Origin of the sequence: Nocardioides albus, from assembly GCF_014648255.1 — a bacterium.
GTDB lineage: Bacteria > Actinomycetota > Actinomycetes > Propionibacteriales > Nocardioidaceae > Nocardioides > Nocardioides albus.
Genome location: NZ_BMQT01000017.1, coordinates 1 through 55,741, shown reverse-complemented (window position 1 = coordinate 55,741; position 55,741 = coordinate 1). Strand labels below are relative to the sequence as shown.

Sequence of the window (55,741 nt, the reverse complement as noted above, 5' to 3'; positions counted from 1 at the left end):
AGGCAGTACACGAATCGCTGTTCGAGGCATCCGTGTACCCCATGGCCCCGATCGGATCGATCGTGGTCGAGCGCAACGAGAAGGTGAGCGAGGATGAGTTTCCTGCGCTGTCGGTCGGAAAGCTCGGGGTTACGCCTCAGCTCGCGGGTGTTGCGAAGACCCAGACAGAAGGCGAGCGCAAGCTCGTAAGAGTGGGTGACCTGGTCATCAACTCTCGATCGGACCGACGCGGTGCCTCAGGGCTCGCGCGCATGGACGGAAGCGTCTCGCTCGTCTACTCGGTCATGACTCCGAAGCCGGGGCTTCTGCGCGGGGACTACGGCCATCATCTGCTGCGCAGTACGGCGTTCCAAGACGAGTTCTTCCGTTGGGGCACTGGCATCGTAGATGACCTGTGGTCGACGAACTTCACGCGCATGTCGCGAATCCGCGTGCCGTTGCCGCCGATCGATCTGCAGGCGCGCATAGCTGCTCGACTGGACGAAGCCGAGGCGATGATCGGCAAGCTTGACGAGTTGACGGTCGCTCTTCGGCAGCGATCCACGGACACGGCAGCGGTCTTCGGACTCGGCGACGACCACTCCGGACATGTCGAGGATGCGCACTCCCCGCTGGATGGGATACCGGAGTACTGGCGGCGAACGAAGTTCGGCTACGACTTCTTCGAGAGCACCGAGCGGAACGGTGACGATCCGCCTGGTCCATTGCTCTCGATCTCGGAATACCGCGGCGTCGAGCTGAACACCCGCACTGACGGACAGCAGGCGTCCTCGGATGTCTCGCACTACCGGGTGGTCCGGCCGAACCAGCTCGCCGCCAACATGATGTGGCTCAATCACGGCGGCCTGGGCGTCTCGTCGCTGACCGGCTACATCAGCCCGGACTACAAAGCCTTCCGGATCTCCCCACGGTTCTATCCGCGCTACGTCCACCACCTTTTCCGCAGCCCTCGCTACGTCGACTATTTCGGGACGATCGGCACAGGTGTCCGTCCGAATGCGCAGCGAGTCACAAAGACGGCGCTCGACATGATGCCGGTGCCGCTGCCGCCCATGGATGAGCAGCGCCGGATTGCTGATCATCTCGACGAGATCACCACCAACATCGACGACATGTTGGCGAAGGTCGCGACCCTGCGCGAGCTGCTCGTCGAACGCTCGTCGGCGTTCCTGCTTGACGTCGTCACTGGACGGAAGGAAGTGGCATGAGCCACGCGCAGCTCCTGGAGCTCGAGTTCGAGACGAACCTCTGCGAGGCGCTGTCCGAGCGCGGCTGGCTCTACGAGAACGACGGCAAGTCGACTGGTTGGGACATCGGGCTCGCGATGATCCCCGGAGATGTCCTGCACTGGCTGAGCACCCAGTACCCCGACGAGTATGAGAAGGCCGTACCGGCGGACCTGGTCAACGGCCAGAAGGACGACGCCGAGAAGAAGCTCCTGCAACACATCACCAAGGAGCTCGCGAAGGCGACCAAGATGGACGCCACCACCGGGCACCCGGTCGGAGGCCTCCTCGGCGTGCTTCGCAAGGGCTTCACCTACGCCCAGGTGGGGCGCCCCGCTGCCAAGTTCGGCCCGATGATGGAGTTCCCGCCGGCCAACCCGAACCTCACCGAGGTCGTGGAGGCTGCCGAAGCGGTGCGGCTGCGAGTCCTTCGCCAGGTCCGGTTCGACACGACCACCGGCGAGGAGCTCGACGTCGTCCTCACGGCCAACGGCATCCCTGTGGTGACGATGGAGCTGAAGACGGACAACACCCAGACCGTCCAGCACGCGATCCGCCAGTACCGCGAGGACCGCAAACCCGGCAGGAACCGCCCGCTGCTGGCACCGGGCCGCGCCCTGGTCCACTTCGCGGTCTCCAACGACCTCGTCTACATGACCACGAAGCTCCAGGGTGGGGACACGGTCTTTCTGCCCTTCAACCAAGGCAACGAGGGCCACGAAGGCAACCCGCCTTCCACGACCGGCTCGTCGACTGACTATCTGTGGCGCGAGATCCTGGCCCGCCCGATGTTCATGCGGATCCTGAAGGACTTCGCTCTCTTCGAGCCGAGCAAGTCAGGGAAGAAGGGCGACGGGCGGCTGGTCTTCCCGCGCTTCCACCAGCTGCGTGCCGTCGAGCGCATCGTCGCCGACATCGAGGCCAGCGGCACCGGGAAGCGGTACCTGGTCTGGCATTCGGCGGGCTCCGGCAAGACCAAAACGATCGCCTGGCTCAGCCACCGGCTGATCCGGCACATGGGCGCGGATTCGAAGTCGACGTTCGACTCGGTCATCGTCGTAACCGACCGGACCGTGCTCGACGAGAACATCCGCCACGACATGAACCTCGTGCAGTCCAGCCAGGGGCTTGTCGTCACGGTGGGGGAGAAGAAGTCGCAGGCGAAGTCCCCGCAGTTGAGGAAGGCGCTCCTCGAGGGCGACCACATCGTTACCTGCACCCTGCAGACCTTCCCGGAAGTCATGAAGCTGATCGAGGACACCGAGGAACTCCGCGGCCGGCGGTGGGCCGTCGTCGCCGACGAGGCGCACTCCTCGCAGTCCGGCTCAGCCGCGCGCCAGTTGAAGGAGCTGCTGGTCGACGTCGAACTCGATCCGGACGAGGACATCAGCGCCGACGACCTCCTGGAGGCCAAGGACTCAGCGATCGCGAAGGCCGCGAACATCACGTTCGTCGCGCTGACGGCGACGCCGAAGGCCAAGACGCTGCGCCTGTTCGGCACGAAGAGGGACGGCCGCTGGGAGGCGTTCGACACCTACACGATGGCGCAGGCGATCGAGGAGGGCTTCATTCTCGATGTGCTGACCAACTACTCGACCTACGACATGTTCCTGCGGGTGAAGAACACCCTGGAGAGCGAGGACGAGGCCGAGATCAAGGTCAACACCGGCGAGGCCGTCTCCAACATCGTCAGGTACGCGCGTCTGCACCCGACCGCGATCGCGCAGAAGGTCCGGGTCGTCATCGAGCACTTCCGGCGCAACGTCATGGGGATGCTCGGTGGAGAGGCCAAGGCGATGGTCGTGACCAGCTCGCGACAGGAGGCGCTCAACTGGTCGCGGAAGATGGACGAGTACATCGCCGCGCAGGGCTATGACGACATGAGCACGCTCGTGGCATTCTCCGGCAGTCTCAAGGACGAGTCCGGCGAGGACGTCACTGAGATCTCCGTCAACGGGCTCGGCGACGTTTCCACCGCGTTCCGCGAGGAAGGGATCTACAAGGTCCTCATCGTGGCCAACAAGTTCCAGACCGGCTTCGACGAGCCGCGGCTGATGGCGATGTACGTCGACAAGAAGCTCACCGGCGTCGCCACCGTCCAGACCCTCTCAAGGCTGAACCGCATCTACCCGGGCAAGACCGCGCCCATGGTCGTCGACTTCCGCAACACGCCCGCCGGCGTCCAGAAGGACTTCGCGCTCTACTACTCCGACGCACACGTTGAGGGCGACGTCGACCCCAACGCGCTGTACACGCTCGGAGAGCGGATGGACACCGCCGGGCTCTACGGGCAGGCCGACATGGACGCCGTTGCCGACGCCTTCCTCACCGACGCGGGCGGCGAGGCGATCGCCAAGGCACTCGCGCCGGTCAAGGTCAACTGGGCCACTCAGTGGAGGCAGGCTCGACTGACGAAGGACAAGAAGCTCAGGGAGGAGCTGGAGCAGTTTCGTGCCGACGTGCTGGCCTACCGCAACGCGTGGCAGTTCCTGAGCCAGATCGTCGACTACCAGGACCCCGACCTTCACCGCCGTGCGATCCTCGCGACGCTCTTGGTGCGCAACCTGCACGCGGAGGGCACCGAAGGCGACGACAGCTATTTGGATGGCGTCCAGCTCTCCGGTGTGAAGCTGGTGCCGGCGGCGATCAACGAGGACCACTCGTTGATCCAGGGAACTGCCGAGGGGATCAAGCTGCCGGAGTTCGACGGCGAGCGTCGTGGCTCCGCGGGAACCCCGGAGCGCGGTCCCCTGGACGAGGCCATCGACCGCGTCAACGAGATGTTCAAGGCCAAGGGCGTCGACGTGAGCCCCGAGACCGTGTCGGGCTTCATCACGACCTTCTGGGGCTTCCTGGACGCCAACGACGAGGCCGTGGCGATGGCGCAGAACAACACCGTGGCCCAGCTCAAGGCGTCCGAGGGCTTCAGTAGTGCCGTCGGCCTGGCGGTCCTGAAGACCTGCCAGGAGTCCCAGGAGATCCAGTCCTACATGACCGACCCCGCGTTCATCGCCGAGATCGCGAACATCGCGGCGGACGCGCTTCACTCCCAGCACCATCGCGACCAGGCGTCCGGGGGCAAGCCAGAGGCGGCGGAGTCATGAGCGTGGAGTCCGCTTGTCCTCTCTTCGGTGAGGTCATCCGTGAGGCCCGGAAGAAGCGGGGATGGTCGCAGGAGGAACTCGGGCAGGCCGCCGGTCTTTCGCGGCCGACGATCGCACGCGTCGAGGCCGACAGCGATGTCAGTACCGCGACCATCGGCAAGATCGCGGGGGCGCTCGGACTCACCCTCGAACTGACCGACCGCAGTTGACCGTGCTCAGCGGCGCCTGTCGGAGGTCCGGCGTAGCGTGCTGACTGTTCGGGGCGACCAGCCCGAGCAGCGGGTGAAGGCAATAGCCGGGAACTCGGCCACCGACAGGAAGCGGAGCCCTAGACTGACGCACCGGTAGAGGTGCAGGGATGACGGGGGTGGATGGTGGCTGCTCGAGCGCCCATCAAACCCGACGCTCTCATCTGGGCTCGCGAGGTCAGCCACGTCACGGTCGAAGAGCTCGCGAGGGCTCTCAACGTCAAACCCCGCCGGGTCACCGAGTTCGAAGGTGGCGACGCTCTGCCCACGTTCCGTCAGCTCACCCTCATGGCGGCGAAGCTCGATCGGCCCCTGGGCTTCTTCTTTGCACCGCCGCCGGCCGCCCCGGACGTGCCCGAGACGGCCGACTTCCGCGGCCGCGGGGACGACGAATTGCCCGCGGACCTCGCCAAGGAGATGCGGCGCGCCGAGCAGCACCGTGACGCCATGCTCGACTTGGGTGGTGCTCCGAGCCGCCGCATCACTACCGGCGCGATCGGCTGGAAGAGCGTCGCTGCGCGCGCTGCAGCCCTGCGCCAGAGCCTCGGGCTGAGGGACACGTTCGTTCCGCCCGAGTCTCAGAACAACCAGGTGTTCAACTTCTGGCGAGGCCTGCTGGAGGAGAACGGCGTCCTGGTCTTCCAGACCACCGGAATCTCCCTGGACACGTTCCGCGGCCTGTCCGTCCACCACGACGAGCTCGCGCTGATCATCGTGAACGGCGCGGACAGCGCTGCGGGCCGGACGTTCACGCTGTTTCATGAGGTCGCCCACCTGATCAGCCGGACCAGTGGCCTGTGCGTGCTGCGCGAGTCCGTCGACGAGGAGGCGCTCGCCAACAGCTTCGCTGCGAACTTTCTGATGCCGGAGTCCGCGGTCCGGGATCACCTCAGCGACACACAGGAGCCCATGGCGCTTGCCGAGCAGCTCGCGCGCCATTTCAAGGTCAGCCCGCTGGCCGCCGCGGTACGGCTCCGCCGGCTCGATCTCATCGACGATGACGACCTGGAAGCCGTCCGGTCCGCCAGCGACGAGAACTGGCAGCGTGCCCGCGACGCCCAAAAGCAGAAGGAGGGCTTCGTGCCACCGTGGCGGCTACGTTACCGCGATCTCGGGCCCACCTACATCGGCGCTGTAGCTCAAGCGCTGGAGGACCGGCGCGTCGACTGGGTGGACGCGACCTACCTGCTTAACGCGCGCCTCCCGATGGTCGAGCAGATGCTCGACGAGTACTACCGCACGGGCGGTGCAGAGTGAAGTTCACGCTCGATACCAACATCCTGGTCGGACTGGTGCGCCTCTACCCCCGCGACATCTTCCCGGCCATGTGGAGCAACATCGAGTCCGCGGTGGCCGCCGGTGAAGCCTGCATCTGCGAGGCGATCCTCCGCGAGGTAAAGCGTGGCGGCGACGAGCTGTACACCTGGGCGAAGAGCCTGGAGGGCTTCGTGTGCGGCGTCACCGAGGAGGAACTGGCCGTCGTCGCCGAGATCGCGGCCGCCCATCCTGAGTGGGTCCAGGGGCAGCTCAACGAGGCTGACCCCTTCGTCATCGCTCACGCCAAGGCCGAGAAGTCGACGATCGTCACCGAAGAGAACCGCAAGGGTTCGAACGCCCTAGGCAAGAACCAGAAGATCCCCAACGTCGCCGACGAGCACGGCGTCGCGGCGATCAAGTTCTTCGACTATGTGCGCGAGCAGGGCTGGCAGTTCTGAGCCGGTCGGCGACTCGTAACGCCTGCACTCGGTAAGCCCCTCGGCTCGATGCCGCAAAATGTCTCAGACACATCGTATGGATGAACACCGACAGTCCCGGCACCTTACCAAGGGTGACATGATAAGAGTGATTATCATAAGGGTATGAGCGAGGCTGAAGACGTCCCCGAGACCGCCCCTGCCGGCGTGCCTGACGTACGCCCGGAGGTGGTCGCCGGCGAGCTCGACGTCGATCTGGCGCGCGTGCACGCGACGTTCCTCGAGCCGCTGTGGCAGCTCCCACGCGAGAAGCGCGCGAATGCTCTCGCACAGCGGTTCCTGCTGGGCTACACCGGCCACACCCGACGGGCGTACGGCCGCGACCTGGAGGACTGGTTCAGCTGGTGCACGGTGCTGGCCATCGACCCGCTCGACGCGAACAGGGCTGCCGTCGACGGCTACCGCCGTCAGATGGAGAACCGGGAGCCACCGGCCAAGCCCTCGACGATCGCCCGCCGGCTCGCCGCCCTGGCCGGCTACTACAAGTACGCCACCGCCGAGGGGGTCCTCGACCGGTCACCCCTCGAGCACGTCACGCGACCGAGCACCCCGACGGACTCGCCGACTCTCGGGCTGGACCGAGCCGAGGCGAAAGCGCTCCTGGAGGCCGCCCGGGTACATTCGGCCCGCTCGCAGGCCCTGGTCACGCTGCTGCTGCACGACGGGCTACGCATCAACGAGGCACTCTCCGCCGACGTCGACGACCTCTCCTCAGCACGAGGGCACCGCACCCTGTCGATCACCCGCAAAGGCGGAGCACGCCGCGACGTCGTGCTCGCACCCTCGACCGCCGAAGCCATCGCGACCTACCTCGACGATCGCGAGGACGGACCGATCTTCACCACCCAGACCGGCCGGCGCTGGACCCAGCCCGGCGCCTACACCACCATCCAGATGCTCGCCCGTCGCGCCGGGATCGAGCACGCAGACAAGCTCTCCCCGCACAGCCTCCGGCACACCTTCGTCACCCTCGCCCGCGAGGCCGGCGTCCCGCTCGAGGACGTCCAAGACGCCGCCGGTCATGCGGACCCCCGGACCACGCGGCGCTATGACCGCGGCCGACACAACCTGGACCGCCATCCCGCCTACACGCTCGCCGCGTTCCTCGCTGACTGAGACTCTGTCAGGGTCCACACGACGAGCTACCTATTTCTCACCCACGACAACAGGCATCGGCGTTCCTCGTGGACCGAGCATGTCGAGCGGACCATCCCCGGCCTCACGATGTTGGGGAAGATGTTGGGGCACATGTGCCCCAACATCTGCTATGGTCGAGCCATGCTCACACCTGTTGATCTCGGCGGCGCCTTCATGTTCAGCGACTCCGGCACTGTCATCCCGGTGTCCGAGGCACGCGACAAGCTGACTGAGCTGATCGCGACGACGAAGCAGGGACGCGTTCCGGTGATCGGCCGCTATCGCGAGCCTGGCGCAGCTCTGGTCGCTCCGGAGATCGTCCGGCTGCTGCCGCAGTTGCTCGGCGCCATGGCGAGGGAGACCGGCCACTCGGTCGGGGGGCGGCGCCGCCGTACGCCGGACGAGAAGGTCTATATGCTCGGTGACCCGTGGCCGTTCGTTGCGGCAGCGCTCTGGATGAACGGCCATCGCGCGATGTTCGCGCAGTTCGCCTCCGACACCCTGGATGCGATCCAGGAGGCGGACGCGGCCAACGACCTGCCTCGCATGACGGTGGAGGAGTTCCTAGAGGCGATGCCGATGACGCTGGGTGGTGACCTGCCCGACGAAGCGCAAGAGGCGGTCATCGACGTGCTTAAAGAGTGCCTGCCGACAATGAACCCGACACGCTGATATCAAGCCGATACGGCCGATAGCCGCGGTACGGTCTCCCGCATGCACGCGCTGGTGCTCTGGGATGTGGCTACGAGTGTGATGCAGGCCCGCCGACACCTTTCACCCCGACACGGCGGCCCGTCGTCCGCCAAGAGCGAACGGATCCTCCAGCCCATCGAGGAGCGCCCCGGGGCACCTCGACATGGCCTTAGAACTGCTCTGAGAGAACCAGCTGCCCGCGGACACCGGCCCAACGACACCGAACTTCGTCCAGCGTCGATCTAAGAGCCATCGCCCCGTCTCAAATACCGTGATCAACATTAGGTTGACCGCAGGGGGCGTGGGCGAGCATCGAGTTCATGGGCAACCGATCACGACGTACGCGCGCGGCGCGAAGGATTGCGAGAGAGGGCGGCACCTTCGCCGACCTGACAGGGCTGACAGTCGACGAGGCGTTGGTGGTGAAGCCGGTCTGTCCCGACTGTGGTCAGGAAGGGTCGTGGGTGACCGATCCGGGGATCATCTTCGATCGCCTCGGGATCGACCTGGCTGAGCTCAGCGCTCTGCCGGCGACGGCGCGGCCGTGGATCTGCGGGTGCGGGTCGGGAGGTATCTCGACGCTCGTCATCGCACCGCCTGGGTCCTAGCAGGGCCAGGTGCTGAGGCCGAGGAGCTGCCAGCCGTCGGGGACCCTGGCGTCTACTGCGGTGCGGGCTTCCTCGTAGGTCGCGCGGGTGACGCTGATCTGTTCGCGCCGGCCATCGTCGACGCCGTCGACGGGGCGAGGACGTGCGGAGGCGTAGAGCGTCACCAGGTCAGGTTCGGAGGCCACGACCAGATGGTACGTCGTAGACTCGGTGTCCTAAGGGGTCGATCCGAGTACGTCTGGAGACGACCCCTTTGCCATACCCGCAGGACCAGAACCAGGACCAGCCGTCGGCTCGTCGTCAGGAGCGCCGCTACCCGCCGACGCCCTACCGGCCGCACAGCGCGGCCACCGAGGCGTACCGGACTGCGTACGACTTCGGCGTGAAGCACCTGGGCACCATCTCCGGGCCTTCGGTGCTGCGCTACGAGGCCGGCCTCCGGCCCGGCTCGCCCGAGCAGCGCGGCTACCGTGACGGAGTCACCGCGGCGTGGATTCGTCTGCAGAAGCTCGAGAAGTTCGGGCGCGAGCAAGCCCGCCGCGACGCGCTCGAGCTGCGCGAGGAGCAGCGTCGGGCTGCGCACGACGAGCCTCCGTACTGACGCTCCGGCCCTCAGCGCTCGAGGCTGAAGATGTGGTGACCGGGCGTGGAGATGAGGCCGTGGATGCCGATGGCGAGGTAGGTGTCGATCGGGTCGTTGAGGGCCGAGATGTTGAACCCGAGCCGACGGTAGAACTCGGTCCGCTTGGACTCGCAGGAGCCGAACACGATCCGCCACGTTCCGCAGCGGTTGAGGACCTGCAGTGCCGCGCGGACGAGGTCGCCGCCGATCCCGTTTCCGCGGAGGTCGTCGCGCACGGCGACGCCGATGACCTTGGCCAGGCCGAGCATGGTCTGGATGAGCAGCGGCTTGATCTCCTGGGGCCCTAGCCCGCGGGTGATGTCCTCGAGGTACCGCCACGGTGGGGCGACGGTGATCGCACCGACCACGACGTCGCTGTCGTTGACGGCGACCAGGCTGAACCCGGCGAGCACGTGAGCATCGTCCGGCTCGATGGTGTAGGCGTGGAGCTGCTCGGCGGCCCCTTCAAGGAACCCGTCTTGGCCGCGTTCGAGCCCGGCCTGGATGCTCGGGCACACGGTCGGCACTGCTTTGGTGGGGTCGTTGATGCCCTGGTCCTCGGTGGCCTGGACGAGGTAGTGCCGGATCGCAGCCTCGTCCTCCGGGCGCGCCAATCGGACCCGGGTGTCCGCGGATCCTGGGATGCCCTGGGCGAGCCCCGGCCACGCCGGATGCTCCAGCTCGCGCTGAGCTCGTACGGTCGCGCTGCGGGCGCTTACCGCGGCACGTCGTGCTCTGTTTCGACTTCCCTTGCCCATCACTTACTCCTCGTTGAAGAACGCTCGTTGTGCGTGGTCGTTGTGTTCTGGTGGTCAGCTGATCAGTGCTGCTTGTGCGGCCCAGCTCCATCCGGCGACCACGGTTCCGCTGATGCCGGCGGCGACGATGAACCAGCCGATGATCCATCCGTTGTAGGTGCGCTGGGCGAGGTTGATGGTGAGCAGTCCGGCGCCGATGAGAGCGATCGAGAGCAGGAGCAGGGTTTCCATGGTGGTGTCCTCCTGGAGCGCATCGCGCTCCGCCCTGAGCGCAACCGGCGGACGCCTCGGTTAGGTGCCCAGAGGTCCGGCTTGCGCGTCGGAGCCACACCACCCCCTGCCCCCGATAACCGGCCGCCCTAAGGAGCGCTGGTCAGGGTCAACCCGTAGGGCGGGGCGGAGAAAGTTTCGGCGCGAAATAAGCGAGCGCAGCGAGCGCGTGCCGAAAGTTTCGGAGCCCCGGGGCGCAGCCCTTGAGGCTGGCCAGTGGTCCTCAGAGACTTACTGGCCGGGGGCAGGACATGTCCCTCACACAGATCAGGCCGACCACGTCCGTGGTCGGCCTCTCCTTGTTGACCACGAAGTGGTCAAGACGCCTGCGCAGCAGGCGCAGGCGTGCCCGGAGCCTGTGGGTTGGCGGGAGTCGACGGTGGTGTCGGTGCCGCTGCGGTGGTGGGCCGTGCGGCCGCCGCGGTCCGCTTCGGCCCGCCCTTCTTGCTACGCGTGCGGGCGACCTTCTCGGACTCGCCGAGGCCGAGCTTCTTGAGCTCGTCGACGCTCCAGCCGTCACGGAGCGCGGCCTGGTACAGGCGCGCGTCCTCGCGCTCGGCGTGGGCGACCTGCTCGCGCAGGTCGGTCAGGTTCTGCCGGGCGTCGACGAGTGCCCGAACCGACTTGATGCGGGCATCGAGTAGTGCCCGAGCTGCTTCTTCGATGTTGTCCATGACTCCCATGATGCCATAGTGGCGCAATAAATGCGCTACTCCTTCGAAGTGTGATCCGGCTGTCGCCTGCGGCGACACGCGCCGCGTCGCGGCGCGACACGACCAACTGGGTCCCGACGGAGCAAGTTATAGGATCAGGCGGCCTGATCTCTGGACGCGTCGCGCCCGATGGTCCACACTGGGTGGTGGACGGTCCCGCAGAGTGCGGGTCGCTGCGCTGGCTGGGAGGTGCAAGACCATGACGACTGACGACTCGAAGGAGCCGATCAGCGAGGTCGCTGCGCGCCCGACGCGGCGCCGGCGCCGTCAGGAGGGCGGGCGTCCGATCCGCCCGAATGTGCGGCTCACCGTCGAGGAGGACGCTCGCCTTCAGATCCTCGCGGCTGCGCAGCACGTGTCGGTGCCGAAGCTGCTCATCGACTCGGCACTTTCGGGTAGCACCGTGGCTGCCGTACAGCAGCAGGAGCTCGTCCAGGAGCTGTTCAAGATGAACCGGCTCCTGGCGAACATCGCGAACAACGTCAACCAGATCGCGCACGCGACCAACACCGCCTCGAAGGCGATCCGCAAGGGCGAGGTGAACGCCGACATCGAAGAGATGGTCGCGGCCGAGTTGCCGCGCCTGCCGGCGGTGACTGCCGCGGTGCGGAAGGTCGCACTGCGCATCGAGGACGTGCTCGACGAGATGAGCTACTGATGTTCGCGAAGATCAACCGCGGCGACCGGATGGCCGGCCTGATGGTCTACCTCCAGGGCCCCGGCCGTCGTGACGAGCACACCCGCGCGCACATCGTCGCCGGCGACGCCGGCGTGATGTCGTGGTACGCCGGCGAGGAGGAACTCACACGCGCCCAGGCGCTGCGTGTGGCGAAGTACCTCGAGCGGCCAACGAAGGCACTGAACGAGTCGGTGAAGAAGGGCCGCTACGAGCAGGTCGCTGCCGGCCGCGACGGTCACGGAACCCGCGTGCTCGAGCGGACGAAGACCGGCGAGGTCGACGCACACGTCTACCAGATCGCGCTCTCGGCCAGGGCCGAGGAAGGCGAGCTCGGTGACGAGGTCTGGCGCGAGATCGCGGGCGAGTTCGTCGACCGGATGGGGATCACCAGCGGGGACGCACCGACCCGCTGGGCGGCGGTCCACCACGGCCTGTCCGCGTCGGGGAACGACCACATCCACATCGTGGTGAACCTGGTCCGCGAGGACGCCTCGAAGGTGTCCACGCACATGGACTTCCTGCGCGCTAAAGAGGTCTGCCGCGAGCTGGAGACCGAGTTCGGGCTGATGCCGCTGAACCCGAACGAGTACGACCTGACCCGCTCCACCGTGCGCGCCGAATACGAGACGGCGCGACGTCACGAGCAGGCCACCCCGGGCGGGAACCCGCGCATCCCGTGGGCCGAGCTCGACGAGCATGGCCAGCACCAGCTGATGGCCGCGCACGTTGCAGACCCGGCCGAGTGGCGACGCATCCTGGAGACCCGCGAGGAGCACGCCGACCCCGACGTCGCCGCCAAGTTCAAGCACCAGGGCGCCCAGGAGAAAGCCGCCCGCGTCGCGTACGAGAAGCGCGTCCAAGCCGGCGAGGAAACCACCCCGTGGAGCAACCTGTCGAAGACAGCACGCACCCGCCTGGTCGAGGCCGCCGAAGACCCGAAGGTGCGTCTCGCGCGGACGGTTCGAGCATGCTCGACCGCCGCCGAGGACGAGGCCGAGTTCGTCCGCCGGCTACGCCAGAACGGACTGCTGGTGCGTCCTCGTTTCGAGAAGGGCCGCACCGACATCGTCACCGGCTACTCGGTCGCCACACGCCCCGACAAGGGTGAGCGTCCGATCTGGCGCGGGGGCGGCTCGATCGCACGCGACCTGTCGCTGCCACGACTGCGCGAGCAGTGGCCCGACGACCCGACCGCGGCATCGGCCGCGGTCCAGGAATGGGCCGCCGCGAAGAACCGCAAGCCCCCGGTTGGGCGCGGCCGCGAGACCACGAAGCCGGGCCCCGACGTGTGGGCGAAGGCGACCGCCGATCTGACTCAGCTGCGCACCCAGCTCCGCGAGATCGGACCCGACGACTACGCCACCTGGGCACGCGTGGCCAGGGAGTCCTCCGGCATCCTCGCGGCGTGGTCGCACCGCGTCGAGAAGACACCGGGACCGCTGGCCGCGACCAGCGACATCCTGGCCCGCTCGGCCGAGACCAGCACGAGGGTCGAGCGTCGCCTGGAGACCACGAAGACCAGGGGCAGGCTCCCGTCGATCTCGGGTGCGGCCTACCTGCTGCTCGCCGCCGGCGGCACCGGTCCGGCCGCCGAGCTGGCGATGCTCAAGGCAGTGATGAACCTGTCCAAGGCGCTCTACGACATGCACAAGAGCAGCCAGGACGCACTGCGCGCCCAGCGCATCGAGACCGTCATCCGCGGTCAGCTGATGAGCGTGGCACGACGCCTCCAGGACGAGGCCCGGGCCGGCGCACCGGCGCCCGAGCCGAGCGTCGAGAAGACGGGTCCGCGTACGCCTGCGGCGGGCACCACGACGACGCTGGACCCGCGCGCAGAAGAGGCACTGCGGCTCCGCCGGGACGCCTTCGGAGACGCCCCTGTCGCCCCGTCGAACACACCGCCAACCGCGTCGCCGGCAGACCGGCCGCGACCCAACCAAACACCGGGCAAGGCACCGGACAGGACACCGCCTGGACAGACGCCAGGCCAGCGCCGCGACCGCGGCCTGGACCGGTAAGCGGTCGCGGCAACCACGACCGAGAGCGCATCATCTATCTAGGGGGTACACACCGATGAGCCAGAACAGCGACGGTCTCGACGAGACCATCGAGCAGAGCCTACGAGTCGCGATGACCACCGCCGCCCGCGTCGGCGAGGTCCTCGCCCGCGTACGCCACCAGCTGCAGGAGCGCGCCGCCTCGGAGAGCACCCAACGTGCCCGCGCACTCGGCTCCCGGCTCGACGCCGAACGGCAAGCCGCGCGCGCCACCTACGGGCGCGTGGACGACCCGGCGTGGTGGCAGACCGCGACACCCGATCAGGTCGCCGAGTCCTACACCCTGGCCCGCGCCTGGCGCGAGGCCGACCCGAGCGCCGGGCACGCCGCACGCAGCATCGAGACCACCATCCAGCAGCGCCACGGCCTCGACCTGGCCAGCCTCAACGCCGACGAACGAGGACCGGCGCTGACGCACGCCGAGCAGCAGCTCGCGAAGGGCACCGACTTCGACCAGACCCGCGCTGTGCGCGACCTCGTGGCCGCCGAGGCGGCCGACCAGGCCGCCGCCGAGCACGCACGCCGCGAGGACAACGCAGCCACCGCGGCCGAGGCCGGCAGCGAGAACACCCAGGAGCACGGACACCTGTCCGACCGCGACAACGCGCGCGCCGGCGCCACCGCCGCTGAGGCCGACGTCGACGCAGGCAAGGGTCCGGCAGCCGAGTGGGACAGCCACGAGCGACGGGCCCAGACCGAGGAGCAACTGCGCAGCAACGGTCACCCCGAGAAGGCGGTCGAAGCGCGCATGCTCGCCGACTACGCCCAGGCCCGCCCGGCCGAGGACATCGTCCGCGACAACAAGCCGCCACGAGCGCAGGCCCGCAAGGGCCGAGGCCAGTCGCCGAGCCAGGGGCAGAACCGCCAGAAGCAGAGGACGATCACCCGATGAGCCAGATGCACGGCGAGACCGCCACCGATGCGACGAGCACGCTCGAGGCGCCCTACCGGACGGCGATCGCGCACACCGCAGGCCTGCTGCGGGAGAGCACGACCAGGCTCCTGTCGGCCGCCGATGCCGCCGGCTTCGAGTCGGGGCTGCACAGCCTCGCGCTCGGCGTAGAGCTCGCCACCCACGACGCACTCCGGATCCTCGGCGACGGCTCGCGGGCACCCCTGGCCAACGGAAACCGCGAGGACGGCGAGACCGACCTCGAGGCCGGCGTACGCCTCCTGAGCGAAGCCGGCCGCGCCCTCGACCGAGTGCCCGGCGAAGTGCCCGGGGTGAGCGGTCTGGTCGTCGCCATCGCAGACCTTCTGGTGGAGGCCGGCGATGCCGGACGTGCCACCAGGTAGGAGCCCCCGCATCATCGAGACCGAGCTGACCAAAGGCGAGAACGCCACCGGGAAGCTCGGTCTCGCGCGTGACTTCCGGAGCGTCGGTGAACTCGTCACCGACGCCGACTCGATCGCCCGTCAGCTACTGTTCGACGTCGACGATCACGCGGCCGGCCGCGTGCTGCGTGCGTGGCCGCAGCTGATGGAGAACGTCGCGGAGCTCATCGAGACGATCCCGGCCACCTCTGCCGTGCAACAGCGGCTGCGCGAGGCCAACGCCGAGCCGACCCGTGCCGGCGCATCGATGATGAGCGAGCGCGCGAACGAGGCAGGCGTGACCCGCAGCACGGCCTACCGAGAGATGCGCGAGGAGATCACCGCGACGCGGCTACGCAGCCTCAGCGGGTCGGTCGCCAGCGACCTGGCCACCTCAGAGTGGCCCGGCCCCGGCCCGGGCGACCAGCGGCTCGAGGAGATGTCGGGCAACCTGCGCGGGGCGCACGACCTGGTCACCAGGTTCGCGCCGCAGTTCGACATCAACAACGCCGCCGTCGCCAGCGACCTGGCCGCTACTCGCGCCCGAGCACTCCACATCTCCTACATCGCCACGCACGCAGTGGCGGTGCATCTGCGGATCGAGCGCGACACCTACGTACGCGAGCCCGACACAGCTCGTCGGCGCGACGTCTCCCCCGCCGTGAGCTGGCTGCGCCGCGTCGAGTCGGCCGAGGCCATCCTCGCCAGCGCGATCAGACAGCGGCCCCTGGCGACCGCTGTCTCGCACCAGCATGAGCCGGCCCCGGTGGGGCTGCCGCGCCTGACGACTGCGGTGGAGGCCTTCGGCACCCAAGCCCGACGTACCCTGGGCGCCGACCCGATCCCGGCCGAGATCGGCCTGATCGCCCGCACCCACGGCATGCTCGCCGGCGCCGCGCTGACGATCACCAACGCTGGCCTCGAGACCGGTGCCTTGGAGACAACGTCGACGCAGCGGATGAACACTGCGATCACCACCAGCGGCGAGGCCTGGATGGACCTCGGATACCGCTGGCGCGACCTCTTCCCCGGCGAACGACCCGCCCAGCCCGGACTGGTCCAAGCCGCAGGCGAACTGCGCGCCGCGTGCCGCGAGATCACCCACATGCGCGACCAGGTCGCCCCGGCCGAGACGATCGCCAGCCGGGTCGACATCGCCGCGGCGACTCGAACCCTGGCCGGCGCGTTCGAGGCCGCCGCGGGAATCGCCGAGCACACCAGGACAGCGCTCAGCGACTCGCAGAACCTCACCGGTCCGGCGCGACCGCTCGACGTGCGAGCGCGGAGCGAGATCAAGGCCGCACGCCCAGAACAGCCCGGCCCCGAGATGCTCATCGAGTCGACTGGAATCACCACTGACCAGAAGCGGCTCAACCTCACCGTGCCGGCACCGGACATCGTCGTCGACGGCCTCCACCGGTCGACCGACCGAGCCGGCGAGAGCTCGGCGGCCGCCGCAGCTGCAGGAACACACGTCGCCACCGTCGGGGCGGGCGACGACCTCGCCCGTGCCCAGGAGGCGGCCCGCCTCGGCCGAGCAGCACAAGCCTCACCAGCCGAACAGATCGCCCAGACACCCAGGCCCGGCATCGCTGAAGCCGGCGAAGACAAGCGCGCGAAACCGGGGCCAGCGCAGGTGACCCGCACGGCCCGCGAGACAGAGATCTGAATGCGCTCGGCTCCCAGGCCGGCTACGCCCGGATGGGCGTCGGGCGGCAAAGTGCCGACACACCCCGAGTTCGGGGGGAACGTAGGATCGCACCCATGAATGCCCGAGCAGAAGGGCGCCAGCCGGCACGTGGTTCGCGCGCATCGGTGCCCCAAGCATGTGGCGCGCAGGCGATAGATTCACCCTCGTGGCTCTGATTAAGCAAGCGCCTGGCTTCGCGTTCAACGACGACCCTGACTGGGTGGCACGTCGAATCTCAATCGAGCTCAAGTACGAAGAACCCAGGCTGAAGAGCGTTACGGCCAATCACTCCCACCTCGATGCTGCTACCCAGGAGCGTCGGGTAACGAGCCAGACGCAGCTGGTCGAGAACTGGCGAAACGCGGTCGCTGTCGTTGAGTTCGTGATTGACCGAGAGGACAAGGACTACCCGCTCACACGCGAGCTGCTGGAGCTCTCCGAATCAACACCGAGCGTGTTGACCAGGGACACAGCGCGGCGCACGTACTGGCTGTTTCAGCGGCGAGCGTACGTGTCATCCGACGATCGCCTCACACCTGAGGACGTGAAGGCTCTGGTCAACGAGGCCGAGAACAGGCGCAGGCTCCGGCTGGAGAAGGCGCATGCGCTACAGGCGATGCGCGAGCAAGTCGATCAGCGCGGCAAGCGGCAACCGATCCCCCAAGACGTCAAGGTGGCCGTCTGGCAGCGTGACGGGGGCCGGTGCGTGGAGTGCGGTAGCCAAGAAAACCTGGAGTTCGACCACATCATCCCGTTGGCAATGGGCGGGTCGAACACCATGCGCAATCTGCAACTACTGTGCGCAGACTGCAACCAGCGAAAGGGCGCGACGCTCGGCTGAGCCCTAGGTGCCGTATTGAACCGCCACCGTGGCGGTGACCTGGCACTGCGGGCACGTGCCAGCCACGACATACTCATCCTTCGCATTGCCCGTGAGAGTCACATCGAACTGCCGGAACGTCGGCGCCTGCCAGTGGGATCCGCTCCACCCGCTGCCCTTGTCGAGGACACGGTCCGACTCGGCCTTCCCGCAGCTCGGGCAGGTGAGCGTGATGGTGGCGCTGTCGATGGTTCCCACGACAGCGACACTACCGGGGGTAGTCACCTGTGCGGGCCGTCGTTTGTGGCTAGCCGCGCGGGTTCCCGATACCCCCGCGGGTGCCCTCGCGTAGGGCTACGAGCCCGATCTGGGCGTGCTCTTTGGCGCCTTCGGGGTCTGCGCCCGCGTGCCAGAGCAGGAGAGCCGCGTGCCGGTAACGTTGACCAGACGGCCGGTGCATGTGGCGGGCGAGGAGCCCGCCGGCGGCCTCTGTGAGGAGGTCGACTTGGAGAGTCTTGTCGACAGTCGCGATCTTTCGGATCTCGGCGATCGCGGTGTCCCGGTCAACGTGATCATCGGTCATCCGCAGGGCCGTGCCGTCCAGGGAAGCGCGAATGATTCCGTCACGGTCACCACTGCCACGCCTCGCCACGGGATCGCCTAGTCGTCGGGCCAGAGACGCGCCAGGAGCTCACGGTCCGCCGTCTTCTCGCACGGTTCGCAGTCGCAGTCGACGGCGTGAACCTCGGTGGTCTCCATGCACTGCAGGCTAACGCCGTGCACCGACATCGGCGCCAGGCTTGTCTCGGCCGAACCACCACGCCTAACCCCCTGGTGGTGGCCCGGACGAGAGACTGGGAGGGCTCTACTTGTCGACCAGCACGGACCACGAAACCGCGGCCGCGAGCTGGATCGTTTTCTGGTCGGCGCCGCAGTGCCGCAGCGCCGCCGCGGCGACCCCCTGACGGGCCCTGCCGTCGACGACATCGCCGGCGGCCCGGTAGGCGGAGCAGACGCTTGAAGGTGCATGCTGCGACCGACACCCGGCGGAAGGCGAATACTGTAGCCGTGAGTTCAGGGCACTCGAACCACGAAGGAAACGGATGAAGACCACCACACTCGCCGAGGCGTTCGCGTTCTTCGGCACCTATCCGGACAATCCCAGGTGGTCCTGGTCGGCCGTGAGCCCCGACCTGAAGACAGTTGCCGTAACAATCTGGGAGAACGAGGTCGGCGTCGACGGGTCGATCGACGTCTTCGGCAGCCCCGACCTTGCCGACTGGACGTCGAAGCCGGGCAACCGGGAGCGCATCCGGAACCTGAAGATCGCTCGCGAGAACTGCGGCGGCCTATTCCACGTCATCTGGGTTACGGCACGGGACCTCAACGAGACCCCTTGGACCATCGCAGGTCGATACCCCGAGGACCACTTCATGATGAAACTCCTCGAACTGGACGAGGTGACCGGCGAGTTCTCGGCCGTCCTGGTTGATCCTGCATCGGAGGATCAGGAGAGACGGACCATGGCTGACCGGCCGGCCAAGCCCCCGGTCTACAGCCCCCCGAATCCAAGCACCCGACGGCGGACGAGCCAACAGGAGACTCAGCGCGCTACCGCAACCTGCCAGACCTGCTGCATTGAGCTGCCAGCGACTGGCATCTGCGATACCTGCGGACAGACCTGACTAATCGTCATCTTCGCAGAGCTTGCATGAACCCGTGCCGCTGCATGCCGGGCAGTCGGGGTTGGTGTTATGCGCCCGACTCGACGACGACCCCCGCAGGTCAGCACTGCTACTGCACTCCTCGCTGCAGTAGTTCCAGTTCACGGCCAGGCCGCCGCAGTTCCGACACTCCGTCGTCCAGGATTCTTCGTCTTTCTTGCGTGATCCCCAGCCAAACAGACCCACAGTTCTCCCCCTCAGTTGCAACCATAAGGAACGCCACCCAGCCGTTCGATCCCTAGCGACGCAGGTCCCTGGCCTCTGTCAACGCTCGCAGGCCCGCGCTGAGAACGGTGCGCCGGCCTGTGCACGCCTTGGGAGTGAACCAGGATCGCCAGCACGACATGCATCGCAGCACGCCGGGGTGCTCGGGATCTACCTCGACGCTGCCCACTGCACTGCGGGCACCGGTCCACGTCGACCAGGCTATCCCCTGACGTCCCTCTCCCCTAGGCTCTCGGCATGCCTCGTGCCCTGCAGGTCGCCGTTTGCGGTCCCGCCACTGCACCGACCGCGACCGGCTCAATGCACTCGAAGTCGGCCGGCTCCTCGCTGAGAATGGCGCCACCGTCCTCAACGGCGGCGGGGTCGGTGTCATGGAAGCAGTCTCAGAGGGTGCCCACGTCGCTGGCGGGCTCGTCGTCGGCGTACGCCCAGGACCCGACAGCGACGACGCCAACGACTATCTCGACGTGGTGCTCGCCACCAACATGGGCGAATCGCGCAACGCGATCCTGATCTGGTCGCCCGATGCTGTCATCGTGATCGGCGGATCGCCGGGGACCCTGTCGGAGCTCGCGTTGGGGATGCACCGCCCGGTGCCAGTCATCACGCTCGGCGGCTGGAAGCTCACCACCGCCGACGGCGAGCCGGTACCGAACGAACCGCCGACGGCTTCAACCCCCGAGGAAGCCGTCCAGTTAGCGCTCAGTTGGACCACTGGTAAGAAGCGTGTCACCAGCCGCAATAAGGGACAACCTCACCAAACGTTTCGCGAAGGACCACCGGGTCGCCCCCGAGTCTGTCGAACTCCTCGTGCACCAGGGCCGGAAGAAGACGACGTTCCGCCTCTAAGCAGACCCCGCGTCAGCAGTTGCCGCACACCCCGGAGACCGGGAGTGCCATGAAGCACACAGGGCAGTTGCCAGGCGAGGCAGACTGAGTTAGCTTCCGCTTTGGCCGGGGTCCACCGTTGTCCGGGTGCTCGATCCACCACGTTCCACGCGGGGTATCGGACGGCTCGTATCGGCCTCCTGGACCCGCAGCCCGACGCGCTTCGTCCTCGGTGGCGAATCCGGCGGTGCGACCGGGGTAGATCTTCAATGCGTGCTTCCTGCCGGGACCAACTGCCTTGATGTACCCGGAGCAGCTGTAGAAGTCGGTCAGATTCAGATCAGCGCAGAAGTCTTTGATGAGCAGCCTGTTCGCCGGTGTCTGCTTGCTCAACGCCTGCTCGAGTGACGGATACCGGACCGGAGGCATGGCCGGCAGTCTACTGAGGTTTCAGATGTCCGCTACGGGGCCCTGCCGGGGTGCTGGTAAGAAACGTGCCGTAAGCCGCAACGTAGCGCGGACTAGCTTCGACGGTCGGTCTCAGTAACGAATGTCGATGAGTTCGAAGGCTCTGGGAGCCGGGTTTCAGGCGGGGTGGCGGCGTTGGTTGTGGGCGAGTCGGTAGGAGTCGGTACCGGTCTCATGACTTTCACCGCAGGCGGCGTGTTGACCAGTCCATCAATCTAGATACTCCGGGGCGCCCTGTTCGTGCCAGGCACGGGGGCGAATACCGGAGGGCACGTTCGGATTTCGCTCCACGCACTCGTGCAGGTACTGGTTGTGTTGTCGATGAGCTCGCTGTGCGAGCTGGCGTAGCAGAGGGGCTGGAGTGCTCGGGTTGGAGGCAACCGCCCGCAGGACCGCGTCGTTATTGTGGGTCACGTCCGCGTCCTCGTTACTACCGAAGCCGGGGCTCTTCCACGACTCCTCGGCCATGGCGGTCAGCAGGTCGCTCGGGCAGTTTCTGTTCGACGCGACCGCTACTCGCCGTCCTCGCGCGGCAAGGTCGCGAAGCGTGTTCTCCGACGTGTTCGTGTGCTTGGCGATCTGGTCGAGCATCCGGATCTGATCGAGCTGCTGGAAATGGTCAGGAGGCCCGGTGAGATTGTCCACGCCCGAGAGGAGAGTGTTGAGGATGTGTCGAGGCGTAGCGGGGTTGGCTGCAACGGCGTACCGAACCTCGAAGGAGGGGTCCTCGGCTAGTAATCTCAACGAGGCGATGGGGGTCGCGTCGTGTCCGGCTACCCGCTGGCGAATGGCACTGTGTCGCTGGTGAGCGAGAAGTTGGAGTAGAAGTGGAAGCACATCATCACCCGGCAACATGCCCCCCGTCTCCTCCAGCGCTGTCGCTACAGGATCCGTGCTACCTGAAACTCTGACTGCCCTGGGTCCGTCCAGGAGTGCGCCGATTCGTGCGATGGTCTTGGCGTCGAAGTCACGCGAGAAGTGTGCGATCTCGACCCACGGAGCGCGCAACGCCATCGCCTCGACTGCCTCGGCTCGTACGTCACCGCGGGAATCAGGGTCCCTGATGAGCGCAGCCAAGGTCGCGGGGCTGGTGCTGGCGTTCTTCGCCAACCGCTTCCGCTTCCATCTTGAGCGTGGAAGCTCGACCAATGCCATTTGGATCCTTCTTGTCTCCGCGCGAGGCAGCGGCTTACCAGATACTCCGGCGAAGCATGCCAGAACGACCTGCGCGTTGGGTCGCTGTTTGGGGTGGTTAGGCTCGCAGCACTTTCCTTACCAGCGCCTTGTCAGGCGGGCAGTCGACCTGAGGCCTCGGCGACCACCTCGTCGGCGGTGATGAGCTGGCCGCGGCCAATGAACCGCTTCGCGACCAACAGGCCAGCCGGGTTGGCCGCACGTTCGGCCTTGATCCGGTCCTCCATCGGAGGTTTCGGTGGGCGCGGCCGCGGCGGCTTCGGCTGAGATTGTTCGGTCAACGGGGCGAAGGGTGTGTCACCTGATCCATCGCGGCGGGAAGTTGCGCCTGTGTCGGATGTTGCGTCGCGTCCTTACGAGGTCGGGGTACATCGAGTCACGTGGACCACTAATCTTCCGCCATGGTGATGCGGCACATCGGTTCGTTCTCGCTGGCCCTGGGCGGACGTCGGCGATGACTGAGACAAACGAGAGTGGAGTCCTCCTCCACCTGACAAGGGAGTCGACTTCGATCAAGTCGATCCTTGGGGATCAACAGGTCCGCGCGGTCAACGCGTACGGCGCAGTGCGCAAGCACGACACCCTCAGGGACACGCAGCGCGTGGTGTGCCTCAGCGAGATCGAGCCCGACAGTCGTGTCCGGCTCGCTGACCGGCGCGGTGACTTTGGGCTCGCGTTCAGAGCCGACTGGGCAAAGTCGGCTGGCGCCGCACCGGTTTGGTACCTGCCTCGGGACGCCGGCCCGCAACAGGTGCTGTTCAACCTCGTGAAGGCCATGGCCTACGGGAGAGGGAAGGACCCCGATCCACAGCATCCGCTATGGAAGCTCACCCCGTTCATCGACTACCCAGGAACGTACGAGGCGAACGGGGCCCCGACCTCCTACGAGTGGTCTTGGGAGCGAGAGTGGCGCGTGCACGGCCACTTGCCGTTTCGCCCCGCGGATGTGAAGTTCGTGTGCGCCCCAGAAGCCGCCCACGACGACTTGCGCGCGGTCATGCTCCACCGCGGTTACGAGTGCCCGTTGATCGACTTGAGGTGGCCACCCGGGCACCGAGCCCCGGCGGGAACACCAGAGCCGAAGACGCAGGAACGAACAGTGCATGGCCTGTTCGACGGAGACCCTTGGGCCGGGAGCGATCCGGGCGTAGAAATCGATCCGCCGATGCCGGTCCAAGGCTGGCGGGAACAGCTCGACGAACCGTATGACACCCTCGACGACTGGTGGGAGGAGTACCACCGCGATGATTAGCAGAGATGCCCCGATAGACCCGGCCCGGTTGCGGTAGGTCACGGCTAGTTCAAGACACCACGACGCTTCCGTGCGACCAGCGGGACCGGCTCGTAGATCGCCAACAGACCCGCCTCCACACGGTCGGGCGAAGTGAGGCCACGCTTCCGCATCGACCGCTTGCCCTCGATCACCACGAACCCGGAGATGTTGGTCATCAGGTTGGGGGTGGAGAACTGGGCGGCAGTCTTATTCTCCACCCGCAGCCGCAGCCGGCCCGCACCCTCGCGGTAGCCAAGGACCTACGCCGCTAGGGATCGCTGCTGGCGCTGCGACCGCCGCCGACGGATCAACAAGACTCGCAGCGTGCGAGTTGCTAAATTCTGCGCATGGAATGCGGACTCGGTCTCCGCCGGTTTGAGGCAGGGCCGAGGAGTGGCGATGAGTGACCTGGACAGGCGGAAACTGGAGTCGCTGGCTACCCGCGCGAACGTCTGGGCTGTCGTCTGGTTGTGTATCGCCGGCGGGGCCGGGGTTGTCTCGCTGCTGACCTATACCGACGCGGCGAGTAGTCCAACAGGTGGGTACTACATCATCTGGTGGGGCCCCGTTGCGTTCGGCGTCTGGCTGGCCATCAAGAACGCCATCAGGGCCACCCAGATTCGTGCCCTACTGAGGCAAGTGGGATCGGCAGCGCTGCCGCAGATGTCGAGCAGCGCAGTCCCGCCGAAAGTCTCCCCGGCGGAGGTAGCTCCTTCCACCCACGACCCACAGACGCAAGACCCGCAGACGATTGTGCGTACCTCCGCCGATTACGTTTCCAGCTCGTGGTCCTCAGCGAAGCGTTCCGATCTGACGCGCGGGTGGCTCTCTCTCGTCGCGACACCGCGTGGCCTGCGGCTCAAGTTCAAGGCGGACACCGGGACCAGTTGGGCGCTCTACGCGTCGAAGATCTATGAAGTGGCACTGGTCGCCAAAGGCCCCAACGTCATCATCGAGATCGTCTTCAAGCACCCAGGCGAACCAGTAGGGATCCGAACAATCGTTGGGCCCAAGGGCCGCATAGGAGAGATCTGTCGCCTGCTCGGCCACCCGATCCTCTGAACTCGAGGCGATGGTCGGTGCGGCCCCGTCACTGCGAAGCCGCTGCGGCTGGTGACACGTTTCTTACCAGCTCCCCCAGTTACTCGGCCTAAGCCCGGAACTCCCGAACGCGTCCCCGGCCGCAAAGTATGCGCCGCTACTTTGCGGCTCATGACACGCTTCTTACCAGTACCCCCAGTAGGGGCGGCTAGCGTCGGCAGGCGTGCCACGTCGGGTGGTCAGCTGGCGCTGGCGACGAACGATCCCAGCGGAAGGGTTTCGTTCTTCTTCGGGTCGAACTTGTTGCCGATGCGACCGCAGTCACACCAGCTGTGCGTACCGCATTGGTGCCGACCCTCTAAGGCCGACCGTGCCGCCATCTCGATCGGAGCGAGCAGCCAATCCCAGTCGCACGGGTCAGGCCAGTGACCAAGTTCGTACGAGCGATCCAGGCGGCGGCCATCGGAGCGGGGGTCAGCCAACTGCACCCGATCAGTAACCAGCTTCATGGCTGGTCCACGGTCGTTGAGAACACCAACGCACTCAAAGACCGTCTCCACGCGCTCGCGGTTCCACGCCGAGGCGACGAACCCCGGCAGCGTTCTCATCTGCCTGGCGATCGCTTCATTGAGGCGTGGATCGCATTGGTTACGCTCGCCGTTCGGTGTCTCCGGGACCACCTCAAACACCCAGATCAGAGGTCGCGACTCACTCGTGCTGGGCTGGCTCCTGGGCTGAATCGTGGTCACGACACGATGTCCGATGCCCAGGCGCTCATGGCCATGATGACCAGCACCACCGCGAGTCCGGCCAGCAGGATCCAGGTCGAAGTTGTTGACCCCTGGCGGATCGGGAAGAGGCCACTCCATACGAGCCAAGCGGCAGCGGCGAGCAGAAATGCTAGGAGAAATAGCAGCGCGGCGAGCGGTCCCATAGGTTACTTGTTCCTTTCATCCGGAGTTGACTCGTACATCCCTTTGGGAGGTGCCGTGTGGGGAAGGGGCTCACCGCGCTCGTTGTTGTCCTTGCTGTCGCCGAAGGGCCCGAACTTGGAGAGCAAGATCGGCATGTGGTGATCGGCGTGGTCACGCCACCACACGCTCATCCCGAGAGCCGGGTCGCGACGCAGGTGCTCGAACGCGCGCCAGAGCGCTTCGAGCCGCTGGACGGCCTCAGGGTGGAGCCACCACTTCGCGTCCCACCAGAACGAGTCCTCCCCGTTCGGGTTGCGGCCACCGACGCCACCGATCCAACGGCGATAGGTCGGGACGAGGAACGCCTCGACGAACTCCGGCAGCGTCGGATAGATCAGAGCCGGCTCGTCATCATCACCAGAGCCGCTGGCGCCAGCGTCGGCCTGGTCAACGACGTTCTGCACCTGGGCGTACGCCGCCTCGACGGCCTGCTCGGCGGCCGCGGCGCGCTCCTGGAGACGCTCGACGCGCAGCTCTGCGCGACTGCGGTCACGGGTCGCCTTCGCGACGGCCTCCTCGGCGGCCAGGACCTGGGAGCGAGCGCTGGCCTGGTCTGCCTGGACTTCGAGAAGCCTCGCCCGTGCGACGGCCTCGACACCTCGAGCATCCGCCACCAGGTCCTCGGCGGCGCGCAGTGCGTCGGCCTGGTCGACCGCGGCCTCCTCGGCCGCGACCGCGGCCTCCTGCGCGTCGAGCAGCTCCGGGGTGAGTTCGATCGTCGACACCGACGGATCAGTCTCCGTGCCGTCGTCGGGCTCAGTCCCGGGCATGTCCCACTCCCCCAGCTCGTCGAACCCATCGACCTGCTCGAGGTCGTCGACGTCGGGGCCGCGGCTGGCGTCGTCGTTCATCAGCGGAGCTCCTCGATGGGCTGGATGGTGCTGGCGTTCTGGATCGCCTGCATCTGCTCGGAGATCCCCGACAGAGTCTGCGATGCGGCCGGGTCGTGCGCGGCGATCGACGCGCGGACCTCGCTGGCGCGCTCTCCGGCCATCCAGGGCAGCGTCTCCACGAGCGTGGCCCGGTTACCGGACGAGAGCACGACCGAGCGGCCCTTGGGCAGGCTCGCGAGATCGGCCGCGTCCATGATGTGCTCGGTCTGCAGGTGGGTGCTGACCTGTGCACCCGCCCCGAACAAAGACCCAGTCTGAGACCGGGTCGAGACCGAGCTGGCAGTCTTGTCATAGGTGCCGATCAGCCCGGAGAGCTTGCGGAGGAAGTCCTCATCGCGGACACCGCCGCCGTAGATCGCAACGTTGGCCGCCGTCCACAGAGAGTCCATGCCCTCCCTGCCCCACACGCCCACACCCTGGGCGTAGGACTGCAGGATCGTCATCAGCACGATGCCGCGTGAGCCGTAGTGCGAGTAGAGCGAAGGCAGGTCACGCCACCGACACACGTTCGCGGCCTCGTCGAGGACACCGACGAGCGGGACCGGGAGCCGGCCCGCCTGGCGTACGCCATCACCGGGGGTGATGGTCGCCTGCTCCTCAGCGGCATCGGCGACCGCGTTGGTCAGCGCCGTCACCAAGGCACCGGCGTTGCCGCGTCCTTCCCGCGAGAGGGAGTAGAGGGTCCCGCCGTCGCGGACGAACGCATGCGGGTCGAAGTGACGACGTCGCCGGCCGCCACCCTCGACGACCCACGGCTGCATCGTGCGGGTGGTCAGGCACGAGGCCATCTGCTTGGTGGTCCCGAAGACACCACCGCGCTGCTTATCCGGTGAAGCGAGCACCGCGGCGACGTTGTCGCCCTGGAGCTCGTAGTCGTGCCCCTTCAAGATCCTGACCGCGTCACCGGCCTCGTTGGGGCCCGTAGCCCACTTGTAGACGTCGGTGACCGGACGGCCATCGAGCGCCGCGGCGAGGAGGAAGTTGGCGAGCAGGTCCTTGCCCTCGGGCTCGAAGAACGCATCCGTCTTCGCATCCCCGGGGCGGGAGTTGGTGGCGAAGTGGTCGGCCATGGTGGCCGCCTTGACCTCATCGGTCACGTACGAGAGCGGGTTCCACCACCAGGTCGGCTCGTCGCCGACGACCTGCTGCGGGTCGAAGACCCACACCTCCGAGCCGGCCTTGGCGCGTACGTCACGGGTGGCGTCGACCAGGTCCCGCTTGTTCGACGTCACCAGCGCCGCGCCGGGAGCGTCCAGGATGGCCGGGATCGCATACGAGGTCGACTTACCTGTCCGGGGGCCGGCGATCAGCAGCAGCATGTCCTCCCAGGAGGAAAACAGCCGCTGATGCGGTGAGGCGACCGTGACACCGAGCGTGAGACCCGGGGTGGTGACCGAGTCGGACACCAGCGTCTTGGCATGCTCGGCGACCTTCTTCTCGGTGATCCCGGCAACTTCCTTGCCGCGGCCCATCACCTTCGCCGACCAGTCCGCGCGCGAGGCGCGCCGGCGGCGCCGCAGCACCAGGCCACCGGCCAGGCCGGCGATCATCGCGACCAGCGTGCCGAGGCCGATCGCGACCACCGTCGAGGCGGTGGTCCACCTGATCGTGCCGGCCCGTACGCCTTCCAGCGTTGCGGAGATCCCCGTCGGCAACGAGTCCTGTCCGCTGAGCCGCGCACCGAGCTGGATCGAGGCATAGAAGCCCAGCAGCACGACCAGGACCAGGGCCATGAAGACGCCGGCGGCGACGCCGCCGGTCAGCCCGGCGCCGGGCTGCGCTTGCCGGTTGCTCCCCCGGGAGCTCATGACCGCACCTCCGGCGCAGAGGCAGGCGGGCGGGAGGGCGTACGCCGGGACCGCTCGTCGGTGACGTGCTTGTTCCGCTCCAGGTCGGTCAGGCTGACCTGGATCGGGATCCCGACCTGGCCGGGGATCTTCAACAGCATTTTGCCGGCACCCGGCGGCGGCAGGGGCCGGCCGTCTGGATCGAGTTGCGCCTTCCACCCTGGCGGGGAGTTGAAGGAGTTGACCAGGTCCATCTCCCGGTTGTTGAGCCGGACCACGTTCTGGGAGAGCGCCATCAGGTCATCGCGCGAGAGCGCCATCAGGCCCAGCACACCGGAGCGCTCCGCGAACCCACGTGCGGCCTCACGGTCCTTGGCGTTGGTCAAGGACAAGAAGTCCTTCGGGGAGTGGGTGATCTTCAACTCCGAGACCCCCAGGGACCGGTTCGTACGACCGACCCGGTCGGCACGGTCGACGATGCCTTCCACGGCGCGCATCGGGAACCAGAACTCGTCCTGGACCGTCAGGTAGCCGCCCCACCGGATCGAGGGGTCGTACTGGGACAGCTCCCAGTGCGCGTCGATCGTGGAGAACCCGATCGACCAGGTAGCCAGCATCGCGGCTGAGAGCAGCCGCGTGTTGGACTCGGGGATGCTGGAGGTGTCGAAGCAGAACCCGCCAGGGTTGCCAACCGAGAGCCGCACCGACTCCTTCGCCCCCAGCAGGTAACCGAGGTCGCCGTGGGCGACCGCGATCACCGCATCCCGCAGACTGCGGAAGTCGCGCTGGAACTCGGCCGCGTCCAAGCGACCGGTCGCGGCGACAACCTCAGGAGGAGGCGTGTCGAACCCGGCCAGCAGGTCCTTGATCCACGGGTCCTCGACCCGGGCGATCACAGAGCGGACCATCTGCCCCAGCGCCGTGTCCTCGATGTCCTCCAGGGGCCGGCCGCGGTTGACCTGGACGATCAGCGCGACCAGGTCGACGGCCTGCCGGACGGCGGCCTCGCGCATGTCATCACCCAGCGTGCCGCCGATCCTGTCGGCGGCCTCGCCGAGGGCGCCGAGGTCGAGCGGGTTGATCCGGTGCTTGGAGCGCGGCCCGATCGAGACCACATGACCCCCGAGCGCCGCGACGGCCTCGGCGTGCTCGTTCTTGATCGGGTCGAAGACCGCCGGGGCGATCCCGCGCGCGGCCATCCCGTACATGAACCGCTGCGCCACCGAGCTCTTGCCGTTGCCGTTGAGACCGAACAGCATCATCGAGCTCGAGGAGATCAGGCCCTGGTCGTACCAGGTCTTCATGTCGCCGGCGACCGCCGTGCCGACCTCCATGTCCCGGCCCAGCGGCGTGCCCATCCCCGGCCGGAAGGTTCCGGCCGAGAACGGGTAGATCCCGCACAGCTGCGCCGAGGAGCCGTACCAGCCCGGAGGCTGCGGGATGCTCCCCCAGCGGCCACCACCGAGACCGGTCATGCCGCGCGGCGTGACCTGGTGCGTACGCGCGAGCGCCTTCCGGCCCGCCCGCTGAGCGAGCTTCTGGGAGGCCTTCGAGGTCGGGCTCATCAGTCCATCGCCCCCTCGAGCCAGACCGGCTTGGCCGAGTAGCGCCACGGCAGCACCCCGAACGGCAGCGTGATGTGGAACGCAGCCGAGCCGGCGTGCTCGACGAAGCGGTGGTCCATCATCAACGGCGTCATCAGCATCTTCAGCTGGTGCAGCGCCTCGCGCTGCGCCTTCTCCTCATCGGCGAAGGTGACCGTGACCATCATCGAGAACATCGACAGCCGGGCACCGGCGGCGAGCTCCTCCTCGGTCTTCTCTGCGACAGCACGCGCGGCACGGTCATAGGCCGTGGGGCGCGAGCGCCGTGTGTCCATGCGCCACTGCGCGTTCTTGACCTGCTGGTCCACCGTCCGCGCACCCCGGCCAGGGTCGACCGGCCGGTAGAAGATCGCCACCCGCTTGCGCAGGAACTTCGGGTTCGGCCCGAACAACGCATCGAAGGAACGAGCGTGGATGAACGACTGCGGCGGCACCGTCATCATCACCGTCGCCGACGCGACGCCGTCGTGGCGCACGATCCTGCCCGCGGAGTCATCGAAGAACTCCGGGCCCGCGTGCTCCCAAGAACGCGGCACCGTCAGGCCCTCGAGCGCATCGAGAGCCATCTCCTGGTCCCGCGAGGGCTGATAGGCCAGCTCAGCGACCTGCGAGAGCTCATGCTCGACCAGCGGCGTCACCGCGTTCCCACCCGCCGAGGCGAGCGACGTCGAGGTCGACGGCATCCGTGCCGCCACCTCCGCGACGGCAGCATCGAGATCGTTCTTCGACCCGGCGAGAGTCTCGACGTCGTAGACCATCGTGGCGTAGACGTTCACCGTCGACGTACGCCCCGGCAACGTGTCCGCCGCAGCCCCGAGGACCTGCGCAGCGAACTCCGGTGCGCTCTCCACATAGGTGTCCTTGATCGCCTGGACCATGCCGGCCGAGGACTCCGAGGCCGAGTCGACGACGATCGTCGCCCCGGTGAGGCCGTCCTCGACGCTGAGCGAGGAGACCCACTGGCCGAAGTTCGCGACCTGGCCGTTGACCACGGCCTGGTCCTGCATCGCCGCACCGTTCGGGGCACACCCGAACACCGCGGCCAGCTGGCCGACGGCCTTGTGGTGCAACAGGCTGTACCGGCGCCCCAGTCCGTCCGACCCGGAGACGGTCTCGACATCGAGGAGGACCCCGGGGAGCCGCTCGGCCACCTCCGGAGGCAGGGTCGAGAGCGCGCCGGTGACGTACAACGTCTCGCCGCGGGCCCGACGTCGGGCGAGGGAGACCCAGTCGGTCAGCTTGCCGGCCAGGGTGCGGCCGCCGAAGCGGACGAACCCGATCAGCACCACGGCCGCGGTCAGCCCGAGGACGACGAGCATCCCCTGCCACTTGCCCGAGACCATGAACAGCATCGCGAACACGACACCGCCGCCGGCCACGATGAGGGCCGCCAGCGACAGGCCGAACAGGCCCGCCGAGGACGGTCGCATCCAGTTGCCGTACCGGTCAGCTCGCACCTGTGCGGACTCGCTCACTGCCCGTCACCTCCGATCATGTCGTCACCCTTGGTCTGTTGTGATCCCTCAGCCACCGAACTCCGCAGCTGCCGGGCACCGGCATCGAGGCCCCTGGCCATCGACCCCTCAGCGGTCTGCTTCTGCTGCGACGAGGCTCCATCGATCCCGGCCTGGCCGGGCTGCCCCTGGCTGCCCGGAGCCGGAGCCGGCGGCTGTGGGCCACCACCGGTCGGCGACTGCGTACCGCCTGCCGTGAACCGGCTTGCACCACCAGAAGCTCCACCGCCGGCACCCGCTGCCGCTGGAGTCGCGGCTGCCGAGGTGCCGCCGGTGACGATTGCCGCGCCCGCAGCAACCCCGGTGGCGACGATCGCGCCGGTCGCGGCAAGGGACATGCCGCCGCCTGCAGCTGAGCCCATCGCGTTCGCGGCCGGTGTCATCAGCCGCAGGAGCACCGGGAGCGCGAGGACAGCCATGATCAACAACAGCAGGCCGTTGATCACCGTCGAGATATCGTCGTCCGACTTCAGTCGCCACGCGAAGGCGTACACGATCGCGGCCGCGGGCTTGTACAGAAGGAACGCGATGATCCATCGGGTCACCGATGCAAACGACTGCTCACCGCCTCGGATCATCGCCGCGGCCGCCGTCGTCGGCCAGATCGCCACCAGTAGGGGCAGGACCACGACCCGGGCGAGCATGATGACCCATTGGAAGAACACGGACAGAGCCCCGAAGATGCCGGCGAGGATCGCCAGACCAGGCTGGGTTTGCACGATGCCCGCGGCGGCAGCTGACTGCCACCCGTTGACCGTCACGCCTGCGTTCGACAAGATCCACTGCCCGAACTTGTCGCCCACCGGGACCATCAGAGCGACGAACGCGGTTCCCAGCGTCGAGACCAAGAAGACCCGGAACAGCGCTTCCAGGGCTGTGCGCATCCGGTCGCCGCGGTGATTCATCATCGTCCAGACGCAGGCGATCATGATCCCGATCACCGCGAACGGCACCGTCAAGGTACGTAGCGCGTTCGACAACCAGTGGACCTGGTCGCCCTCGAGGTCGACCAGAAGCCCCTGATCCAGCCAGACGGTCAGGAACTTCTTCATCAGCGCGTCCCAGGCCCCCATCATCGCCTCGCCAAGGCTCCGAGCACCCGAGTCGACAGCACTGGTCACAGCGTCATCGACGGCGCCCTGGGCAGCCTCGCCCGCCCCGTCCAAGGCGCACATGGCAGGCACGAAGACGCAGGAGGGATCAGCGTTGCGCACCGTGCTCGGCGCGGCCGTGGCTTGCGAGGTTGCAGCGTCGACGGTCAGACCCAAGACCGTGGCGGTGATCAGTAGGACCACGAGGCGTGCGAGCGTCTTCATAGCAGCCCTCCGGTCCACTCGTTGCTCCGAAGCACGTTCCAGCCAGCCGACGCGTACGCAGCGGTTCCAGGCTCGACGTAGGACTCCGGTGCCCCAGCGGTCTGAGCGCTACCGTCGATCCACCAGCGTCCGCCAGACCAGACGACGGTCCCGATGCTCACGGCGCCGGTCGTCGTTGTTTTTGATCCGTCCGCGGCGGTGAAGGTCCGTGTGAACTCGGCGCTGACGACGTAGTCCTCGCCGTCCTGCATCCACTTGACGCCGTCGATGACGTAGGAGACGGAGACGCCTGGGGGCGCAGCGCCGTTCAGCCCAAGTCCCAATCCCTTCCGAAGGGTGGAGACCATCGTGTCGCCCGCCTCCGCCTCGCTGAGCGGCAGGCGAGCCATATAGGCGCGGACGATCTCCGGGCCGCGCTCGTAGTCGAGAACGCTGCCGGAGGAGACGAAGAAGGCGAGTGCTGTTGCGGCCGCCCCTTCGGCGGTCTGAGCGTAGTGAGTGGGGTATCCGCCCGTGTTCTGCGCCGGAGCTGGGAGTGTGACGAACGCGCCTTCTCCCGGTGTCGCCGGAGTCGAGGGGTCCACCGATGCTGACGGGCTCGCGCTTGGGGAGGGTTTGGTGTCTGGGCCCGTGTCGTCATTGCCGCCAACGACGATGACGATGGCGGCGATGACGATCGCCACGATGAAGATCGCAGCGATCCAGAAGGCCACGCGGGAGTCCCAGGCCTGCTTGAGTCGGTCGTTCACGGGCTGCTCCTAGTCCGAGGGGAACGTCGAGGTCTTAGAGGAAGACTGGCGCGATCACGGCGGCGGTGCCTAGGCCGATGGCGCCGGCGAGCCACCAGCCGGCCTTGGCCATGAAGTCCTGGCCCTGGCCGTGGCGGTTGGCGAAGAACAGGCCGATGAACAGGATCATCAGGCCGATCACCGCGACGGAGCCGCCGATGCCCTGGATCCAGGCCTGGATCGTGTCGAGGCCCTGCTGGACCTCGGTGGGCAGCGGCTTCGGCTGGGCGGTGATGCTCGTGGGGATCTGCGTCGCGGCTGCGACGTTGAGGATGGTGCTCACTGTGCTTCTCCTTCAGGTGATGGAATGTCGGCGCGCAGCCGCGCCAGGTCCCGTTCGGGGACGTGTTGGGGCTGGACTGCCTCCGGCAGTCGCAGCAGGAGGTCCGGAACCCAGGGCGCGTCGACGACGGTGATCGCGCCGGCGAGGACCTTGCGCTCGTTCCGGATCAGCTTGTGTGGGCGACCAGGCCCTGTGGGGACCAGCAGCACGTACGAGATCTGGCCCTGGTTCTCGGCGAGGATCCGCTTTGCGGCCTCGATGCCGACGACGCTGGCGCGCGCGACGAGGACCACCGACCAGGTGCGGCGCGTGACGAGCCGCGCTAGCTGGTCGGCAGGCACTTCGATCCCGCCGAGGATCGCCGCCCAGGTCGTCGACCCCGCTCCCCCGTGCGCACCCCAGAACAGGGTGCGTTGTGGAGCGACGCGCGTCGCGTCGTTGGGCTCGATCGCCGCAGCCTCGTCGTCGCGGCGCCACATCGGCGTGGGCTGCAGGCCGGGGCCGGGAACGGCCACCGGGGTGGCCTGCTCCGGAGCCGGCTCCTGCGGGCGGGTAGTGCTGTTCTTCTTCCGCCACGGGATCTCCGGGGTACGTCGCGGCGCCGACTGCGGCCGGGACTCGGGCTCCCAACCGCCGCTGCGCCGGGTTGAAGCGGCGCCCGGGGGCGGAAGGGTTCCCCACCCCATCCGGGCCGGCGTCTCATCTACGGTCGTCACGCTTTGCTCCCTCCCTCGGGAAAGTTGATGCGCAGCAGCCGCCACGGGCTGCTCTCCTCCACGCGGACCAGGAACAGTCCGAACTCCCCACCGGTGGTGGGAACCCGGACCAGCGCCGAGAGTCCTGGAAGATCGGGTGGCTCCTTGTCGACGCTCAGGTCGCCGTTGACCTTGACGTCGGGGATCTCCGCCGGGTCGGTAGCTCGGTAGGCCGCGACGGCGGCCTCGTCGAGGTACGGCTGCAGCTCGGTCCACCAGGCCTCATAGGCCTGGTCCCGCTTCGACCAGGCCGCGAAGACCTCCGACCCGAACACCACCGGGTCGGTCGAGGCCTCGCCCGCTGAGCTGGGCGCGCTGGTCGGGCTGGGTCGCTGCGAAGGTTCCGGGTCGTCGCTGACCAGCTCGGGGACGATCACGACCCCGATCAGGACCACGGCGAGCAGCAACCCGCCGGCTAGAAGGATGGTCTTCGTGTTCATGATCCGAATCCGATCTGTGCTGCCAGCCACCGATGGTCAGAGACCATCCGGCCACTCCAGCTGGCTTTGAACCTTGTGGAGGCAGTGCGGGTGAACAGGAAGTCGACACCGGTGTGGACCTGGCCGTAGCCGGCCGCCGCCATCTTCGAGGGCGCCGCCCACCGGCCCGACTGGCTCGCCGAGACGTTGAAGTCGCCGCCGACCAGGACGGGTCCGTAGGACTCCAGGGCCCGGACCATCTGCACCAGGATGTCCATGCCCGCGCCGTACGCCGCCTGCCGCTGGGCCCGGTTCGGCCCGTATTTGGACGGGTCGGTCATGTGGTGCACGGAGATCACGCTGACGCGCAGGCCGTCGCTCTTGCGGCGCAGCGTGACGTAGGACGCGAACCGGTCCCAGACCACGACCCTGCCCTGGTAGCTGTTGCGGTCGTCCTCGACCAGCTTCACCCGGCCCGCGGCGACCGCCGACCAGCTCGCGGCCTTCCACAGCACCGCCGTATCGAGCGTTTGGCCAGCACCCGCGTCCTTCCCCACGGAGGGGTCGCGGTAGCCGGCGTACCCCGGTGCTCCGGAGAGCACCTCGCTCATGGTGCGCTGCTGCATCTCGTTGAGGGTGACGAAGTCGGGCGACTTCGACAGCACTCCCTTCATCGAGGAGCGGTAGCCGGACATACCGGACCGGTTCGGGATGTTGGCGTGCGCGAGCACCACCGACCCGCCACCAGCCGAGCCGCCGGGCGTCGACTGCGTCGGGGGCTTGGTCGCAACCTTCGCGCCCCACGGGGCAGCCCAGCCGAGGTAGTTCAGATGCCACGGTCCGTCGGTGAGGTCGCTGGCCGGCCCGATCCCGATCCGGCCGCTGCCCCAGGTGTCGTTGCTGGCGACCTTTCCGCCGCCCAGGTAGATGGCAACGTGCCCGGCGGCCCCGCCCCCGTTGTAGTACAGCCACGCTCCTGGCGGCGGTGCTCCGCCGTCGACCGAGTCGGCCGGGTGAGCGACACCGGTCGCGACGAAGTGGGCCCACGCGCTCGAGGCGGTGGTGTAGCCCGAGTTCACTCGGCCCGACATGTTCGCAACGAAGTGCTGGCACATGCGATACCAAGTGCTGACCGAGTTGAAGTACGGGTCGCGCGGTCCAGCCGCGACGAACCGCTTGGCGCGCTCAAGGAGCTGCTGCGGGTTGAACGGGCCGACATAGCCCGCGGCCGCGTTCGTCGAGAACTCGCCGTCGCCACCGCAGCCGCCCTCAGGCATCGGGCCCACGGTCTCGCCGTCCGGGCCGACGACACCGGGCAGGCTCGTCGGGGTACCGCCGGCGCTGGTCAGCTTCGCGGTGAGGTCCTTGGCCTGGGACCAGAACCGCTCGTAGTGGTACGGGTCCGCGTTGCGCTGGACCGTGTGTGCGGCCAGGGAAGGCTCCATCGACTCCCAACCCGACACCTTCAACAGCGCCTTGTAGAAGGAGGTCGCCGAGCGGGCCGGGTCCATCCGGTCTTCGTAGGATCCCCACGCTCCGTTGTCGCGCTGCTGGAACAGCCCCCGGCTGTCCGGCCCGACCGCGTCGCCGCGATCGAGCACCCGCAGCGTCGACTCACCGATCGCCGTCATCACCGCGATCTGCTGGCCACGGGCAGGCACGCCCAGCGCCTTGCCGGCCTGGATGATCGCAGCGGCGTTCTTCGCCTGTTCCAGGCTCCACTCCCCCACGGCCTTCACGCCGTCGGCGGAGACCTGCAGCGAGCCCTCCGGGCCGCAGCCGGCGGTCTCCGGCTCGTCAGTGGCGACGAACGCGACCACAACGACCAGCGACACGGCCAGGACAAGCGCCACTGCGGCGCCCGCGAAGGTGACGCCCTTCGACTGGTTCACTGCACCCCCCGAGAATCGCGCTGCTCTCCCCCGACGGCAGCGATCGATCCCACGACAGTAGGCGGGGTGGCCGACACGCGAACCCGAATAAACCCAGGTCCGGCCCGGTGCCCGATCACCGTTCGCATGGTCACTTCCACTCCCCCGTTGAAGTCACGCGGTCTTTGGTCCTACCCAGATCCAAGTGCCCTAAACACCTAGAACGTCACCGTTTGATCTCGCTTGCCCTCGCTCGGCTCGGTTGACCAAAGACGCGACACGTTCGCCGATCGGGCGTCGCCTACGGTAGCATAGTGGCACATTAAATGTGCCACTAGCGGAAGGAAGGGCCCTGATGGCGATCCCGTGTCCCGCGATAAACGCGGATCTGGGCAGAATGCTCATGTGCCCAAGTTCGTCCGGCCGAACCCGCCGCTACCCATGAGCGTTTCCATCGCGACGCGCGTCTTCGGTTCCGAGCCGATCGCGGCGCTGATCCGCTACTACGCTTCCAACTCCTCGCGGACAATGAACGAGGCCGCTAACAGCCTCGAGGTTCCGCGGCAGATGGTGAACCGCCACACGAAGCTCCTGCTCGACGCCGGCGTCCTCGTCATCGACCAGGAAGGTTCGGGTCCGCAGCCTGCGACATATCGCGTCGACCCCGAGCGCGTCGACATGCTGCTCAACGAGCTGCGCACGTACCTCCAGCGCCGCGACGCAGCGTCGAGCTAGGAGCCAACGCCCCGAGTGGCGGATTTAATGGGCGTCCGACACGCCGACCTAAATGGCATCAAATTTTGCAGGACTACGGAACGCTCTCCCTTAACTAGAAGCATTCCCAAGTCGTGCTGGAGGTGAACCCGATGGGCCAGATCGCGGGACGACGACACAGCGCCGTTCCCCTCACCGCGCGTACGAGCGCGCGTCTGCAGGAGAGCACCAAGGCGAAGGCTGACGCCATCGCCGACACGCTCGGTGTCTCCCTGTGGACCTACGTTGATGCACTCATCGCGCGCGACGAGCTCGACGAGGCAGGGAAGCCAATCTGGTGGACTGGCCAGCCTGGCAAGGAAGAGGAGCTCTTTCCCATGACCGGCTGACGAGATCGGGGCAACGGCCCCCAAAACGACCGAAGGCCCGTGCTACCAACACGGGACCTTCGCAGGGTCGGACTGAGCCTTACCAACTCAGACCGGACCAGTATTCAGACTCCCCGTGAGGTGGCTAACCAACGAAGGAGGTCGCTTTGTGCTATCCACGATAACAGCCGATCCGCCTGCACGCAGTAAACGCATGCGGGATTTCGAGACGCGTGTCGGCGTGACGCCGATCACCGCTCGCGCCATCGCGCTCGATGAGTGGCTTTTCCGGCCCTCGTCGTGGTTCGCGATCGATGATGCGAACCAGCAGGTCCGGGGCGTACGCCCGGCGACGCTGTCTGCTGGTCTCGACCTGGTCGGTCGCGGCCGCGTCCGTGCGCTCGTCGGTCGACTCCGCCGCGGCGCTGCGGTCGCCGACGTCGACGTCGACGGCGGCCTGGGTGAGTACGCCGCCCGGGAGATCGCCTCCTGGGCGCACCTGCGCGGCTACTGGACGCTGCTGCGTCCCTCCGGCGGTGGTGACGGTGGTCGTCACCACGTCTTCCTCGCTCACCCCGACCTGTCTCGCCGTAGCGAGGCGTGGGCCGAGGTGCAGGCCTATCTCTCCGGCGTTGCCGTCGACATCGGTGTCGCGGTGCGTCAGCTCGACCTGCGCGACGCCGTACGTCCGCTGTCCTCCCCACACCGCCACGGGGTCACGACCAGGGCCTACGGCGACCTCGGCTCCGCGCTCTCCGACCTCCGCAAGATCCTCCCGGAGCCGCCTGCCCCGGAGACCGAGCCCCGACCACGCCGGATCAAACCCACGCCCACCGAGGAGCCCCCCGCGACCGCCGGCCCGCGCCGGCCCTTGCGGCCGCAGTGGCAGGCATACCTCACCAACGGCACCATCCCCGCCCACCTCCAAGGCGACCCCGGGGGCCACAAGCGGTCCCTGATCGAGGCCCAGTGCACCCTCGAGCTCGCGTGGGCCGGCCACACCGAACAGAGCGCCTGGCGACAGATCCGCGGCGCACACGCGGCCGCGATGACCAAGGCGCGCGGGACCCGCTACCAGTGGTGGTCAGACTACGTCTGGACACGAGCGGTCCAGGACCGCGACACCTTCGCCGAGACCCACGGCATCGACCTGGAGCAGCCCGAGGCCACTCCCCGCCCGGTCGCGGAGCCGTCGACCGCGACGGTGCACGCCGTCACCGCAGCCCGCGACCGGCTCCAGGAACTGCTCTGGCGGCAGCCCACGCGCGCCCGCGCTGCGGTCGGGCTCGTCGGGCACACCATCCTCGACCGGATCAGCCGCACCGCCGACGCTGACGCCGGTGACGGGCCTGTGCTGCGGGTCCCGTGCCCCGAGCGGGACCTGGCCCTGGACACCGGCATCAGCGACCGCAAGACCATCCGAGCCGCCCTGCGGCTCCTGGACGGCACCGTCGGCACGCTCCACCGCGACGGCCTCTCCCACGCTCACGCGCTGCGCGCCTCGACGAGCTACGAGTTCTCGATCGACCCTGCGATCGAACAAGGGGTGCGGGAAATCCCCCCACCTAAGGTTTCTCACCCACCCCAAGGACTCTGGGGGTCCCTCCCTCGCTCGGCGCATGCGCTGTGGCGTGCACTACTGCAGGGTGACGGAGAAGGGTCTGCGATAGCGCAACTAGCCATTGCCGCAGCACTGGTACCCACCCCAGGACAGACCCCAACGAGAAGCCAGCTCGACACCACCATCACCGGGCTCCAGGCGCTGAGCAGGGCCGGCCTGGCCCGGCTCGACGAGCACGGACGCTGGCACGCCTCCACCATCGCCGCGGCGGCCGCCACGGATCCTGACCTGCTCGAGCACGCCGCTCGTCGCCACGAGCAGCTGCACCAGCAGGTCACCGCCGAGCGTGCCACTTACCGGTCACCCCAGCCCGTCGACGAGTGGACCGCAGGCCGCGCCCGCGCCTACAAGGCCCAGCTCGCCCGCCAGAAAGCCTGGTGGGACACCCTCGACCCCGTCTCCCGCGCCCAGCGCCAGCGGGCGAAGCGAGCCGAGTTCGACCAACTGACCATCACCGACCAGGCCCGGCTCAAAGAGCATCTCGCCCGCCGCCGTGCCCACGCCGGCATCACAGAGATCGAGCACCACCAAGGCTGGCTCGACTCGCTCTCCCCCGACCAGTACGCCCACCGCAGCCACCGCCGGCGGGACCGCTACGACCGTCTCCCCCAGGGAGAGAAGGCCCTCAGCGTCGAGGCCTGGGACCGCCACCGGCGCCGCCACGGCCTCCCCGAGCACCAGGCATCGCCGCCGGCGGATGCCGAGCTCGACCTCCTCCCCGATGGTCGCGGTCGCCGCGACACCGACTTCCTCACCGAGGCTGTCGGTGCATTCGGCAAGAATCAGCCCGCAGCCACCGAGACCCTCATCCCCGACTGGGCCCTACCCCGCGAAGGATCCGCCTCATGACCACTCCTGCCCTTCCCGAGGGATACGCAGAGGTGCTCGCCGAGCTCAAAGAGCGCGTTCGATCGTCCCGACATCGCGCCGTCCGCAAGGTCAACACCGAGCTCCTCGAGCTCTACTGGGACATCGGCCGGACCATCCTCGCCCGCCAGACCCTCGGAGGCTGGGGAGCCAAGGTGATCGACCGGCTCGCCAAAGACCTCCGCGCAGAGTTCCCCGGCATGACCGGCCTCTCGCGCAGCAACCTCCACTACATGCGCTCATTTGCAGAAGCCTGGCCGAACGGAGTTGTCCCACAGCCTGTGGGACAACTTGGGTGGGGCCACGTTCGAACACTCCTCGACAAGCTCGACGACCAGCCGACCCGCGACTGGTACGCCGCCGCGGCCGCCGAGGAGGGCTGGTCTCGCAACGTGCTCCTCAACATGATCATGGGCCAGCTCCACCGGCGTATCAGCGCAGCGCCCTCCAACTTCGACGACGCTCTCCCTGCCACTCAAACCGACCTCGCCCGCGAGCTCACCAAAGATCCCTACATCTTCGACTTCCTCGCCCAGACCCGCCCACGCCTCGAGCGCGACCTCGAGCAGGCCCTGGTCGAGCGCATGCAAGAGACACTCACCGAATTCGGCAGCGGATTCGCGTTCGTCGGCAGGCAGGTGCACTTCGAGGTCGACGGCGACGACTTCTACGTCGACCTGCTCTTCTTCCACGTCACCCAGCTGCGCTACGTCGTCATCGAGCTCAAGAGTGGCAGGTTCACCCCGCGAGACGCCGGCCAGCTCGGCTTCTACGTCGCCCTCGTCGATGACCGACTCCGAGCGGCCGACACCCACGCCGAGACCGTTGGCATCCTCCTGTGCGCCGACAAGCACGACGGAGTGGTCGAGTACGCACTGAAGACCATCGACCAGCCTGTCGCGATCGCCCGCTACACCTACGACACCCTCCCCGACGACGTGCGCGACCTGCTGCCACCGCCCAACGAGGTCCTCGACGCCATCGAGCCCCACGACCAGACGTAGGGAACCTCGAAGGCGACCATTTGTCCCACAAGCTGTGGGACAAATGGAAAGGGCCCGGCTCCGCCGGGATCGAGCCGGCGTACGCCGGCGCAGCCCAACGAGTTTTCTCCCTCCCCGGACGTCCAATCATGACGGCCGCGCTCCTCCACGCAACCACCGCGCCTACGGCGCCGGCCTCCACCCAAGAAGTTCGGTCCGGCGCTCCGCAAGCTCCGCTTATTTCCTCCCCGAACTTCTTGGCCTCCGGCCGGTACCGGTTGGTTGCGCTCCGTCGCTCCACCGGCCGTCCTGCTTCTCCTTGCCCGGGGAGGGCGAAAAAAGGGTCGGCAACCCAGAAGCCACCCACCCTGTCCCGGCGCAGGAAGGGTCAGTCATGACCACCACTCAGAAGAACACCAGCAAGAAGGCCCAGGCCACGCCTGAGGCGTACGAGGCAGGGACCACCGTGCACGTGGCCCCCAGCAGCCTCCTCCTGGAGCGCAACATCCGCACCATCCCCCGCGACGCCGCGTTCACCGACCTGACCCGGTCCATCGCCGAAGTCGGCGTCCTCGAGCCGATCGTCGCCGTCACCACCGCCTCCGGTGACCTGCTCGTTCGGTTCGGCGAGCGCCGCACCCTGGCGGCCATCGAGGCACAGCGGGAGACCGTCCCGGTCTACGTCGCCGGAGCCGACTCCACCGCCAAGGACGACGAGATCGCCCGAGTCATCGCCCAGCGCGAGGAGAACACCCACCGCGTCGGCCTGACCACCGCCGAAGAGGTCGGCGTCGTCGGCCAGCTCGCGGCCTTCGGCCTCTCCCCCGCCCAGATCGCCAAGCGCACCCGCATCGACAAGACCACCGTCGAGACCAGCCTCACCGTCGCCAACTCCAAGATGGCCACCAAGGCCACCGAGCGCTACGACGTGCTCGGCCTGGACCAGGCCGCCGTCGTTGCCGAGTTCGAGGACGACCCCGAGGCCGTCAAGGCCCTCGTCCTCGCCGCGCACGAAGGTCAGTTCGAGCACACCGCCCAGCGGCTGCGGGATGACCGGATCACCGACCGGCTCCGTGTGCAGGTGGCCGCGATGCTCGACGAGTGCGGTATCGCGCTGATCGAGGAGCCCGGCTACAGCGACCCCAAGATCGGCAAGATCTCCGACCTGCGCGTCTCCGCCGAGGACAGGACCCGGATCACCGAGGAGGAGCACGCCACCTGCCCCGGCCACGTCGCCTGGATCAGCAACGAGTACGGCTACGTCGACGACCAGGGCGACCGGGTCACCCACCCGGCGCGCCCCACCGACCGGGACGCAGAGGACTACGAGGAGCGCCAGGCCGCCTACCGGGCCGAGGCCGACCGGATCCGCGCCGAGTGCCGCCGGATGCCCATCCCCACCGCCGTGTTCGGCTGCGCCGACTGGCGCGCCAACGGTCACCACGACCAGTTCACCGCGAGCACCACCCGGTCCAAGCCCAAGGCCGCCGACATGAGCGAGGAGCAGCGCGCCGAAGCGGCCGCCGCCCGCAAGCTGGTCATCGACAACAACAAGGCATGGGCCGCCACCGAGCCCGTACGCCGCGAGTGGCTCGCCACCTTCGCCAAGGGCAAGACTCCGCCGAAGGGCACCGCCGCATTCCTCGCCACCGCGCTCTGCCACGACGCCGAGATCCTCCACGAGCGCGACGCCAACCGCCTCGCAGCCACCTGGCTCGGCAAGAAGGAGCCCGAAGGGTACGCCCGCGCCGACCTCTCCCCCGCCAAGTCCGCCACCGACCAGCGCGCCTACATGGCCGCCCTGGTCCAGGTCCTGGCCGCCCACGAGGTCGATATCCGCGACAACTCCTGGCGTCACGACGGCACCAAGAACGCCGTCGGCCGCTACCTCCGGTTCATCGCCAGCGCCGGATACGGCCTCTCCGAGGTCGAGAAGTACGCGACCTCGGCCAAAACGGCCTGATCCGGAATTCTCGATCTGAGGCCCTGGGAACCGCAAGCGGCTCCCAGGGCCCACCGAGGGGGCTGAAATCGTCTCAGAGCGTCCCTCATGGCGTCGACAAGCTTCAAACAACCACCGCCCACACCCCCGGGCGAGCCACCTATCCCAATTCAATGCCGGAAGTCTGTAAGTCCCGAACTATCGGACTCTGTCTGACACACCGTCGGTATCCCGAACCCCACTAGACCCGCTTCCGGAGTCTGTTAGTCACAGACTGCGGACCTCTGGAAGAGTGACGCGCCAACTGCCGAACTAACAGAGTCTGGGACTACCAAAGAAACAGAGAACCGAACATCGGAAGTGACGGAGTACGGAACTACGAATGTTACGAAGTAACAGAGTCACGGAACTCCGGAAGTTACGAACTGTCGAACTTGCAGACATTCGGAGTGTCGGACAGACAGAGTTCGCGAACTCCGGTACAACCAGAGTCACGAACATCGAGAGTCCGGACCTCCCGAACTTCGGAAGATCCAGACACACAGACATACAGAGTTGCGGAACTCCGGGACTGACAAACATCGGCAGTCCCTAACTACCGGAGAGTCGGACTACCAAACTCTAGAAGTTCGCAACTCACGAAGTACCGAAGTGACAGACCCCACCATTCCGACGAGGCCAACACCTCGCTCGGAACTACCGGACTTACAGAGTCCCGAACTCACAGGAGCCTCGATATGTGGATCGTCGCGATAGCCGGCCAGAAGGGCGGCATCGGCAAGACCACGACGGCGATGAACCTCGCCGCCGTACTTCAGCAGAGCGCCCGCGTGCTCCTGGTCGATGTCGACAACCAGAAGTCGGCCGCCTATTGGGCCGACCAGGCAGGGGACAACCTGCCCTTCGACGTGGCCGACGACACCGACCCGAAGAACCTTTCGCACCTGCGCCGGCTGCCCGACTACGACGTCGTGGTCGTCGACACCCCCGGCTCGCTCGACGGCAAGGACGTGCTCAGCACCGTCCTGAGCCAGGTCGACTTCGCCATCCTGCCCAGCGAGCCCGCACCGCTCGCCATCCCTCCGCTGATCCGCACAATCAAGGAGCTCGTCGTTCCTGCGGACGTCGACTACCGCGTGGTGATCAACAAGGTGCCCCCGCGGGAGCTTCAGGATGCCGAGGACGCCGCCGAGCTGCTCGACTCCGCGGGCATCCCGCACTTCCGCAACTTCATCAAGGAATACAAGATCCATAAGTACGCCCCTATCGAGGGCAAGGTCGTCACCCAGTACGGCAACAACCGCGAAGCCGTCCGTGCCGCCGAGGACTTCCGCAAGGTCGCCCTCGAGCTCATGACCCACTGGGCCAGCAACCCCGCCGCCATCGAGAGGGACTCCAACCTGAAGGCGGTCAACTGATGGCACGGCCCAAGCTCACCAACCTCATCTCCAACCTCGAGGACACCGCCCCAGAGCCCGTCGAGGCCTCTCCTGAGCCGCGTGACGGGGCACCAGCAGAGGACCCTGGCTCAGCGCCAGCGCTGCAGAGCGTCCCCGCCGCGCCGGTCGAGGCACCTGCCGAGACAGCGGTCATCGCGGAACCTGTCGAGTCGAAGCCGGCGCCGAAGAAGCGGAACACCGCGAAGCCGGCCTCGAAGGCCAAGGCCGCGAAAGCCGCCCCTGTCGTCGAGGTCGACGGCCCGCGCTACCTCCAGCTGACCCGCAAAGAGGCTCGGTTCACCGAAGAGCAGCTCGATGCGCTCACCGTCCTGACCCGTCGGCTCAACAAGCGCCGTGGGGGAGTGGGGGAGCGGTTCACCGACAACACCCTCATCCGCGTCGCCGTCGACCTGCTCCTCTCTGAGGCCGACACGCTCCTGGGCGGTGGCGTCGCCACGACCGAAGACGAGATCCGCGACCTCCTCGGAGTCCCCGCCACTTCATAACCACACCCACAGACGCAGCGCGAGCAATCTGGGAGCCCGCGCAGCACACGCCCCGGCGGGCAATCTGGGAGCACGCCAGGGCAACAGCAGGCCCGGCAAACCGATCCACCCCGGACGGTTGCCGGGCCTTCCTGCGTCTCGACGCCCCCCCGCCGGCCGGGGGATGAGTCGCTAGCCGACCTCCCCTGAGCAATTAGGTATTCGGTTTGGTATTTAGTTTGGTTCGGTTATTTAGTGTGATAGAGTGACCTTATGACCTCGACGCCAGCGCCCACTGACCAGCAGACCTGCCGGTTCCCCGGCTGCGGCCGCCCGACCGCCCCGGCACCCGAAGGGGCCGGGCGCCCTCCCGGCTTCTGTGACAACCCCGCGCACAACAAGGCCAGCGCGTGGAAGGAGCGCCAGCGGCTGAAGAACAGCGGCAGCGCCGAGCCAGTCGCGCCGGAGGAGCGCCCGGTCACCGGTGCTCGGCAGCGTGCCGCTGAGACTGCGGCCCAGGTGATCGGGATGGCTGAGCTGCTCATGGAGCAGATGCCCCGCATCGTCGAGGAGCTGCGGACCGCTGGTGACCTCGACGCCGCCGAGGCGCAGATCGAGACCGTGCAGACCGAGGCCGAGGAACGCATCGCCTCCGCGAGCGCCCGTGCCGTCCGCGCCGAGCAGGCGCAGCGTCGGGCCGAGACCGACCGCGAGGAAGCCGACGCTGCCGCGACCGAGGCCCTGGCGCAGGTCGAGCAGCTCCAGGCCGAGCTCGCCGAGGTACGCACCCAGCTCACCCAGCGCGACACTGAGCTGGAGCAGGCCTACGGCGCCAACGACAACCTGCAGAGCGTCCTGGAGCAGGAGCGCGAGGAGGCCGAGTCGGCCAAGGCAGCGCTCGACCAGGAGATCGTCACCCTCAAGGCTCAGCTGGCCACCGCGGTGAGCGAGCGCGACCAGCGCACCAGCGACCTTGAGGCAGCCCGTACCCAACGCGATGAGGCAGCCGGCCGCGCCGAGAGCGCCACCCGGCAGGCACAGCAGGAGGAGCAGGCTGCCCGCGAAGCACGAGCCCAGCTCGACACCACGCGCGCCCAGGTCGACCAGCTGCAGACCCAGATCGCTGACCTACGCAGCGCCGAGGCCACCGCCCGGGCCGAGCGTGACGCGGCCAAGGCCGACATCGAGCGCGAGCGCCAACACGCCACCGAGCGCATCGACGACGTACGCTCCGGGCTCACCGAGCAGATCGACCGGCTGCGCACCGACCTCGCCGAGCAGCGCGCAGAGGCGGCCGCCGCGGCCAAGGCTCACCGCCAGGAGCTCGACGCGATCCGCGCCGAGAGCGGCAAGACCCGCAAGACCACGAAGGACTGACTTCTCGAATGAGTGAACCGCAGCCTCCACTGCGTGGAGACTGCGGCCCTTAGGTCACGCGTGCGGCGTGTCGTTAGGCAGCTACTGCAGCCCTGACGGTCTCGCCCAGGTGGTCGACCACGACCGTGTCGCGCCAGTGGCGCTTCCCCTCACCGTCGGTCCACGACTCGGTCTCGACGTGGCCGACAACGACCACGCTCGATCCCTTGGACATCGAGCCGAGCGCCTCGGCCCGGCGGCGCCAGGCCTTGAGGTAGTACCGGGTCGGCTCGCCATCGATCCACTGCTCACCGATGTCGGTCTCTTGCTTGGTCCGGTGGTTGACGAGCACGACGGCCTCGCACACAGAGGTTCCGGTGTTGGGGGTGTGGGTCAGCTCGGGGTCGGCCGCGAGCCGGCCTTCGAAGCACGCGATGATCGGCATGATCTCTCACTCCTTACTGGTTGCGGCCCTACCGGGCACTTGGGTTGCCGGCAGTGACCTCACGGTCGCGAGCCGGGTCGTTCTTGGTCCTGTTGGCCACTCGGACCCCGTGCTCCCGATAGAGGCCGCCCATGCGGCCGGAGTGTTCGGGCAAGGGTCGCCGGAGGCGACATGCTCCGCCCTTGCCCGGTTCTCCGGCCGTGTCATCGTGGGTGCCTCGGGAGCACGGGATTTCCCGCCCGTCTGGAGATCCGGACGGGGGAGTGAGGCAGCCGTCACCGGCAGGTGACGCCCCCTCGGGTTTGAGGTCGCCGAACCACCACCCACACCCACCTGTGGCAAGTGGCCCAGCGACCAGAACATGGGATCGGGCATCACTCGATCGCCCCGATCAGATCGAAGGCCGCACATGAGGCGGCCTCGATGACGTCGTCGCCGGCGCCGCACACGCGCAGGCAGCTGGAAGCAACCGCGGCCGCGCACAGGTCGTCGATCCGGTCTCCATCGGTACGCATCCCGATCACGACCTCGACCAGCTGCATCAGCAGTGCACCCCACCGGAGTCCTCCGATGTCGGTGCCACCGGCCACTGGGGCGGCGAACCGGTCGTAGGCGTCGAGCAGCTCGCTGCGGGTGAGGTCGAATCGGTCGTAACCTTCCATGCCGCGCACTTCTGGCAGCCGTGCCAGGGCGCCGCCGTTGTGCGGGGCCTGCGCGAGTGTGCGTACGTCGAGGAGCGCCAGCAGGTACAGCAGCGTCGGCGGCGTCGCGTCTCGCTCGCTGCCGAGGAGCTCGAGCTTCTCGATCTTGTCGACCGTGGGCCGGATCGAGCGCTGCAGCACCTCGAGGAGGATCTCCTCCTTGCACGCGAAGTGGTAGTAGAGCGAGGCCTGCCGGATCCCGACCGACTCGGCAATCTCCCGAGTCGAGGTCCCGGCTACGCCCTGATCGACGAACAGCCGCGCGGCTGCGTCGATGATCTCCTCACGCGGCACCATCCCGGCTGTCGGTCGAGGCGTATGCCTTGGCCGACCAGGGCCGGGTCGAGGGTCGCGAGTGGGTCCCATGGTCATCACGAAACCGCAGGCCCTGGGGACATTCCTACGTCGTCCCCGAACCATTTCGGGACGCCTAAAACGTCCCAAACGTCCCAAGAAATCTGACGACACGAACCCATCTCGCGTCCGGCGGACGCCGGACGCGAGGCTTCAGGCGTCGATAAGCCGCGCCAGGTGCCGGCGAAGCGCGGCGACGTCAGCCAGGTCTGGCAGGACGGCGGTAGCGCCGGCGTCGGTGAGTTGGTCGACCGTGTGGACGCCGGTGGCGACCGCCAGCACGTACGCTCCGCCGCGCCGGCCGGCATCGACGTCGCGTGGGGTGTCGCCGATCAGCACCGTGTTGCGCTCGTCGAATCTGCGTCCGTAGCGGCCGCTGGCTCGTCGCTGCGCGCAGGTCACCAGGTCGGCACGGTCCTCACTATCGGCTCCGTAGGCCCCGACGTCGAGGTCGAAGCCATCGACGAGACCCTGCGCTCGTAGCTTCATCTCGGCGTTGGGCCGGACGTTCCCGGTCAACACCGACTGAATCGTGCCGGGTACGGCTCCCAGGTGCCCGACCGCGGCCAGCACGCCAGGAAGGACTGACCCGCGAGCGCGCATCGCTTCGTATCTGGCAGCGCCAGCGCGCTCGAGCGCACCGGCGACGACAGCCCAGCGCGGCATCTGCAGTCCTTGGTCGGCGAACATCGTGCGCATGATCGTCCGATCCGTACGCCCGCCTGTCCTCGCCGCGACCCGCGGCTCGACGCCAGTCAACTCCTCGAACGCCGCTGCGTAGGTCTCCTTGCTGACGCCGCCGTTGTCCACCAACGTGTGGTCAACGTCCCACAAGACCAACAACCCGTGCTCCGCTGCGGAGGGAGGAGCCAGCGACGACACCGTCGCGGGCCTGAACGTCTCGGAGATCACGGCCATACCGAGCAGCCTACGCACGAACTCACGGCCCGGCACGCGTGAAACGTCCCCTAAAAGTCCCGTACGCTGGTCGGCATGAACGAGCGCCTCCGGGGAGCGCTGGCTCAGCAACGGATTTCTGTCGCCGAGCTCGCCCAAAAGATCGACACCGACGCCAAGACGGTGCAGCGATGGATCACGACCGGCCGCCAGCCACACGCACGGAACCAGCGCGCGGCGGCCGCCGCGCTGGGCGTCTCCGCGGCCTACCTGTGGCCCGACTCTACGCACCACGACTCCTACGCCAGTACAGGTGCCCGCTCCGAGCTGGTAGCGACCTATCCCGATCGCGCCAGTGTGCCTCAGGCAGTGTGGCGCACACTGCTCGATCACGCCGAGCAACAGATCGACGTACTCGTCTTCTCCGGCACCTTCCTCGCCCAGAGCAACCCGCGGTTGCCTGCGATGCTGATCCGACGCGCCGCGGCCGGCGCCCAGGTCAGGCTCTGCTTCGGTGACCCTGACAGCGCCGCGGTCGCACTGCGAGGCGAGGAGGAAGGCATCGGCGCCGCGCTCGGAGCGAAGATCGGCGCGAGCCTGAGCTACTTCACAGACCTCGCCCGCTCACCAGGGTGCGAGGTCCGGCTGCATGGGTGCGCCGTGTACGCCTCGATCTTCCGCTACGACTCAGATGCCATGATCAACCCGCACATCTGGGGCAGCCCCGCCAGTGCCAACCCACTGCTCCACATCCGCGACCTCGGAGAGGACTCCATGTTCCATAAGTACACCGAGAGCTTCGAGAAGGTCTGGGACCAATCGAAGCCCTGGGGCCTGGCGTGAACACTCGCATCGAGCATTGGCGTAACCCTGACGCCCCCAAGCCCAACTCACTGGTACCGGCGTCGAACATCCTGGTCGTCAACGACGCCGGCGAGATCCTGCTCCAGCGTCGACGCGACACTGGCCAGTGGGCACTGCCCGGTGGGAAGCAGGAGTTCGGCGAAACGCCGAGCGCCTGCGCCATACGCGAGGGCGAGGAAGAGACCGGCGTACGCGCAGAGATCACCGGCCTGCTTGGCGTCTATAGCGACCCCGCGCACCTGATCGAGTACCTCAGCGACGGCGAGGTCCGTCAGGAGTACGAAGTCACCTTCATCGGCCGGCCCGTCGCAGGAGAGCCCACGGTCAACGACGAGGCCTCCGACGTACGTTGGGTTGCCGAGGCCGCGCTCGACCAATACGACATCCACCCGACCATGCGCCGCCAGATCGACGACTACCTCAATCAGCGGTACCCGGTCGCAGACTGACTCGCGCCGCTGCCTCGTTCACAGACCCCGGACGGAGGCTCGCGCAGCAGCCCGAGCCTCCGCCCGGGCAACCGCCTGACCAACGGTCGGGGCAGCCGTCAACCACGTGCGGTGAACCACGCTGTCAGGCTCGTAGCGGGTCAGGATCTCCGCGACCCGCTCATCGAAGCTCAGCCGCTCACCGCCGGGACCGGTGGTTAGATCGGCGGCCGCCACGAGGTCGTCGAGCTCGGTGTCACCGAACTCGAACTCCGCCAGTTCTCCCACGAGATCGCGTTCGCGTGCCTCAAACCGGGCACCGGAGTGATGCGCGACAAGCTTCACCACCTCGGGTGGCCAGTCCTGGCCACGCAGCCAGCGGGCACCATCAAGCGGGTGGAAGCCAGTTGAGGAAATTTCGTGTGCGTAGCCGATGTCGTGCAGCCACGCCGCCGAGACCACGGTCTCGACCTGGTCGGCCTCGAGGCCGACGCTGAGCTCGAGGGCGCGACGGGCGACACCCTGCACATGCCGCCATCGGCGACCCAAAGGCGCGACGTACTGCTCAGCCACCACCGCCGCATTCACCACCAGGTCTCCCACAGACATCACGCTAACCCGGGGGAGTAAGGCCTGACGGTCGTCCACGCCTTCCCCGGTTGTCACCTTCCCCAACCGCTCACGGACCATAGGCCGCGCCGCCGAGCCGCAAGGGAAGCAGTGCCCTCCTACGTCGGCCCTTGCACCTCGGCCAGCTGATGCGGCCCGATCTGGTCCCGTGGTTGGGGAAGCCACACCGGGTGAGGCGGAAAGCCCGTCTCACCCGCCCCAAACTCCCTCGGCGGGAAGCCGGTACCTGGCTCGTCCTTCACGAGCCGGAGGGTCGCCCAGCCAGCGCACAAGACGCTGGCACTCTTCTCGACCCGCGAAACCCTTCCCGTCGAGGGACTCCAACTCCATAGCGGCCGACACCGACCGTCCCGTTCGAGGCCGGGGCTGGCACGGGAAACACCGAGCCAGAGGGTCGGCCCACGCGGCCCGGACCCGGTCCCCGAAGGACTCCCTGCCGGGGGATAGCCCCGAGGTGCTGCCACCTCCTGTTCAGTCAGCCGGCTCCCGGAAGGAGGGGGCATTGCCCCGGGAGCAGATCCCGGGGCAATGCCCGCGCGTCAGGCCTGGGTCTGGCGAAGGCTCAAGGCGACGACCCGTAGTCCGCGCTCGAGGACGGTCTCGCCGGCGTCGTCGGTCAGGTCGACCAGCTCGCCGATCGCAAAGCGCGGAGCAAGCACATAGCCGTCAGCGGCCGCGGCCGCGTTCGCAAGGTGTCCGCGCACAGCCTGGAGCACCTCCGCCACCTTGCCGGCGGCCGGGATCGTGCCATCGGCACGACGGATCCGGTCGGCCTGCTGGCCGAGCAGCTCGAAGACCTCCGACCCGAGGAAGCTGTGCAACGGTCGACCGACGTACGTCATCGACCCAGTATCAACCCGGCGCCCAGGTCCGCCCAGCGGGATCCCGGCGACGACCACCGGTCGGTTCGCGGGCATGAGCCGATGATCGGCCCGTCCTGAGCCGCGCCGCCACGATCCGCTTCCGGGACTGCCGTTCTCGGAGACCATCCCCAGCGCTAGGCGAAGCCTCAGGGCCGCGCCAGCCCGGTCAACCCTCGCCCCCCAATGGGGCGCCGGCGTCCACCGACAAAGTCGGATCGGCGCTCCGCAAGCTCCGCTGATTTCCTCACAGACTTTCTCGGCTCCCGCCGGTCCCGAGGGTTGACCGGCCCGGCTCCACCGGCCCCGACGTCCTCTCCACGCCCGGGGAGGGCCAAGAACGGCCAGCACCCAAGCGGCCACCCAGGCCCCGGCGCAGGAAGGTCAACCGATGTCCCGCTACAACATCAAGACCGCCCCGGCCATCGTCGACGGGATGCCTCACCTGGCCTACTACGACCGAGCATCGCTCCTCAGCTTCGTTTGGTCGGGCCGCCCCAACGAGCCGATCCACGTCCAGCACGGAGGCTACGGCGAGCCCACGATCGCCCTCATCGACATCGAGGCGTTCTACCCCGCCGGCGAGCAAAGCCCCGCCGAGCTCTTCGACTGGTACCGCGACCTCTGCGACAGGTGGAACATCGCTTGGGACGGCATCGACGACGTCGACGTCACCACCAGCGCCGCCGCGGGCGTCGAGCAGGTCGAGCCGGGACTCTTCGTCGTCCGGATCTGACCAGCCGAACCCGTTGGGGAAGAACGACGCCCCGCTCCACCAGGAGCGGGGCTCTCGCTGTTTTCGTGCCGGCGATCACCACTAAACGACCAAGACCCAGGGCCCGGCTCCGCCGGGAACGAGCCAGCCTGCGGCCGGCACGGTCCTCAACGGTTTTTCTCCCTCCCCGGGCCTCCGATTCTGACGGCCGCGCCGTTCCGGTCAACCACCGCGCCTGCGGCGCCGGCCCGGCCGGACGGCGCTCCGCTTACTTCCTTACCGACCGGACCGGTCCCGGTGGTTGACCTCCACGGCTCCACCGGCCGTCGCCATCTCCATTGCCCGGGGAGGGCGAAAAAGGGTCGGCAACCCAGAAGCCGACACCCTGTCCCGGCGCAGGAAGTGAGCACTTCTGATGGCTCATGAGATCGAGACCTACGGCAGCAAGGACGAGGAACGCGTCGACGCTACGACGGCTGGGCCTGGTGCTGGGGTGCGGGTGGTGCACACCGCCGAAGGCACCCTCGTGCACGGCACCACGCGCGGTGACCGCGCCCAGGTCGACACGCTGAAGGCCGAGGGGTTCAAGTGGTCCCGCAGCCTCGGTGCCTGGTACCTGCCGCGCAATCTCCGCCAGGAAACCCGCGACCGGAAGGTCGCCGCACTGCAAAGGGCGCTGCCCGGTGCCGAGGTCGAGTCCGACGGCCGCCGGCAGACCGCCGCAGAACGTCACGCCGCCAAGCTCGAGCGCGCGAACGAGCGCGCCGAGCGGAAGACCGCACAGGCGGACCGGTTGCAGGCGACCGCCGAGGCGCAGGAGAAACGATCGAACGACTACCTCTCCGCGATCCCGCTGGGGCAGCCGAACATCACTGACACCGGATCGGGGCGCGCGTTCGCGAACAAGCGCGCCAAGATGCAGGAGCTCGGGGCCCGGGCCTGGGAGACCCAGAAGGACGCCAACACGGCCCGCGAGGCCGCTGAACGTGCCGCCCAGGCCGCGAAGGGTGACATCAACCCGGTCACGGTCCGCAACCGGATCAAGAAGAACGAGGCCGACATCCGCAAGTGGCGTCGTGAGCTCGAGGGCACCAAACCGACCTGGTACACCAACGCCGACGGCGACTCGGTGTTCGGGAACCGACCGGCCACGGGGCAGCGGAAGACGGATCTGAAGCGCTACATCGAGCGTGCCCAGGACCAGGTCGACTTCGACCGGTCCCAGCTCGACGCGGCCGGGGTCAAGACCTACAGCCGCGACACGGTCGCACCGGGTGACTTCATCAAGTACGGCGGCGACTGGTATCCGGTGCTGAAGTCGAACGCGAAGTCGGCGTCGATCCCGTGGTTCACGGGGAGCACGTGGACCGCCGACTGGGAGAAGGTGACCGACCACAAGTCGGCCGATGAGTTCTCCGAGGACCAGCTGCAGCGACTGATCGACGACGCCCGGTCCAAGATCGACCGCCGCTACGGCGAGGGCGATCAGGCCAAGCTCAAGCTGAAGGCGTACGAGGCCGCGATGAGCCGGAAGAGGTCAGCTGCTCGGTCCTGACCAGCGACGAGCGCCGCCAGCTGGCGGCCGGCGGGGGAGGGCCTCCCGGTCTTCCCCCGCCAGCTGGCCCGCGTCGCGGCAATGCCGGCAACACCCGGAAACCGGGAAGTCGACCAGCTGCGCTGGACACCACCAAGCCCCGAAGAGGGCAAACGCACAGTCAACAGCGACAGGCGGCCGACGACAGAGGCCGGCCGATCGAACGGCCCTCCGGGCCGTGCAGCCCTGAACACAAGACGTTGTTGGTCCTCCCCGGGCCTCCGATTCTGACGGCCGCGCCGCTCCACGCAACCACCGCGCCTACGGCGCCGGCCCGCCCGCACGAACTCGGATCGGCGCTCCGCAAGCTCCGCTTATTTCCTCACCGACTTCGCTAGTCGGCCCGGTCCCGGTGGTTGCCCTCCGCGGCTCCACCGGCCGTCGCCATCTCCATTGCCCGGGGAGGTCCAAAAAACGGTCGGCAACCCAGAAGCCACCACCCGACTCCCGGCGCAGAAGGAGTACCAGCCATGCCCGCACCCAAGGCCCGCAAGCGCACGCAGAAGGTCCGCTACCGCGGCTCCCAGCACTTCCTCCACGGCGAGTACGACTTCATCCGCGAGTGCTGCTGCCAAGACGTCAACCAGCACGGCCTCGCCCTCCCCAACGTCGTCCTCTACAACCCCGAGACCGACGTACGCCTCAGCCACGTACGCCCCGAGTCCTGGGTCCCCGTCGACACCAGCGACGCCTCCGGGATCGGGACCGTCGAGTGCGACCTGTGCGACTGGACCCACGACACCCGCGACTGGGCCGACGCGCTCAGCGCCAAGGCCGACCACTACCACCAGGCCCACGGCCAGCGGCTCCCGATCCCGCTCGCGAGCTGACCACCCACACCAGGGGAGGGCCACAGCAGGCCCTCCCCGCACCCTCCGAAGGAGACGAACCGATGAGCATCACCCAGACCATCGAGGCGATCGAGCCGACCTGGATCACCGTCAGCCGCGGCGAGCGCCACTTCGGCACCGGCCCGATCTTCCTCGCCGAAGCCGACGTCGACGGCAGCCACTTCACCGCCTGCATCAGCACCCACGCCGACACCACCAAGGGCTACGAGCTCGACGTCGCCAGCAGCAGCGGCCCCAGCTGGTCCACCCACGCCGACACCCTGACCGAGGCCAAAGCCGACTTCGCCCGCTACCTCAACGCCACCCCGCCCGACGAGCACGACCAGGACGAGACCGACGCCCTCGCCGACACCGAGAAGGAGAACAACCGATGAGCACCATGACCACCCGCACCCGAGGCACCAGCCAGGCCAACGCCCGGACTCCGCTGCGCGGAGCCTTCGACGAGATCCGCGGCCTGAACCTGCACCTGCTCCACCAGACCACCGGGCCCCTGGCCTACATGGACGCCACCAACGGCGGCATCTCCGCACCCGGCCACGACAGCATCACCCTCGTCGGATGGACCGGGCACGACATCACCGACCCCGACCAGCCCGTCGAGCACGTCGTTGCGCTCGAGGCCGACAGCCAGGTCTTCACCCCGTCGACCGCCTCATGGCCAGTCGCCCTGGAGATCAGGAACAACTACCACGGCCTCACCGCCGCCCTGGTCCCCGTCTACGACTTCGACGGCCACACCTGGACCAAGGTCCCCGCCACCATGGCCGGCGGCAACTACGCCACCGGTGACAGCCGCTTCACCGACCTCATCAGCCGCCGACTCGGGCACTACTTCTACGGCGCCGTCGCCATCCACGACCGCCTCGAATAGCCCCTCACGGCAAGCCGCCGGCCCTCCGGGCCGGCGGTGGTGAAGCGCCCCAGGTTTGATGCCGCTGCTGTTTGAGTCCGGAAGGATGGACAGTATGCCGAAG

The 55,741-nt window shown here is 67.8% G+C and carries 60 protein-coding genes (1 of these 60 cut by a window edge); 35 read left to right on the top strand and 25 right to left on the bottom strand.

Annotation, left to right across the window (positions count from 1 at the left end):
* From IEY84_RS25975 to IEY84_RS25940, 8 genes are all read left to right on the top strand, one after another.
* On the top strand, positions 1-1,208 hold the 3' portion of the coding sequence (locus tag IEY84_RS25975; protein ID WP_221209286.1) for a restriction endonuclease subunit S domain-containing protein. 10 nt of this gene lie to the left of the window's left edge; only the last 1,208 of its 1,218 coding nucleotides appear in the window; its start codon lies beyond the left edge, outside the window; it ends in the stop codon at positions 1,206-1,208.
* Complete coding sequence (locus IEY84_RS25970) at positions 1,205-4,330, top strand: type I restriction endonuclease subunit R (protein ID WP_183551802.1); 3,126 nt, start codon at positions 1,205-1,207, stop codon at positions 4,328-4,330. Before IEY84_RS25975 ends, IEY84_RS25970 begins: the two co-directional genes overlap by 4 nt.
* Positions 4,327-4,539, top strand: coding sequence for a helix-turn-helix domain-containing protein (locus tag IEY84_RS25965; RefSeq protein ID WP_183551805.1), 213 nt, complete (start codon positions 4,327-4,329; stop codon positions 4,537-4,539). The genes IEY84_RS25970 and IEY84_RS25965 overlap by 4 nt, the downstream gene beginning before the upstream one ends.
* A 165-nt stretch (positions 4,540-4,704) precedes the next feature.
* Positions 4,705-5,835, top strand: a complete 1,131-nt coding sequence (locus IEY84_RS25960) for an XRE family transcriptional regulator (RefSeq protein ID WP_221209287.1) — start codon at positions 4,705-4,707, stop codon at positions 5,833-5,835.
* Positions 5,832-6,293: a DUF4411 family protein gene (locus IEY84_RS25955; RefSeq protein ID WP_183551811.1), complete on the top strand. Its 462-nt coding sequence runs from the start codon at positions 5,832-5,834 to the stop codon at positions 6,291-6,293. Before IEY84_RS25960 ends, IEY84_RS25955 begins: the two co-directional genes overlap by 4 nt.
* A 144-nt stretch (positions 6,294-6,437) precedes the next feature.
* Positions 6,438-7,448: a tyrosine-type recombinase/integrase gene (locus IEY84_RS25950; protein ID WP_183551815.1), complete on the top strand. Its 1,011-nt coding sequence runs from the start codon at positions 6,438-6,440 to the stop codon at positions 7,446-7,448.
* A 132-nt stretch (positions 7,449-7,580) separates the two neighbouring features.
* Positions 7,581-8,141 carry a hypothetical protein gene (locus tag IEY84_RS25945; protein WP_183551818.1) on the top strand — a complete coding sequence of 187 codons (561 nt, stop codon included), beginning with the start codon at positions 7,581-7,583 and terminating at the stop codon, positions 8,139-8,141.
* A 341-nt stretch (positions 8,142-8,482) separates the two neighbouring features.
* Positions 8,483-8,770 (top strand): hypothetical protein, encoded by a 288-nt coding sequence (locus IEY84_RS25940; RefSeq protein WP_183551821.1) that lies wholly within the window; start codon positions 8,483-8,485, stop codon positions 8,768-8,770.
* Here IEY84_RS25940 and IEY84_RS25935 read toward each other — a convergent pair.
* Positions 8,767-8,955, bottom strand: coding sequence for a hypothetical protein (locus IEY84_RS25935; protein ID WP_183551823.1), 189 nt, complete (start codon positions 8,953-8,955; stop codon positions 8,767-8,769). The genes IEY84_RS25940 and IEY84_RS25935 overlap by 4 nt on opposite strands.
* A gap of 68 nt (positions 8,956-9,023) precedes the next feature.
* On the opposite strand from IEY84_RS25935, the gene IEY84_RS25930 reads away from it, so the two are divergent.
* Entirely contained in the window at positions 9,024-9,371 is a 348-nt protein-coding gene (locus IEY84_RS25930; protein ID WP_183551825.1) for a hypothetical protein, read from the top strand.
* 11 nt (positions 9,372-9,382) lie between these two features.
* Here IEY84_RS25930 and IEY84_RS25925 read toward each other — a convergent pair whose 3' ends face one another.
* The 3 genes from IEY84_RS25925 to IEY84_RS25915 all read right to left on the bottom strand — a co-directional run bounded on the left by IEY84_RS25925 (position 9,383) and on the right by IEY84_RS25915 (position 11,094).
* The gene (locus IEY84_RS25925) at positions 9,383-10,150 is read right to left on the bottom strand and encodes a GNAT family N-acetyltransferase (protein WP_183551827.1); all 768 of its coding nucleotides are present in this window, start codon (positions 10,148-10,150) and stop codon (positions 9,383-9,385) included.
* Between the two features lie 54 nt (positions 10,151-10,204).
* Positions 10,205-10,381 (bottom strand): hypothetical protein, encoded by a 177-nt coding sequence (locus IEY84_RS25920; RefSeq protein ID WP_183551829.1) that lies wholly within the window; start codon positions 10,379-10,381, stop codon positions 10,205-10,207.
* A gap of 356 nt (positions 10,382-10,737) precedes the next feature.
* Entirely contained in the window at positions 10,738-11,094 is a 357-nt protein-coding gene (locus IEY84_RS25915; RefSeq protein WP_183551832.1) for a hypothetical protein, read from the bottom strand.
* A gap of 238 nt (positions 11,095-11,332) precedes the next feature.
* On the opposite strand from IEY84_RS25915, the gene IEY84_RS25910 reads away from it, so the two are divergent.
* The 6 genes from IEY84_RS25910 to IEY84_RS25885 all read left to right on the top strand — a co-directional run bounded on the left by IEY84_RS25910 (position 11,333) and on the right by IEY84_RS25885 (position 17,714).
* Complete coding sequence (locus tag IEY84_RS25910; RefSeq protein ID WP_183551835.1) at positions 11,333-11,791, top strand: plasmid mobilization protein; 459 nt, start codon at positions 11,333-11,335, stop codon at positions 11,789-11,791.
* Entirely contained in the window at positions 11,791-13,830 is a 2,040-nt protein-coding gene (locus IEY84_RS25905; RefSeq protein WP_183551839.1) for a relaxase/mobilization nuclease domain-containing protein, read from the top strand. The genes IEY84_RS25910 and IEY84_RS25905 overlap by 1 nt, the downstream gene beginning before the upstream one ends.
* 55 nt (positions 13,831-13,885) lie before the next feature.
* Complete coding sequence (locus IEY84_RS25900; RefSeq protein ID WP_183551842.1) at positions 13,886-14,761, top strand: hypothetical protein; 876 nt, start codon at positions 13,886-13,888, stop codon at positions 14,759-14,761.
* Positions 14,758-15,165, top strand: a complete 408-nt coding sequence (locus IEY84_RS25895; RefSeq protein ID WP_183551845.1) for a hypothetical protein — start codon at positions 14,758-14,760, stop codon at positions 15,163-15,165. The genes IEY84_RS25900 and IEY84_RS25895 overlap by 4 nt, the downstream gene beginning before the upstream one ends.
* Positions 15,143-16,852 (top strand): hypothetical protein, encoded by a 1,710-nt coding sequence (locus IEY84_RS25890; protein WP_189129326.1) that lies wholly within the window; start codon positions 15,143-15,145, stop codon positions 16,850-16,852. The genes IEY84_RS25895 and IEY84_RS25890 overlap by 23 nt, the downstream gene beginning before the upstream one ends.
* 187 nt (positions 16,853-17,039) lie before the next feature.
* Positions 17,040-17,714 carry an HNH endonuclease gene (locus IEY84_RS25885; protein WP_221209282.1) on the top strand — a complete coding sequence of 225 codons (675 nt, stop codon included), beginning with the start codon at positions 17,040-17,042 and terminating at the stop codon, positions 17,712-17,714.
* Between the two features lie 3 nt (positions 17,715-17,717).
* Here IEY84_RS25885 and IEY84_RS25880 read toward each other — a convergent pair whose 3' ends face one another.
* Positions 17,718-17,951 (bottom strand): hypothetical protein, encoded by a 234-nt coding sequence (locus IEY84_RS25880; protein ID WP_183551683.1) that lies wholly within the window; start codon positions 17,949-17,951, stop codon positions 17,718-17,720.
* 115 nt (positions 17,952-18,066) lie between these two features.
* On the opposite strand from IEY84_RS25880, the gene IEY84_RS25875 reads away from it, so the two are divergent.
* From IEY84_RS25875 to IEY84_RS25865, 3 genes are all read left to right on the top strand, one after another.
* Positions 18,067-18,357: a hypothetical protein gene (locus IEY84_RS25875; protein ID WP_183551686.1), complete on the top strand. Its 291-nt coding sequence runs from the start codon at positions 18,067-18,069 to the stop codon at positions 18,355-18,357.
* A 439-nt stretch (positions 18,358-18,796) separates the two neighbouring features.
* Complete coding sequence (locus IEY84_RS25870; RefSeq protein ID WP_183551689.1) at positions 18,797-19,378, top strand: hypothetical protein; 582 nt, start codon at positions 18,797-18,799, stop codon at positions 19,376-19,378.
* A 527-nt stretch (positions 19,379-19,905) separates the two neighbouring features.
* The gene (locus IEY84_RS25865; RefSeq protein ID WP_229789022.1) at positions 19,906-20,544 is read left to right on the top strand and encodes an SLOG cluster 4 domain-containing protein; all 639 of its coding nucleotides are present in this window, start codon (positions 19,906-19,908) and stop codon (positions 20,542-20,544) included.
* Between the two features lie 604 nt (positions 20,545-21,148).
* Here the strand turns inward: IEY84_RS25865 and IEY84_RS25860 are convergent.
* The gene (locus IEY84_RS25860; RefSeq protein WP_183551692.1) at positions 21,149-22,093 is read right to left on the bottom strand and encodes a hypothetical protein; all 945 of its coding nucleotides are present in this window, start codon (positions 22,091-22,093) and stop codon (positions 21,149-21,151) included.
* A 131-nt stretch (positions 22,094-22,224) separates the two neighbouring features.
* A complete protein-coding gene (locus tag IEY84_RS26980) occupies positions 22,225-22,359 on the bottom strand; it encodes a hypothetical protein (RefSeq protein ID WP_260174106.1) in 135 nt (44 codons plus the stop codon).
* A 227-nt stretch (positions 22,360-22,586) separates the two neighbouring features.
* On the opposite strand from IEY84_RS26980, the gene IEY84_RS25855 reads away from it, so the two are divergent.
* Positions 22,587-23,384, top strand: coding sequence for an abortive infection system antitoxin AbiGi family protein (locus IEY84_RS25855; RefSeq protein WP_183551695.1), 798 nt, complete (start codon positions 22,587-22,589; stop codon positions 23,382-23,384).
* A 44-nt stretch (positions 23,385-23,428) separates the two neighbouring features.
* Here the strand turns inward: IEY84_RS25855 and IEY84_RS25850 are convergent, their stop codons facing one another.
* Positions 23,429-23,623 (bottom strand): hypothetical protein, encoded by a 195-nt coding sequence (locus IEY84_RS25850; protein WP_183551698.1) that lies wholly within the window; start codon positions 23,621-23,623, stop codon positions 23,429-23,431.
* A gap of 181 nt (positions 23,624-23,804) precedes the next feature.
* Between IEY84_RS25850 and IEY84_RS25845 the strand changes: the two genes are divergently transcribed.
* On the top strand, positions 23,805-24,467 hold the full coding sequence (locus IEY84_RS25845; RefSeq protein ID WP_183551701.1) for a hypothetical protein: 663 nt from the start codon (positions 23,805-23,807) through the stop codon (positions 24,465-24,467).
* A gap of 218 nt (positions 24,468-24,685) precedes the next feature.
* Here the strand turns inward: IEY84_RS25845 and IEY84_RS25840 are convergent, their stop codons facing one another.
* The 12 genes from IEY84_RS25840 to IEY84_RS25785 are packed head-to-tail and all read right to left on the bottom strand — an operon-like array spanning position 24,686 to position 36,671.
* Positions 24,686-25,195, bottom strand: a complete 510-nt coding sequence (locus IEY84_RS25840) for a hypothetical protein (RefSeq protein ID WP_183551705.1) — start codon at positions 25,193-25,195, stop codon at positions 24,686-24,688.
* Entirely contained in the window at positions 25,192-25,380 is a 189-nt protein-coding gene (locus IEY84_RS25835; protein WP_183551708.1) for a hypothetical protein, read from the bottom strand. The genes IEY84_RS25840 and IEY84_RS25835 overlap by 4 nt, the downstream gene beginning before the upstream one ends.
* A gap of 3 nt (positions 25,381-25,383) precedes the next feature.
* Complete coding sequence (locus tag IEY84_RS26870; RefSeq protein WP_221209283.1) at positions 25,384-26,271, bottom strand: DUF4913 domain-containing protein; 888 nt, start codon at positions 26,269-26,271, stop codon at positions 25,384-25,386.
* Complete coding sequence (locus tag IEY84_RS25825) at positions 26,271-28,121, bottom strand: TraM recognition domain-containing protein (protein ID WP_183551710.1); 1,851 nt, start codon at positions 28,119-28,121, stop codon at positions 26,271-26,273. The genes IEY84_RS26870 and IEY84_RS25825 overlap by 1 nt, the downstream gene beginning before the upstream one ends.
* Positions 28,118-29,665 (bottom strand): putative type IV secretion/conjugal transfer ATPase, encoded by a 1,548-nt coding sequence (locus IEY84_RS25820; protein ID WP_183551713.1) that lies wholly within the window; start codon positions 29,663-29,665, stop codon positions 28,118-28,120. The genes IEY84_RS25825 and IEY84_RS25820 overlap by 4 nt, the downstream gene beginning before the upstream one ends.
* On the bottom strand, positions 29,665-31,179 hold the full coding sequence (locus IEY84_RS25815) for an SCO6880 family protein (protein ID WP_183551716.1): 1,515 nt from the start codon (positions 31,177-31,179) through the stop codon (positions 29,665-29,667). The genes IEY84_RS25820 and IEY84_RS25815 overlap by 1 nt, the downstream gene beginning before the upstream one ends.
* Entirely contained in the window at positions 31,176-32,534 is a 1,359-nt protein-coding gene (locus tag IEY84_RS25810; protein ID WP_183551719.1) for a TrbL/VirB6 family protein, read from the bottom strand. The genes IEY84_RS25815 and IEY84_RS25810 overlap by 4 nt, the downstream gene beginning before the upstream one ends.
* Entirely contained in the window at positions 32,531-33,283 is a 753-nt protein-coding gene (locus tag IEY84_RS25805) for a hypothetical protein (RefSeq protein WP_183551722.1), read from the bottom strand. Before IEY84_RS25805 ends, IEY84_RS25810 begins: the two co-directional genes overlap by 4 nt.
* A 34-nt stretch (positions 33,284-33,317) precedes the next feature.
* Positions 33,318-33,605 (bottom strand): TrbC/VirB2 family protein, encoded by a 288-nt coding sequence (locus IEY84_RS25800; protein ID WP_183551725.1) that lies wholly within the window; start codon positions 33,603-33,605, stop codon positions 33,318-33,320.
* A complete protein-coding gene (locus IEY84_RS25795; RefSeq protein ID WP_183551728.1) occupies positions 33,602-34,321 on the bottom strand; it encodes a hypothetical protein in 720 nt (239 codons plus the stop codon). The genes IEY84_RS25800 and IEY84_RS25795 overlap by 4 nt, the downstream gene beginning before the upstream one ends.
* The gene (locus tag IEY84_RS25790) at positions 34,318-34,800 is read right to left on the bottom strand and encodes a hypothetical protein (protein WP_183551731.1); all 483 of its coding nucleotides are present in this window, start codon (positions 34,798-34,800) and stop codon (positions 34,318-34,320) included. Before IEY84_RS25790 ends, IEY84_RS25795 begins: the two co-directional genes overlap by 4 nt.
* Positions 34,797-36,671, bottom strand: a complete 1,875-nt coding sequence (locus tag IEY84_RS25785; protein ID WP_183551734.1) for a hypothetical protein — start codon at positions 36,669-36,671, stop codon at positions 34,797-34,799. The genes IEY84_RS25790 and IEY84_RS25785 overlap by 4 nt, the downstream gene beginning before the upstream one ends.
* 384 nt (positions 36,672-37,055) lie before the next feature.
* On the opposite strand from IEY84_RS25785, the gene IEY84_RS25780 reads away from it, so the two are divergent.
* The 8 genes from IEY84_RS25780 to IEY84_RS25745 all read left to right on the top strand — a co-directional run bounded on the left by IEY84_RS25780 (position 37,056) and on the right by IEY84_RS25745 (position 46,446).
* Positions 37,056-37,385: a hypothetical protein gene (locus IEY84_RS25780; protein WP_183551737.1), complete on the top strand. Its 330-nt coding sequence runs from the start codon at positions 37,056-37,058 to the stop codon at positions 37,383-37,385.
* 131 nt (positions 37,386-37,516) lie between these two features.
* Complete coding sequence (locus tag IEY84_RS25775) at positions 37,517-37,753, top strand: hypothetical protein (protein WP_183551740.1); 237 nt, start codon at positions 37,517-37,519, stop codon at positions 37,751-37,753.
* 193 nt (positions 37,754-37,946) lie between these two features.
* Positions 37,947-40,202, top strand: a complete 2,256-nt coding sequence (locus IEY84_RS25770; RefSeq protein ID WP_183551743.1) for a hypothetical protein — start codon at positions 37,947-37,949, stop codon at positions 40,200-40,202.
* Complete coding sequence (locus tag IEY84_RS25765) at positions 40,199-41,224, top strand: PDDEXK nuclease domain-containing protein (RefSeq protein WP_183551745.1); 1,026 nt, start codon at positions 40,199-40,201, stop codon at positions 41,222-41,224. Before IEY84_RS25770 ends, IEY84_RS25765 begins: the two co-directional genes overlap by 4 nt.
* Positions 41,225-41,597: 373 nt before the next feature.
* A complete protein-coding gene (locus IEY84_RS25760; RefSeq protein WP_183551748.1) occupies positions 41,598-43,166 on the top strand; it encodes a ParB/RepB/Spo0J family partition protein in 1,569 nt (522 codons plus the stop codon).
* 716 nt (positions 43,167-43,882) lie between these two features.
* A complete protein-coding gene (locus IEY84_RS25755; RefSeq protein WP_183551751.1) occupies positions 43,883-44,563 on the top strand; it encodes a nucleotide-binding protein in 681 nt (226 codons plus the stop codon).
* Complete coding sequence (locus IEY84_RS26865; RefSeq protein WP_221209284.1) at positions 44,563-45,090, top strand: hypothetical protein; 528 nt, start codon at positions 44,563-44,565, stop codon at positions 45,088-45,090. Before IEY84_RS25755 ends, IEY84_RS26865 begins: the two co-directional genes overlap by 1 nt.
* Before the next feature lie 252 nt (positions 45,091-45,342).
* Complete coding sequence (locus tag IEY84_RS25745; protein WP_183551754.1) at positions 45,343-46,446, top strand: coiled-coil domain-containing protein; 1,104 nt, start codon at positions 45,343-45,345, stop codon at positions 46,444-46,446.
* Positions 46,447-46,519: 73 nt separating this feature from the next.
* Here IEY84_RS25745 and IEY84_RS25740 read toward each other — a convergent pair whose 3' ends face one another.
* The 3 genes from IEY84_RS25740 to IEY84_RS25730 form a co-directional block, all read right to left on the bottom strand.
* Positions 46,520-46,870 (bottom strand): single-stranded DNA-binding protein, encoded by a 351-nt coding sequence (locus IEY84_RS25740; protein WP_183551756.1) that lies wholly within the window; start codon positions 46,868-46,870, stop codon positions 46,520-46,522.
* 374 nt (positions 46,871-47,244) lie between these two features.
* The gene (locus IEY84_RS25735; protein WP_229789021.1) at positions 47,245-47,868 is read right to left on the bottom strand and encodes a TetR/AcrR family transcriptional regulator; all 624 of its coding nucleotides are present in this window, start codon (positions 47,866-47,868) and stop codon (positions 47,245-47,247) included.
* A gap of 210 nt (positions 47,869-48,078) precedes the next feature.
* Positions 48,079-48,843: an HAD family hydrolase gene (locus IEY84_RS25730; RefSeq protein ID WP_183551762.1), complete on the bottom strand. Its 765-nt coding sequence runs from the start codon at positions 48,841-48,843 to the stop codon at positions 48,079-48,081.
* Between the two features lie 75 nt (positions 48,844-48,918).
* Between IEY84_RS25730 and IEY84_RS25725 the strand changes: the two genes are divergently transcribed.
* Both IEY84_RS25725 and IEY84_RS25720 read left to right on the top strand, forming a co-directional pair.
* On the top strand, positions 48,919-49,665 hold the full coding sequence (locus IEY84_RS25725; RefSeq protein ID WP_183551765.1) for an XRE family transcriptional regulator: 747 nt from the start codon (positions 48,919-48,921) through the stop codon (positions 49,663-49,665).
* Positions 49,662-50,135: an NUDIX hydrolase gene (locus IEY84_RS25720; RefSeq protein WP_183551768.1), complete on the top strand. Its 474-nt coding sequence runs from the start codon at positions 49,662-49,664 to the stop codon at positions 50,133-50,135. The genes IEY84_RS25725 and IEY84_RS25720 overlap by 4 nt, the downstream gene beginning before the upstream one ends.
* Positions 50,136-50,153: 18 nt before the next feature.
* Here the strand turns inward: IEY84_RS25720 and IEY84_RS25715 are convergent, their stop codons facing one another.
* Positions 50,154-50,762 (bottom strand): HD domain-containing protein, encoded by a 609-nt coding sequence (locus IEY84_RS25715; RefSeq protein ID WP_221209285.1) that lies wholly within the window; start codon positions 50,760-50,762, stop codon positions 50,154-50,156.
* Positions 50,763-51,283: 521 nt separating this feature from the next.
* A complete protein-coding gene (locus tag IEY84_RS25710; protein WP_183551771.1) occupies positions 51,284-51,661 on the bottom strand; it encodes a hypothetical protein in 378 nt (125 codons plus the stop codon).
* A gap of 334 nt (positions 51,662-51,995) precedes the next feature.
* Here IEY84_RS25710 and IEY84_RS25705 point away from each other — a divergent pair, with 334 nt between their 5' ends.
* From IEY84_RS25705 to IEY84_RS25685, 5 genes are all read left to right on the top strand, one after another.
* On the top strand, positions 51,996-52,340 hold the full coding sequence (locus tag IEY84_RS25705) for a hypothetical protein (protein ID WP_183551773.1): 345 nt from the start codon (positions 51,996-51,998) through the stop codon (positions 52,338-52,340).
* 394 nt (positions 52,341-52,734) lie between these two features.
* On the top strand, positions 52,735-53,874 hold the full coding sequence (locus IEY84_RS25700; RefSeq protein ID WP_183551776.1) for a DUF3560 domain-containing protein: 1,140 nt from the start codon (positions 52,735-52,737) through the stop codon (positions 53,872-53,874).
* A 509-nt stretch (positions 53,875-54,383) separates the two neighbouring features.
* Entirely contained in the window at positions 54,384-54,743 is a 360-nt protein-coding gene (locus IEY84_RS25695) for a hypothetical protein (protein ID WP_183551779.1), read from the top strand.
* A 62-nt stretch (positions 54,744-54,805) separates the two neighbouring features.
* Positions 54,806-55,138 carry a hypothetical protein gene (locus tag IEY84_RS25690; protein ID WP_183551782.1) on the top strand — a complete coding sequence of 111 codons (333 nt, stop codon included), beginning with the start codon at positions 54,806-54,808 and terminating at the stop codon, positions 55,136-55,138.
* Entirely contained in the window at positions 55,135-55,638 is a 504-nt protein-coding gene (locus IEY84_RS25685; RefSeq protein WP_183551785.1) for a DUF8317 domain-containing protein, read from the top strand. The genes IEY84_RS25690 and IEY84_RS25685 overlap by 4 nt, the downstream gene beginning before the upstream one ends.
* Positions 55,639-55,741 lie beyond the last annotated feature (103 nt).

Bases quoted from the DNA above. Each gene is read 5' to 3' on its own strand.
- IEY84_RS25950 (WP_183551815.1), top strand. From the start codon at position 6,438: ATGAGCGAGGCTGAAGACGTCCCCGAGACCGCCCCTGCCGGCGTGCCT.
- IEY84_RS25705 (WP_183551773.1), top strand. From the start codon at position 51,996: ATGTCCCGCTACAACATCAAGACCGCCCCGGCCATCGTCGACGGGATG.
- IEY84_RS25725 (WP_183551765.1), top strand. From the start codon at position 48,919: ATGAACGAGCGCCTCCGGGGAGCGCTGGCTCAGCAACGGATTTCTGTC.
- IEY84_RS25895 (WP_183551845.1), top strand. From the start codon at position 14,758: ATGAGCCAGATGCACGGCGAGACCGCCACCGATGCGACGAGCACGCTC.
- IEY84_RS25740 (WP_183551756.1), bottom strand. From the start codon at position 46,870: ATGCCGATCATCGCGTGCTTCGAAGGCCGGCTCGCGGCCGACCCCGAG.
- IEY84_RS25915 (WP_183551832.1), bottom strand. From the start codon at position 11,094: ATGGACAACATCGAAGAAGCAGCTCGGGCACTACTCGATGCCCGCATC.
- IEY84_RS25685 (WP_183551785.1), top strand. From the start codon at position 55,135: ATGAGCACCATGACCACCCGCACCCGAGGCACCAGCCAGGCCAACGCC.
- IEY84_RS25755 (WP_183551751.1), top strand. From the start codon at position 43,883: ATGTGGATCGTCGCGATAGCCGGCCAGAAGGGCGGCATCGGCAAGACC.
- IEY84_RS26980 (WP_260174106.1), bottom strand. From the start codon at position 22,359: ATGGAGGACCGGATCAAGGCCGAACGTGCGGCCAACCCGGCTGGCCTG.
- IEY84_RS25905 (WP_183551839.1), top strand. From the start codon at position 11,791: ATGTTCGCGAAGATCAACCGCGGCGACCGGATGGCCGGCCTGATGGTC.
- IEY84_RS25765 (WP_183551745.1), top strand. From the start codon at position 40,199: ATGACCACTCCTGCCCTTCCCGAGGGATACGCAGAGGTGCTCGCCGAG.
- IEY84_RS25845 (WP_183551701.1), top strand. From the start codon at position 23,805: ATGAGTGACCTGGACAGGCGGAAACTGGAGTCGCTGGCTACCCGCGCG.
- IEY84_RS25900 (WP_183551842.1), top strand. From the start codon at position 13,886: ATGAGCCAGAACAGCGACGGTCTCGACGAGACCATCGAGCAGAGCCTA.
- IEY84_RS26865 (WP_221209284.1), top strand. From the start codon at position 44,563: ATGGCACGGCCCAAGCTCACCAACCTCATCTCCAACCTCGAGGACACC.
- IEY84_RS25730 (WP_183551762.1), bottom strand. From the start codon at position 48,843: ATGGCCGTGATCTCCGAGACGTTCAGGCCCGCGACGGTGTCGTCGCTG.
- IEY84_RS25790 (WP_183551731.1), bottom strand. From the start codon at position 34,800: ATGAACACGAAGACCATCCTTCTAGCCGGCGGGTTGCTGCTCGCCGTG.
- IEY84_RS25690 (WP_183551782.1), top strand. From the start codon at position 54,806: ATGAGCATCACCCAGACCATCGAGGCGATCGAGCCGACCTGGATCACC.
- IEY84_RS25970 (WP_183551802.1), top strand. From the start codon at position 1,205: ATGAGCCACGCGCAGCTCCTGGAGCTCGAGTTCGAGACGAACCTCTGC.
- IEY84_RS25920 (WP_183551829.1), bottom strand. From the start codon at position 10,381: ATGGAAACCCTGCTCCTGCTCTCGATCGCTCTCATCGGCGCCGGACTG.
- IEY84_RS25810 (WP_183551719.1), bottom strand. From the start codon at position 32,534: ATGAAGACGCTCGCACGCCTCGTGGTCCTACTGATCACCGCCACGGTC.
- IEY84_RS25825 (WP_183551710.1), bottom strand. From the start codon at position 28,121: ATGAGCTCCCGGGGGAGCAACCGGCAAGCGCAGCCCGGCGCCGGGCTG.
- IEY84_RS25710 (WP_183551771.1), bottom strand. From the start codon at position 51,661: ATGCCCGCGAACCGACCGGTGGTCGTCGCCGGGATCCCGCTGGGCGGA.
- IEY84_RS25870 (WP_183551689.1), top strand. From the start codon at position 18,797: ATGAAGACCACCACACTCGCCGAGGCGTTCGCGTTCTTCGGCACCTAT.
- IEY84_RS25770 (WP_183551743.1), top strand. From the start codon at position 37,947: ATGCGGGATTTCGAGACGCGTGTCGGCGTGACGCCGATCACCGCTCGC.
- IEY84_RS25940 (WP_183551821.1), top strand. From the start codon at position 8,483: ATGGGCAACCGATCACGACGTACGCGCGCGGCGCGAAGGATTGCGAGA.
- IEY84_RS25945 (WP_183551818.1), top strand. From the start codon at position 7,581: ATGTGCCCCAACATCTGCTATGGTCGAGCCATGCTCACACCTGTTGAT.
- IEY84_RS25700 (WP_183551776.1), top strand. From the start codon at position 52,735: ATGGCTCATGAGATCGAGACCTACGGCAGCAAGGACGAGGAACGCGTC.
- IEY84_RS25695 (WP_183551779.1), top strand. From the start codon at position 54,384: ATGCCCGCACCCAAGGCCCGCAAGCGCACGCAGAAGGTCCGCTACCGC.
- IEY84_RS26870 (WP_221209283.1), bottom strand. From the start codon at position 26,271: ATGAACGACGACGCCAGCCGCGGCCCCGACGTCGACGACCTCGAGCAG.
- IEY84_RS25745 (WP_183551754.1), top strand. From the start codon at position 45,343: ATGACCTCGACGCCAGCGCCCACTGACCAGCAGACCTGCCGGTTCCCC.
- IEY84_RS25855 (WP_183551695.1), top strand. From the start codon at position 22,587: ATGACTGAGACAAACGAGAGTGGAGTCCTCCTCCACCTGACAAGGGAG.
- IEY84_RS25925 (WP_183551827.1), bottom strand. From the start codon at position 10,150: ATGGGCAAGGGAAGTCGAAACAGAGCACGACGTGCCGCGGTAAGCGCC.
- IEY84_RS25835 (WP_183551708.1), bottom strand. From the start codon at position 25,380: ATGGGACCGCTCGCCGCGCTGCTATTTCTCCTAGCATTTCTGCTCGCC.
- IEY84_RS25965 (WP_183551805.1), top strand. From the start codon at position 4,327: ATGAGCGTGGAGTCCGCTTGTCCTCTCTTCGGTGAGGTCATCCGTGAG.
- IEY84_RS25760 (WP_183551748.1), top strand. From the start codon at position 41,598: ATGACCACCACTCAGAAGAACACCAGCAAGAAGGCCCAGGCCACGCCT.
- IEY84_RS25890 (WP_189129326.1), top strand. From the start codon at position 15,143: ATGCCGGACGTGCCACCAGGTAGGAGCCCCCGCATCATCGAGACCGAG.
- IEY84_RS25735 (WP_229789021.1), bottom strand. From the start codon at position 47,868: ATGGTGCCGCGTGAGGAGATCATCGACGCAGCCGCGCGGCTGTTCGTC.
- IEY84_RS25910 (WP_183551835.1), top strand. From the start codon at position 11,333: ATGACGACTGACGACTCGAAGGAGCCGATCAGCGAGGTCGCTGCGCGC.
- IEY84_RS25820 (WP_183551713.1), bottom strand. From the start codon at position 29,665: ATGAGCCCGACCTCGAAGGCCTCCCAGAAGCTCGCTCAGCGGGCGGGC.
- IEY84_RS25860 (WP_183551692.1), bottom strand. From the start codon at position 22,093: ATGGCATTGGTCGAGCTTCCACGCTCAAGATGGAAGCGGAAGCGGTTG.
- IEY84_RS25775 (WP_183551740.1), top strand. From the start codon at position 37,517: ATGGGCCAGATCGCGGGACGACGACACAGCGCCGTTCCCCTCACCGCG.